Source organism: Streptomyces sp. NPDC007088, from assembly GCF_042869355.1.
Lineage (GTDB): Bacteria > Actinomycetota > Actinomycetes > Streptomycetales > Streptomycetaceae > Streptomyces.
This window is the reverse complement of the sequence record NZ_JBIAFO010000001.1, coordinates 383,446-439,334: the sequence shown is the minus strand read 5'-3', so window position 1 is coordinate 439,334 and position 55,889 is coordinate 383,446. Positions and strand designations below refer to the sequence as shown.

Annotated in this window: 51 protein-coding genes (2 of these 51 only partly in view); 19 read left to right on the top strand and 32 right to left on the bottom strand. The window is 74.1% G+C overall.

Features of this window, described 5'->3' with window-relative positions; translation table 11 throughout:
• The 3 genes from ACFYMP_RS01935 to ACFYMP_RS01925 all read left to right on the top strand — a co-directional run.
• Positions 1-1,165, top strand: the 3' portion of a protein-coding gene (locus ACFYMP_RS01935) for a glutamine synthetase family protein (RefSeq protein ID WP_388848882.1). 197 nt of this gene lie to the left of the window's left edge; the window shows 1,165 of its 1,362 coding nt (coding positions 198-1,362); the start codon falls outside the window, past its left edge; the stop codon is at positions 1,163-1,165.
• A gap of 528 nt (positions 1,166-1,693) precedes the next feature.
• Positions 1,694-1,951: a hypothetical protein gene (locus ACFYMP_RS01930; RefSeq protein WP_388848879.1), complete on the top strand. Its 258-nt coding sequence runs from the start codon at positions 1,694-1,696 to the stop codon at positions 1,949-1,951.
• Between the two features lie 184 nt (positions 1,952-2,135).
• Complete coding sequence (locus ACFYMP_RS01925) at positions 2,136-2,951, top strand: SAM-dependent methyltransferase (protein ID WP_388848876.1); 816 nt, start codon at positions 2,136-2,138, stop codon at positions 2,949-2,951.
• A 111-nt stretch (positions 2,952-3,062) separates the two neighbouring features.
• Here the strand turns inward: ACFYMP_RS01925 and ACFYMP_RS01920 are convergent, their stop codons facing one another.
• Together ACFYMP_RS01920 and ACFYMP_RS01915 are read right to left on the bottom strand one after the other, a co-directional pair.
• On the bottom strand, positions 3,063-4,013 hold the full coding sequence (locus ACFYMP_RS01920) for a helix-turn-helix domain-containing protein (RefSeq protein WP_388848872.1): 951 nt from the start codon (positions 4,011-4,013) through the stop codon (positions 3,063-3,065).
• A gap of 80 nt (positions 4,014-4,093) precedes the next feature.
• Entirely contained in the window at positions 4,094-4,324 is a 231-nt protein-coding gene (locus ACFYMP_RS01915; protein ID WP_388848869.1) for a DUF397 domain-containing protein, read from the bottom strand.
• A gap of 144 nt (positions 4,325-4,468) precedes the next feature.
• Between ACFYMP_RS01915 and ACFYMP_RS01910 the strand changes: the two genes are divergently transcribed.
• Entirely contained in the window at positions 4,469-4,657 is a 189-nt protein-coding gene (locus ACFYMP_RS01910) for a hypothetical protein (protein ID WP_388848866.1), read from the top strand.
• Positions 4,658-4,944: 287 nt separating this feature from the next.
• Entirely contained in the window at positions 4,945-7,947 is a 3,003-nt protein-coding gene (locus ACFYMP_RS01905; protein WP_388848863.1) for a bifunctional [glutamine synthetase] adenylyltransferase/[glutamine synthetase]-adenylyl-L-tyrosine phosphorylase, read from the top strand.
• 22 nt (positions 7,948-7,969) lie between these two features.
• On the opposite strand, the gene ACFYMP_RS01900 is transcribed toward ACFYMP_RS01905, so the two are convergent.
• The 3 genes from ACFYMP_RS01900 to ACFYMP_RS01890 all read right to left on the bottom strand — a co-directional run bounded on the left by ACFYMP_RS01900 (position 7,970) and on the right by ACFYMP_RS01890 (position 11,850).
• The gene (locus ACFYMP_RS01900) at positions 7,970-8,917 is read right to left on the bottom strand and encodes a phosphatase PAP2 family protein (protein ID WP_388848860.1); all 948 of its coding nucleotides are present in this window, start codon (positions 8,915-8,917) and stop codon (positions 7,970-7,972) included.
• Positions 8,918-9,036: 119 nt separating this feature from the next.
• The gene (locus ACFYMP_RS01895; protein ID WP_388848857.1) at positions 9,037-10,101 is read right to left on the bottom strand and encodes a LacI family DNA-binding transcriptional regulator; all 1,065 of its coding nucleotides are present in this window, start codon (positions 10,099-10,101) and stop codon (positions 9,037-9,039) included.
• A gap of 78 nt (positions 10,102-10,179) precedes the next feature.
• A complete protein-coding gene (locus ACFYMP_RS01890) occupies positions 10,180-11,850 on the bottom strand; it encodes a glycoside hydrolase family 13 protein (protein ID WP_388848854.1) in 1,671 nt (556 codons plus the stop codon).
• A gap of 360 nt (positions 11,851-12,210) precedes the next feature.
• Between ACFYMP_RS01890 and ACFYMP_RS01885 the strand changes: the two genes are divergently transcribed.
• On the top strand, positions 12,211-12,936 hold the full coding sequence (locus ACFYMP_RS01885; RefSeq protein ID WP_388848851.1) for a DUF4230 domain-containing protein: 726 nt from the start codon (positions 12,211-12,213) through the stop codon (positions 12,934-12,936).
• 35 nt (positions 12,937-12,971) lie between these two features.
• Here the strand turns inward: ACFYMP_RS01885 and ACFYMP_RS01880 are convergent, their stop codons facing one another.
• The 8 genes from ACFYMP_RS01880 to glnII all read right to left on the bottom strand — a co-directional run bounded on the left by ACFYMP_RS01880 (position 12,972) and on the right by glnII (position 21,325).
• The gene (locus ACFYMP_RS01880; RefSeq protein WP_388848848.1) at positions 12,972-13,685 is read right to left on the bottom strand and encodes a TetR/AcrR family transcriptional regulator; all 714 of its coding nucleotides are present in this window, start codon (positions 13,683-13,685) and stop codon (positions 12,972-12,974) included.
• An 81-nt stretch (positions 13,686-13,766) separates the two neighbouring features.
• A complete protein-coding gene (locus ACFYMP_RS01875; protein WP_388848845.1) occupies positions 13,767-15,734 on the bottom strand; it encodes a hypothetical protein in 1,968 nt (655 codons plus the stop codon).
• Positions 15,735-15,790: 56 nt separating this feature from the next.
• Complete coding sequence (locus ACFYMP_RS01870) at positions 15,791-16,441, bottom strand: LuxR C-terminal-related transcriptional regulator (RefSeq protein ID WP_388848842.1); 651 nt, start codon at positions 16,439-16,441, stop codon at positions 15,791-15,793.
• Positions 16,426-17,928 (bottom strand): sensor histidine kinase, encoded by a 1,503-nt coding sequence (locus tag ACFYMP_RS01865; RefSeq protein WP_388848839.1) that lies wholly within the window; start codon positions 17,926-17,928, stop codon positions 16,426-16,428. Before ACFYMP_RS01865 ends, ACFYMP_RS01870 begins: the two co-directional genes overlap by 16 nt.
• A 152-nt stretch (positions 17,929-18,080) precedes the next feature.
• A complete protein-coding gene (locus ACFYMP_RS01860; RefSeq protein ID WP_388848836.1) occupies positions 18,081-19,082 on the bottom strand; it encodes an NAD-dependent epimerase/dehydratase family protein in 1,002 nt (333 codons plus the stop codon).
• A 145-nt stretch (positions 19,083-19,227) separates the two neighbouring features.
• Entirely contained in the window at positions 19,228-19,845 is a 618-nt protein-coding gene (locus ACFYMP_RS01855; protein WP_388848833.1) for a winged helix-turn-helix domain-containing protein, read from the bottom strand.
• A 96-nt stretch (positions 19,846-19,941) separates the two neighbouring features.
• Positions 19,942-20,070, bottom strand: coding sequence for a hypothetical protein (locus ACFYMP_RS01850; RefSeq protein WP_388848830.1), 129 nt, complete (start codon positions 20,068-20,070; stop codon positions 19,942-19,944).
• Positions 20,071-20,305: 235 nt separating this feature from the next.
• On the bottom strand, positions 20,306-21,325 hold the full coding sequence (gene glnII / locus ACFYMP_RS01845; RefSeq protein ID WP_388848827.1) for a glutamine synthetase: 1,020 nt from the start codon (positions 21,323-21,325) through the stop codon (positions 20,306-20,308).
• A 304-nt stretch (positions 21,326-21,629) separates the two neighbouring features.
• Here glnII and ACFYMP_RS01840 point away from each other — a divergent pair, with 304 nt between their 5' ends.
• A complete protein-coding gene (locus tag ACFYMP_RS01840) occupies positions 21,630-21,926 on the top strand; it encodes a hypothetical protein (protein WP_388848824.1) in 297 nt (98 codons plus the stop codon).
• A 13-nt stretch (positions 21,927-21,939) separates the two neighbouring features.
• Here ACFYMP_RS01840 and ACFYMP_RS01835 read toward each other — a convergent pair whose 3' ends face one another.
• Positions 21,940-23,322, bottom strand: coding sequence for a DUF1254 domain-containing protein (locus ACFYMP_RS01835; protein ID WP_388848821.1), 1,383 nt, complete (start codon positions 23,320-23,322; stop codon positions 21,940-21,942).
• Between the two features lie 637 nt (positions 23,323-23,959).
• Between ACFYMP_RS01835 and ACFYMP_RS01830 the strand changes: the two genes are divergently transcribed.
• From ACFYMP_RS01830 to ACFYMP_RS01815, 4 genes are all read left to right on the top strand, one after another.
• Entirely contained in the window at positions 23,960-24,310 is a 351-nt protein-coding gene (locus ACFYMP_RS01830) for a hypothetical protein (protein WP_388848818.1), read from the top strand.
• A gap of 160 nt (positions 24,311-24,470) precedes the next feature.
• Entirely contained in the window at positions 24,471-24,863 is a 393-nt protein-coding gene (locus tag ACFYMP_RS01825) for an STAS domain-containing protein (RefSeq protein WP_388848815.1), read from the top strand.
• Positions 24,864-24,930: 67 nt separating this feature from the next.
• Positions 24,931-25,350 carry an STAS domain-containing protein gene (locus ACFYMP_RS01820; protein ID WP_388848812.1) on the top strand — a complete coding sequence of 140 codons (420 nt, stop codon included), beginning with the start codon at positions 24,931-24,933 and terminating at the stop codon, positions 25,348-25,350.
• A 128-nt stretch (positions 25,351-25,478) separates the two neighbouring features.
• On the top strand, positions 25,479-26,069 hold the full coding sequence (locus tag ACFYMP_RS01815; RefSeq protein ID WP_388848809.1) for an ATP-binding protein: 591 nt from the start codon (positions 25,479-25,481) through the stop codon (positions 26,067-26,069).
• A gap of 47 nt (positions 26,070-26,116) precedes the next feature.
• On the opposite strand, the gene ACFYMP_RS01810 is transcribed toward ACFYMP_RS01815, so the two are convergent.
• Positions 26,117-26,722 carry an ATP-binding protein gene (locus ACFYMP_RS01810; RefSeq protein ID WP_388848806.1) on the bottom strand — a complete coding sequence of 202 codons (606 nt, stop codon included), beginning with the start codon at positions 26,720-26,722 and terminating at the stop codon, positions 26,117-26,119.
• Positions 26,723-27,006: 284 nt separating this feature from the next.
• On the opposite strand from ACFYMP_RS01810, the gene ACFYMP_RS01805 reads away from it, so the two are divergent.
• Positions 27,007-28,107, top strand: a complete 1,101-nt coding sequence (locus ACFYMP_RS01805; protein ID WP_388848803.1) for a B12-binding domain-containing protein — start codon at positions 27,007-27,009, stop codon at positions 28,105-28,107.
• On the top strand, positions 28,104-28,481 hold the full coding sequence (locus ACFYMP_RS01800) for an STAS domain-containing protein (RefSeq protein WP_388848800.1): 378 nt from the start codon (positions 28,104-28,106) through the stop codon (positions 28,479-28,481). The genes ACFYMP_RS01805 and ACFYMP_RS01800 overlap by 4 nt, the downstream gene beginning before the upstream one ends.
• A 447-nt stretch (positions 28,482-28,928) precedes the next feature.
• Here the strand turns inward: ACFYMP_RS01800 and glnA are convergent, their stop codons facing one another.
• Complete coding sequence (glnA, locus tag ACFYMP_RS01795) at positions 28,929-30,338, bottom strand: type I glutamate--ammonia ligase (RefSeq protein ID WP_388848797.1); 1,410 nt, start codon at positions 30,336-30,338, stop codon at positions 28,929-28,931.
• Positions 30,339-30,574: 236 nt separating this feature from the next.
• Here glnA and ACFYMP_RS01790 point away from each other — a divergent pair, with 236 nt between their 5' ends.
• Positions 30,575-31,042, top strand: coding sequence for an RDD family protein (locus ACFYMP_RS01790; protein ID WP_388848794.1), 468 nt, complete (start codon positions 30,575-30,577; stop codon positions 31,040-31,042).
• 264 nt (positions 31,043-31,306) lie between these two features.
• Here ACFYMP_RS01790 and ACFYMP_RS01785 read toward each other — a convergent pair whose 3' ends face one another.
• The 4 genes from ACFYMP_RS01785 to lipB all read right to left on the bottom strand — a co-directional run bounded on the left by ACFYMP_RS01785 (position 31,307) and on the right by lipB (position 34,574).
• Complete coding sequence (locus ACFYMP_RS01785) at positions 31,307-32,008, bottom strand: DUF4191 domain-containing protein (RefSeq protein ID WP_388848791.1); 702 nt, start codon at positions 32,006-32,008, stop codon at positions 31,307-31,309.
• Between the two features lie 30 nt (positions 32,009-32,038).
• The gene (locus tag ACFYMP_RS01780) at positions 32,039-32,254 is read right to left on the bottom strand and encodes a hypothetical protein (protein WP_388848788.1); all 216 of its coding nucleotides are present in this window, start codon (positions 32,252-32,254) and stop codon (positions 32,039-32,041) included.
• Positions 32,255-32,589: 335 nt separating this feature from the next.
• Entirely contained in the window at positions 32,590-33,558 is a 969-nt protein-coding gene (lipA, locus tag ACFYMP_RS01775) for a lipoyl synthase (RefSeq protein ID WP_388848785.1), read from the bottom strand.
• A 215-nt stretch (positions 33,559-33,773) separates the two neighbouring features.
• Positions 33,774-34,574 carry a lipoyl(octanoyl) transferase LipB gene (gene lipB, locus ACFYMP_RS01770; protein ID WP_388848782.1) on the bottom strand — a complete coding sequence of 267 codons (801 nt, stop codon included), beginning with the start codon at positions 34,572-34,574 and terminating at the stop codon, positions 33,774-33,776.
• A gap of 223 nt (positions 34,575-34,797) precedes the next feature.
• On the opposite strand from lipB, the gene ACFYMP_RS01765 reads away from it, so the two are divergent.
• A complete protein-coding gene (locus tag ACFYMP_RS01765; protein ID WP_388848779.1) occupies positions 34,798-36,369 on the top strand; it encodes a regulator in 1,572 nt (523 codons plus the stop codon).
• 81 nt (positions 36,370-36,450) lie between these two features.
• Here the strand turns inward: ACFYMP_RS01765 and ACFYMP_RS01760 are convergent, their stop codons facing one another.
• Both ACFYMP_RS01760 and ACFYMP_RS01755 read right to left on the bottom strand, forming a co-directional pair.
• Positions 36,451-37,755, bottom strand: coding sequence for an NAD(P)/FAD-dependent oxidoreductase (locus ACFYMP_RS01760; protein ID WP_388848776.1), 1,305 nt, complete (start codon positions 37,753-37,755; stop codon positions 36,451-36,453).
• 166 nt (positions 37,756-37,921) lie between these two features.
• Positions 37,922-38,827, bottom strand: coding sequence for a TIGR01777 family oxidoreductase (locus tag ACFYMP_RS01755; protein WP_388848773.1), 906 nt, complete (start codon positions 38,825-38,827; stop codon positions 37,922-37,924).
• A gap of 172 nt (positions 38,828-38,999) precedes the next feature.
• Between ACFYMP_RS01755 and ACFYMP_RS01750 the strand changes: the two genes are divergently transcribed.
• Together ACFYMP_RS01750 and ACFYMP_RS01745 are read left to right on the top strand one after the other, a co-directional pair.
• Complete coding sequence (locus tag ACFYMP_RS01750) at positions 39,000-39,581, top strand: GNAT family N-acetyltransferase (RefSeq protein ID WP_388848770.1); 582 nt, start codon at positions 39,000-39,002, stop codon at positions 39,579-39,581.
• Positions 39,582-39,810: 229 nt separating this feature from the next.
• Entirely contained in the window at positions 39,811-40,950 is a 1,140-nt protein-coding gene (locus tag ACFYMP_RS01745; RefSeq protein ID WP_388849555.1) for a PP2C family protein-serine/threonine phosphatase, read from the top strand.
• Positions 40,951-41,041: 91 nt separating this feature from the next.
• Here the strand turns inward: ACFYMP_RS01745 and ACFYMP_RS01740 are convergent, their stop codons facing one another.
• The 9 genes from ACFYMP_RS01740 to ACFYMP_RS01700 all read right to left on the bottom strand — a co-directional run bounded on the left by ACFYMP_RS01740 (position 41,042) and on the right by ACFYMP_RS01700 (position 53,560).
• Positions 41,042-41,569: a DUF4240 domain-containing protein gene (locus ACFYMP_RS01740; RefSeq protein WP_388848767.1), complete on the bottom strand. Its 528-nt coding sequence runs from the start codon at positions 41,567-41,569 to the stop codon at positions 41,042-41,044.
• Between the two features lie 226 nt (positions 41,570-41,795).
• Complete coding sequence (locus ACFYMP_RS01735; protein ID WP_388848764.1) at positions 41,796-42,764, bottom strand: helix-turn-helix transcriptional regulator; 969 nt, start codon at positions 42,762-42,764, stop codon at positions 41,796-41,798.
• A gap of 72 nt (positions 42,765-42,836) precedes the next feature.
• Positions 42,837-43,625, bottom strand: a complete 789-nt coding sequence (locus ACFYMP_RS01730) for a VOC family protein (RefSeq protein ID WP_388848761.1) — start codon at positions 43,623-43,625, stop codon at positions 42,837-42,839.
• 202 nt (positions 43,626-43,827) lie between these two features.
• A complete protein-coding gene (gene aceE, locus ACFYMP_RS01725; RefSeq protein WP_388848759.1) occupies positions 43,828-46,524 on the bottom strand; it encodes a pyruvate dehydrogenase (acetyl-transferring), homodimeric type in 2,697 nt (898 codons plus the stop codon).
• Between the two features lie 260 nt (positions 46,525-46,784).
• Positions 46,785-47,408 carry a GntR family transcriptional regulator gene (locus tag ACFYMP_RS01720; RefSeq protein WP_388848756.1) on the bottom strand — a complete coding sequence of 208 codons (624 nt, stop codon included), beginning with the start codon at positions 47,406-47,408 and terminating at the stop codon, positions 46,785-46,787.
• Between the two features lie 130 nt (positions 47,409-47,538).
• Complete coding sequence (gene sucB / locus ACFYMP_RS01715; protein ID WP_388848753.1) at positions 47,539-49,323, bottom strand: 2-oxoglutarate dehydrogenase, E2 component, dihydrolipoamide succinyltransferase; 1,785 nt, start codon at positions 49,321-49,323, stop codon at positions 47,539-47,541.
• A 53-nt stretch (positions 49,324-49,376) separates the two neighbouring features.
• Complete coding sequence (gene lpdA, locus ACFYMP_RS01710; RefSeq protein ID WP_388848750.1) at positions 49,377-50,765, bottom strand: dihydrolipoyl dehydrogenase; 1,389 nt, start codon at positions 50,763-50,765, stop codon at positions 49,377-49,379.
• A gap of 365 nt (positions 50,766-51,130) precedes the next feature.
• On the bottom strand, positions 51,131-52,639 hold the full coding sequence (locus tag ACFYMP_RS01705) for a leucyl aminopeptidase (RefSeq protein WP_388848747.1): 1,509 nt from the start codon (positions 52,637-52,639) through the stop codon (positions 51,131-51,133).
• A gap of 153 nt (positions 52,640-52,792) precedes the next feature.
• Positions 52,793-53,560 carry an adenosylcobinamide-GDP ribazoletransferase gene (locus tag ACFYMP_RS01700; RefSeq protein WP_388848744.1) on the bottom strand — a complete coding sequence of 256 codons (768 nt, stop codon included), beginning with the start codon at positions 53,558-53,560 and terminating at the stop codon, positions 52,793-52,795.
• A 124-nt stretch (positions 53,561-53,684) separates the two neighbouring features.
• Between ACFYMP_RS01700 and ACFYMP_RS01695 the strand changes: the two genes are divergently transcribed.
• Entirely contained in the window at positions 53,685-54,437 is a 753-nt protein-coding gene (locus ACFYMP_RS01695; RefSeq protein ID WP_388848741.1) for a hypothetical protein, read from the top strand.
• A gap of 33 nt (positions 54,438-54,470) precedes the next feature.
• Here the strand turns inward: ACFYMP_RS01695 and cobT are convergent, their stop codons facing one another.
• Entirely contained in the window at positions 54,471-55,562 is a 1,092-nt protein-coding gene (cobT, locus tag ACFYMP_RS01690) for a nicotinate-nucleotide--dimethylbenzimidazole phosphoribosyltransferase (protein ID WP_388848738.1), read from the bottom strand.
• A 185-nt stretch (positions 55,563-55,747) separates the two neighbouring features.
• On the opposite strand from cobT, the gene ACFYMP_RS01685 reads away from it, so the two are divergent.
• On the top strand, positions 55,748-55,889 hold the 5' portion of the coding sequence (locus ACFYMP_RS01685; RefSeq protein ID WP_388848735.1) for a class I SAM-dependent methyltransferase. Its footprint extends 830 nt past the window's final position; the window shows 142 of its 972 coding nt (coding positions 1-142); it begins with the start codon at positions 55,748-55,750; the stop codon falls past the right edge of the window.

Sequence of the window (55,889 nt, the reverse complement as noted above, 5' to 3'; positions counted from 1 at the left end):
CATGATCGCCAAGCCCGACCCGGCCACCTTCCAGGTGCTGCCCTGGCGGGCGGAGGCCCCCGGCACCGCGCGGATGTTCTGCGACATCCTGATGCCCGACGGCTCGCCCTCCTTCGCCGACCCGCGCTACGTCCTCAAGCGGGCCCTGGCCAAGACCTCGGACCTCGGCTTCACCTTCTACACCCACCCCGAGATCGAGTTCTTCCTGCTGAAGGACAAGCCGCTGGACGGCTCGCGCCCGACGCCCGCCGACAACTCCGGCTACTTCGACCACACTCCGCAGAACGTCGGCATGGACTTCCGCCGCCAGGCCATCACGATGCTGGAGTCCATGGGCATCTCGGTCGAGTTCAGCCACCACGAGGGCGCCCCCGGCCAGCAGGAGATCGACCTGCGGTACGCGGACGCGCTGTCCACCGCCGACAACGTCATGACCTTCCGCCTCGTCATGAAGCAGGTCGCGCTGGAGCAGGGCGTGCAGGCGACGTTCATGCCGAAGCCGTTCTCGGAGTACCCCGGCTCCGGCATGCACACCCACCTCTCGCTCTTCGAGGGCGACCGCAACGCCTTCTACGAGTCGGGCGCCGAGTACCAGCTCTCCAAGGTCGGCCGCTCCTTCATCGCGGGCCTGCTGCGGCACGCGGCGGAGACCTCGGCGGTCACCAACCAGTGGGTCAACTCCTACAAGCGCATCTGGGGCGGCTCGGAACGCACGGCGGGAGCGGGCGGCGAGGCGCCCTCGTACATCTGCTGGGGCCACAACAACCGCTCGGCGCTGATCCGCGTCCCCATGTACAAGCCCGGCAAGACCGGTTCGGCCCGCGTCGAGGTCCGCTCCCTGGACTCCGGGGCCAACCCGTACCTCTCCTACGCCCTCCTGCTGGCCGCCGGCCTCAAGGGCATCGAGGAGGGCTACGAACTCCCGCCGGGCGCCGACGACGACGTGTGGGCACTCTCCGACGCCGAACGCCGCGCCATGGGCATCGAACCCCTCCCGCAGAACCTCGGCGAGGCCATCGCCCTGATGGAACGCAGCGAACTGGTCGCCGAGACCCTGGGCGAGCACGTCTACGACTTCTTCCTGCGCAACAAGAAACAGGAGTGGGAGGAGTACCGCAGCGAGGTCACCGCGTTCGAGCTGCGCAAGAACCTGCCGGTACTGTAGGGCCCGCGCCCGCGGTGGGGCCCCGCGTTCGCCGGCGGGCCCCGCGCCTGCTGGACGGAGGCTCTGGCCGAGAACCTGAAGGCCTCTTGGCGCGTGCCGCGTGCACACCCCGGTTCCCCCCTTGGGGGCCGGGGTTTTTCGTTGTCCGGGGCCGGCGCGCCCCCGGCTCGTGCAATTGCATGCAACCCTGTTTCCGGGAACTTTTCTCTCTCCTGGTTTTCCGTGGTTCGGCGGACGCGCCCGCTGGCGACACCGAAAGAGCAGGGGGAATGCTGTTGGCATATGCGGAGAGACTTGCACATTGCGGCTCTCGAATACCCTGCGTGCAAACTGGTCGGAGGGGGTGTGTTTTTCGTCTAAGGTGTCTTCGACCGAGAAGTCCGCGCTTCGAGGAGGGCGGACATGGCGAACCCCGGCCCTCGCGGGCCGGGGTTCCGGTCATCTCAAATTCGACTGGGAATTCGATTCAACGACCGCTGGTGCGAGCGGGTATCAGGCCGCTCGCCGCCAAACAAGGAGAGTAACAGGATGTTCACTGCCGGACCACGGCGTTCGCTCGAACAGTTCGGGCCGCCGTCCTCACCCACGCCCCTCCGTCGTCGCCCGCGCGTCGTCGTGATCCTCGTGCTGGCCCTCCTCGTGCTCGTCGCGCTCTGCCTGCTGCCTTCCGGTGTGCGCGACCCGCTGCTGGCCGCCGTCGCCGGAGCCGGCGGTGTCGCGGGCGTCCTGATCTGCGTCCGGGTCAGTCTCGACCTCCGGGTGGTGCTCGCGGTGCGCCGCTGCTGACCCTCCGGAATCAACCGGTCTGTGGCGAAACGGCCGCCCGGCGCGCGTGAGCGCGCCGGGCGGCCGTTCGTCGTGCGGCCGGGAATCGCGCTTCCCGGACCGGTGCGGAGGCCGGACGCCACCTGTTGTCCGGCACCCTCGGGCCTTTAGCATGTTTCCTTCGCGGGAGAAGCAAGGGGAGCGCATGAACGCAGAAGGGGCGGACGGCTCTGGATTCGTCGATGTAGACACACCAAGCGTGGCGCGAATGTATGATTGGCTGCTCGGCGGTGTGGACAATTACCCGAGTGACCGGGCGGCCTGCGAACAATTGCTGACCCTCGCCCCCAGCAGTAAGGCGCTGGCCGCCACCAATCGCGCTTTTCTCGGGAGGGTGGTGCGCCGTCTGGCGCGGGATTACGGAGTGCGCCAATTCATTGATCACGGATCGGGTCTGCCCACCCGGGAAAACGTGCACCAGATCGCACAGGGTGTTCATCCCGAGGCGCGGGTCGTCTATGTGGACAACGATCCGATAGTCGCGGGCCACGGCCGGGTGTTTCTCGCGGAGAACGCGGAGACCGCCGTGGTGCAGGCCGATATGCGGGACACCGGGAAGATCTTCTCCACCCCCGAGGTGAAAAGGCTCATCCGCGCCGACGAGCCGACCGCGGCGCTCTTCGTCTCGGTGCTGCACTGCCTGCCCGACTCCAGTGAGCCGGGGCGGCTGCTGCGCGAGGTGGCCCGGCGGCTGGCGCCCGGCAGTTTCCTCGTCGTGTGCCAGCTCGTGAGTGAAGACGCCCGGGTCAGAGAGGACGTCACCGAGCTGATGAGCCGGGCCACCCGCGGGAACTGGGGGCGGGTGCGCACCCGGGCGGAGCTGCGGGACTTCCTCGACCCGCGCTGGGAGGTCCTGCCTCCCGGACTGGTCGAGGTGACCCGCTGGCACCCGGGGGAGCAGCCGATGCCCTGGCAGGACGGGGCCGAGTGGGAGGAGTGGGGAGGGGTGGTCCGCGTCTGAGCGCCCCGGGCCCGCGTCCCGCCCGGAACCGGGCCCGGGGCGCCCCCGAGGCCCGGGACGCCCCCGGGGCTCGGGGCACACCCGGCGCTCAGGGCGCCCCCGGCGCGCGGTCTATCCGGCGGCGGGCTCCCCGCACCGCCGGGCGCGCAGATAGCGTTCCTTCGCCCTGGTCAGCAGTTCGACCGTGCGCTCCCGGTCGGAGGCGCCCTGGAAGACGCGGTGCAGAGCCTTGCGGTAACGGTCGATGTCCGCGGCGCGCGTGAGGTACATCGCGCTGTCGATGTGCTCGACGTACATGACCTCGGAGGGGCTGTCGGCCGGGTAGCGCAGCGAGGTGATGGGGTACGGCGGCGAGACGCCGACGCTGTTGCCGAACTCGACGATGCGGATCTGGGCCAGCTTCCGCTCGTGCGCCTCCCGGAGGAAGTCCAGTTGCTCGACCATGCAGGCCGCTCCGCCGACGGTCCTGTGCAGGGCGCTCTCGTCCAGGACGACGAAGAGGCCCTGGGCGGGTCCCGAGTCGCCGAGCAGCTTCTCGCGCCGGCCCGCCCGCAGCTCGCGGCGCCGCCGGTTGTGCTGGTCGCCCGGCATGACCGCCTCCAGGACGTGGAAGGCGTAGCCGTCCGTCTGCAAGGGACCGGGAACCACGTGGTTCTCGTAGATCGCCACCCGGTCCGCGGCCGCCTCCAGACCGATCAGCCGCTTCAGATAGCTCGGCGTCACGTCCTGGTACTCCTCGTGCCAGGAGGAACCCTGGGCCTGGCGGAGGAGGTTGAGGACCTCCTGTCGCTGGGAGGGGGAGATCGCGTACAGGTGCAGCAGGTCCTTGACGTCCCGTTCCCTGGGCGGGGTCAGCGCACGTTCCAGGCGGCTGATCTTGGAGACCGAGCCGCGTACCGCCTCGGCGGCCTCACGCATGGTGGTGCCACGACTGGTCCGCATGTCCCGCAGCCGCTCGCCGAGGAGGCGGGCGGCGGTCTCGGGCTCGGCGGCGGCCGGACGGGGATAGGGCCGGCCGCCGTGCTGCGGCGGGAACTGCTGCCGCTCGGAGTCGACGGGCACACGCACTCCCTGACACTCGCGAGGATAGGAGTGTCCACACTGACCGCGTGTGCCCGCCGAGGACAAGCTTTGGCTCAAGCTCACTCGATCAGGTGATCGAACTCCCCGCTCCTGGCGCCCGAGAGGAACGCGGCCAGTTCATCGCGGGTGTAGAGGAGGGCCGGGCCTTCGGGGTGACGTGAGTTGCGCACCGCGATCCGGCCGCCGTCCACCCGGGCGACCTCCACACAGTTGCCGCCCACGCTGTACGAGCTCTTCTGCCACTGGGCCTGCTGGATGCGGTGGGCGGGTACGCCGTTGTCGTACTGCATCACGTTCTCCTTGCGCTGTGGTGTGCCGGGCGCCGCCGTGACATCGCATATGCAATTGCACGGCGGCATCAGCAAAGGTAGCGGCCTCGCGGGCGCCGCGAAGTCCCCCGGGTGAAGGGCTTGCTGGACTTCTGTACTGGACCCTTGCGAGGTTTGCCCGACGCGCCCCGGTGCCGGGGCGGGCGGCCGGGCGACCAGCACGAGGACGGGCTCGTCCGCGGTCGCCACGACGGCGTCCAGGGCGGCGACTACGACAGGAGCGGCCTGCCCGGGACTTCGCTCGTGAGCGACCACTTCTCCGTGCGCGACGGTGAAACGGATCACCCGTCGTGATCTTCCACCAGCCGTCCGGGTAGGGCGGGGCCGCGGTGTGAGCGGCCGGGGCGGCGCGCGCGAGAGGGGCGGCGACCGTCCCGGCCGGGCCGGCCGTGCGCCAGGACCGACGGCGTACGGCCGGGCGGCCCCGCCGGACGGTCGTGGTCACGGCCCGGCGCGGGCACGCCCGGCCGCCGGCGGGCCCAAAGGCGCACGCCCGTACCCCGCTCCGCGCGCCCCTCCCCGCTACCCTCGACCGCGTGGACCTAGATCGCAGTCCGGGCCACCCGGCAGGAGGCAGCGGAATGACCGTCCCCCAGGGACGCAGGAGCAGCACCTTCACCAGGCTGTTGCGGTACGGATTCGTCGACCCGCAGAGCGCGGAGCGGCTGCTCGGCGCCCCGGAGCTGGCCGCCGTCCGCTCCAGCCCCGTGCTGCTCGACGGGCTCGCCGCGACCGCCGACCCCGACCTCGCGCTGCTGGGCCTCGTCCGGCTCGCCGAGGCCCAGCCGGGCGAGGAGCAGCGGCGCACCCTGCTCACCACGCTGGTCTCCGCGAAACCCCTGCGCGACCGGCTGCTCGGTGTCCTCGGCGCCTCCGAGGCCCTCGCCGACCATCTCGCCCGCCACCCCGGGGACTGGAAGGCCCTCGTCACCTACGAGTCCAGCGACCTGCACCGCTCGGTCGCCGAGTTCGAACGCGGACTCGCCGGCGCTGAGGACCCGGTCGCGCTGCGCGTCGCCTACCGGCGCTGCCTGCTGTCGATCGCCGCGCGCGACGTGTGCGGCACGATAGACCTCTCCGAGACCGCCGCCGAACTCGCCGACCTCGCCACCGCGACCCTGCGCGCCGCGCTGCGCATCGCCGAGGCCGCCGCCCCCGAGGACGCCGCCGCCTGCCGGCTCGCCGTCATCGCGATGGGCAAGTGCGGCGGCCACGAACTCAACTACGTCTCCGACGTCGACGTCGTCTACGTCGGAGAACCCGCCCACGAGGACGTGGACGAGGGCGAGGCCGTGCGGGCCGCGACCCGGCTCGCCGCGCACCTCATGCGGATCTGCTCCGAGACCACCGTCGAGGGCACCATCTGGCCCGTCGACGCCAACCTCCGGCCCGAGGGCCGCAACGGCCCCCTCGTGCGCACCCTCTCCAGCCACCTCGCCTACTACCAGCGCTGGGCCAAGACCTGGGAGTTCCAGGCCCTGCTGAAGGCCCGGCCGGTCGCCGGGGACGAGGAACTGGGCCGCGCCTACGTCGAGGCCCTCGCCCCCCTCGTGTGGCAGGCCGCCGACCGCGAGAACTTCGTGACCGACACCCAGCAGATGCGCCGCCGGGTCGTCGCCGGCATCCCCGCCACAGAGGTCGAGCGGGAACTCAAGCTCGGCCCCGGCGGACTGCGCGACGTCGAGTTCGCCGTCCAGCTCCTCCAGCTCGTCCACGGCCGGGGCGACACCTCGCTGCGCAGCCCCACCACCCTCGTCGCGCTCGCCGCGCTCGCCGACGGCGGCTACGTCGGCCGCGCCGACGCCTTCCAGCTCGACGAGGCGTACCGCTTCCTGCGCTCCATGGAGCACCGCATCCAGCTCCACCGGCTGCGCCGCACCCACCTCGTCCCCGAGGACGAGGCCGACCTGCGGCGCCTCGGGCGCTCCCTGGGGCTGCGCACCGAGCCCATCAGCGAGCTGAACCGCGAGTGGAAGCGGCACGCCGGCGCCGTACGCAAGATCCACGAGAAGCTGTTCTACCGGCCGCTGCTCGACGCCGTCGCCCACCTCGACACCACCGAGGCCGGACTCAGCCCCACCGCCGCCCGCGACCGGCTCGTGGCGCTCGGCTACGAGGACCCCGCCGCCGCGCTGCGCCACCTGGAGGCCCTCACCGCCGGGGTGTCGCGCCGCGCCGCGATCCAGCGCACCCTGCTGCCCGTCCTGCTGGGCTGGTTCGCCGACTCCGCCGAACCCGACGCGGGACTGCTCAACTTCCGCAAGGTCTCCGACGCGCTCGGCAAGAGCCCCTGGTACCTGCGGCTGCTGCGCGACGAGGGCGCCGCCGCCGAGAACCTGGCCCGCGTCCTGTCGGCCGGCCGGCTCGCCCCCGACCTGCTGCTGCGCGCCCCCGAGGCGGTCGCCCTGCTCGGCACGCCCGACGGCCTCGAACCGCCGCCCCGGGCCCGGCTCGACCAGGAGATCCTCGCGGCGGTGGGCCGCGCCGAGACGGCGGAGGGCGCGGTGGTCGCCGCCCGCGGAGTGCGCCGCCGCGAACTGTTCCGCACCACCGCCGGTGATCTCGTCGCCTCCTACGGCACCGAGGAGAGCCCCGCCGAGGAGGACCACGGCGGCCTCGTCGACCGGGTCGGCTCCGCCGTGTCCGACCTCACCGCCGCGACCCTCGCGGGCACCCTGCGCGCCGTCGTCCGCTCCGGCTGGGGCGACACCCTGCCCACCCGCTTCGCCGTCATCGGCATGGGCCGCTTCGGCGGCCACGAACTGTCCTACGGCTCCGACGCCGACGTCCTGTTCGTCCACGAACCCCGCGAGGGCGTGGACGAACAGGAGGCGGCCCGCGCCGCGAACTCCGTGGTCGCCGAGATGCGCCGCCTGCTCCAGCTGCCGAGCGCCGATCCGCCCCTGCTCGTCGACGCCGACCTGCGGCCCGAGGGCCGCAGCGGGCCCCTCGTGCGCAGCCTCAGCTCCTACGCCGCCTACTACCGCCGCTGGTCCCTCACCTGGGAGGCACAGGCCCTGCTGCGCGCCGAACCGGTCGCGGGCGACCACGACCTCGGCCGCCGCTTCATCGAGCTGATCGACCCGCTGCGCTACCCCGCCGAGGGCGTGAGCGAGGAGGCCGTACGCGAGATCCGGCGGCTCAAGGCCCGGATGGAGTCCGAACGGGTCCCGCGCGGACAGGACCGCACCCTGCACACCAAACTCGGCCGGGGCGGGCTCTCCGACGTCGAGTGGACCGTGCAACTGCTGCAACTACGGCACGCCTGGGCCGAGCCGGGGCTGCGCACGACCCGTACCCGCGAGGCCCTCGCCGCGGCCTGCGCCGCCCGCCTCGTCGACGCCGAGTCCGCCGCGATCCTGGACGAGGCGTGGGTCCTGGCCGCCCGCGTGCGCAACGCCGTGATGCTCGTACGCGGCCGGGCCGGGGACACCTTCCCGACCGACCCCCGCGAACTGGGCGCCGTCGCCCGCTACCTCGGCTACGAGGCGGGGCACGCCGGGGACATGCTGGAGGACTACCGCCGCACCACCCGCCGCGCGCGGGCCGTCGTCGAGGAACTCTTCTACGGCGCCGTGCTCTGAGGACGCCCCGCCCGCCCCGGGCTCAGGGCGCCGGACGGTGCGCCGGACCGCCCGGCCCCCGCCCGGCGGGTCCGGCCGGGCCCCGGCGCGGGGACCCGGCCCCCGCGGCGCGCAGCCGGGAGCCCCGGCCGGTGGCCGTGACCCGCCGCGGCAGCCGGTAGGGGAGCTTCCCGTACCACAGGGTGGCCACGGCGTAACCGAAGGCCAGGCAGAGGACGCCGCCCACCGCGTCGAGCCAGAAGTGGTTCGCCGTCGAGACGATGACCACGAGGGTGGCCGCCGGGTACAACAGGCCCAGCGCCCGAGCCCACGGCGCCTTCGCCAGCGCGAAGATCGTCAGCCCCGCCCACAGCGACCAGCCGATGTGCATCGAGGGCATCGCCGCGTACTGGTTCGACATGTGCTTCATGTCCCCCGAGGCCATCGACCCCCAGGTGACGTGGGTGACCACGGTGTCGATGAACTGCGAGCCGTTCATCAGCCGGGGAGGGGCGAGCGGGTACACGTAGTAGCCGAGCAGGGCCAGGACCGTCGTGCCGAACAGCACCAGCCTGGTGGCCGAGTAGCGCCCCGGATGCCAGTGGAACAGCCAGGCGAGGACACCGAGTGTGACCACGAAGTGCAGGGTCGCGTAGTAGTAGTTCATCCCGACGATCAGCCAGGTGACCTTGTCGACCGCGTGGTTGACCGAATCCTCCACCGCGATGCCCAGATCGTGCTCGACCCGCCAGATCCAGTCCGCGTTGCGCAGGGCCTCGGCCCGCTGCTCGGGGACCGCGTTGCGCACCAGCGAGTACGCCCAGTAACTCAGGCCGATCAGCAGGACTTCGAACCAAAGCCGGGGCCGCCTCGGGGTCCGCGCCCGCCGCAGGGCCCGGCGTGCCGCGTCCCCCCGGGTGCCGCCGTCCGACGTGGGTGAGGAGGGGGCCGGTTCCCGGCCTTCCGAAGACGTCACAGTGTTCTCACCCATAGGCAGCGATTTTGCCAGAAACCCGCTTCAAACCCGATCATCCTCCCGACCGGACGGGCCCGTACGTTCTCCCGCGGGAGCAGTCCTCCCCCCCGGCCCCGCCTACGGGCGCCGGGCCCTCAAACGCCCCGCGCGGGCGCGGGAGCGGGCCCGCCGGCACCGGGGCGCGGCGCGGGCGGGGCCGTGGAACCACGCATCACCAGCTCGGGGAGGAACACGAATTCGCCGGGTGGCGCGGGGGTCCCGCCGATCTCCTCCAGCAGCGCGTTGACCGCCGCCTGGCCCATCGCGCGCACCGGCTTGCGGACCGTGGTCAGCGGCGGATCGGTGAACGCTATGAGCGGGGAGTCGTCGAAGCCGACGACCGAGACCTCACCGGGCACGTCCAGCCCCGCCTGCCGCGCCGCCCGCACCGCGCCCAGCGCCATCATGTCGCTCGCGCACACCACCGCCGTGCAGCCCCCGTCGAGCAGCGCGGCCGCCGCGGCCTGCCCGCCCTCCAGCGTGTACAGCGAATGCCGCACCAGTTCCCGTTCGGCCACCGCCGGATCGAGGCCGAGCAGCTCCCGCAGCACCGTCAGGAAGCCCTCCTTCTTCCGCCGCACCGGCACGAACCGCTCCGGGCCGAGCGCCAGACCGATCCGGGTGTGACCGAGGGACACGAGGTGCGTCACCGCGAGCCGTGCCGCCGCCCGGTCGTCCGGGGACACCGAGGTCGCGCGGACCTTGGGGGCGTGACCGTCGACCAGGACGAAAGGCACGTTCCGCGCCTTCAGCCGGTCGTAGCGGCCGGTGTCCGCGCTCGTGTCGGCGTGCAGCCCCGAGACGTAGATGATCCCCGCGACCTGCCGGTCCACGAGCATCTCGGTCAGCTCGTCCTCGGTCGAGCCGCCCGGGGTCTGCGTCGCCAGTACCGGTGTGTAGCCCTGCCGGGTCAGCGCCTGCACCACGACCTGCGCGAGCGCCGGGAAGACCGGGTTCTCCAGCTCCGGGGTGATCAGCCCGACCAGCCCCTCGCTGCGCCGCCGCAGCCGCACCGGACGCTCGTAGCCGAGCACGTCGAGCGCGGCCAGCACGGACTCCCGGGTGGCCGCCGCGACCCCCGCCTTGCCGTTCAGGACCCGGCTCACCGTGGCTTCGCTGACCCCCGCTTGCGCTGCGATATCGGCCAGTCGTGCGGTCACAGGGGGACTGTACCGTCTGCCGCCCGCCGCGCTCCCGCCAACGCCCGCCCGCGGGCGGGCAGTCGCCCGAGGCGGGGGCTACACCGCCCACCACCCGCAGGTCTCACCCGGCAGCACCGTGTCCCCGGCCGAGGAACCGAGCGGGCCGGAGGCGAGCAGGGCCCGCCCCGGAAGCCGCAACACCACCTCGGTGTCCCGGGTGTTGAGCGCGCACACGAAGCCCGGACGGGAGAAGAGCAGGACACCCTCCGGAGCCTCCTCCCAGCGCAGCGAGCCGCCCCCCAGCCCCGGCAGCTCCCGGCGCAGGGACAGCGCCGCCCGGTACAGCTCCAGCGTCGAGTCCGGGTCCCCGGTCTGCGCCTCGACGCTCAGCCGCGCCCAGTCGGCGGGCTGCGGCAGCCAGGAGGCGCCGGGACCGAAGCCGTACGGCGCCTCGCGACCCGACCAGGGCAGCGGCACCCGGCAGCCGTCCCTGGTCCCGTCCTGGCCGCTCTTGACCGGCGCCCCGGGCCCCGCCGCCCCGGCCGCCGCCCGGCCCCGGAAGAACGCCGGGTCCTGCCGCACCTCGTCCGGCAGGTCCTCGACCTCGGGCAGGCCCAGCTCCTCGCCCTGGTACACGTACACGGAGCCCGGCAGCGCCAGCATCAGCAGCGCCGCCGCCCGCGCCCGCCGCAGCCCCCGCGCGGGGTCCCCCTCGGCGTAGCGCGTCGTATGCCGGACGACGTCGTGGTTGGACAGCACCCAGGTCGTCGGCGCCCCGACCCCGGTGGTCGCCGTGAGCGAGAGGTCGATCACCTCGCGCAGCCCGGCCGCGTCCCACCCGGTGGTCAGGAACTGGAAGTTGAACGCCTGGTGCGCCTCGTCGCGGCGCACGTAACGGGCCAGCCGCTCGGGGGTGGGGGCCCACGCCTCGGCCACCGAGATCCGCTCGCCCGGATAGCTCTCCAGCAGCCGCCGCCAGGAGCGGTGGATCTCGTGGACCCCGTCCTGGTCGAAGAACGGCAGCACCTGCCGGCCGATCATCCGGGCCTGTTCGCCCGCGCCGACGTCCGGCAGCCCCGGCGCCTTCACCATGCCGTGCGCGACGTCCACCCGGAACCCGTCGACCCCCAGGTCCAGCCAGAACCGCAGCACCGAGGCGAACTCCTCGTGCACCACCGGGTTCTCCCAGTTCAGATCCGGCTGCTCGGGCGCGAACAGGTGCAGGTACCAGGCCCCGTCCGCCGTCCTCGTCCAGGCCGGGCCGCCGAACACCGACTCCCAGTCGTTGGGCGGCAGTTCACCGGACGCGCCACGGCCGGGGCGGAACACGTACAGCTCCCGCTCCGGCGCCCCGGGCCCCGCCAGCGCCGCCCGGAACCAGGCGTGCTGGTCCGAGGTGTGGTTGGGCACGACGTCCACGATCACCCGCAGGCCCAGCCGGTGCGCCTCGGCCACCAGATCCGCGGCGTCCGAGAGGTCACCGAAGACCGGGTCCACCGCGCGGTAGTCCGCGACGTCGTACCCGCCGTCGGCCTGCGGGGAGGCGTAGAACGGGGTGAGCCACACCGCGTCCACGCCCAGGTCCGCGAGATACGGCAGCCGCTCACGCGCCCCGCGCAGATCACCGATCCCGTCCCCGTCGCTGTCCGCGAAGGACCGTACGTACACCTGATAGATGACGGCGTCCCGCCACCAGGGGCGGGGGACGGCGGCGCGCGGGGCGGGGGCGGCGGCGCGGACCTGGGACGGGGCGGACTCCTGGCGCATCTACGGCCTTCCTGTCGAACGGCCCGCGCGGGGCGGGCGGAGGCGGGCTGCGCACCCGGCGGGCGGAGCGGGCAGGGGCTGAGGGAGCGGGCCGCCGGGTGCCTGATCACCGTGATACCCGATCACCGCGGGCGGCACGCGGTGGCGTTCGGGATGCGCCGCGATGTGTCCGTATCCCCGGCCGTCCGCGTACGTCCCGGAGCCGTATGTGATCTTCCCTGGCCGGTTTGCTGGCGCCCTCCCGTCGGCGGTGCCCGCCCGGCGTCGCGGGCGTGCGCCCGGTCAGAGCCCGCCAACCGAGCCTGATCGGCGCCTTCTTGGGCATCCGTTCCGTCAGGGAACGAGAGGGGAGACGCCGTCATGGCACAGGAGACGACCAGAAGGACGGGCCTGCCCTGGTGGGGCAAGGCGCTCGCGGCCGTCCTCGCGCTGATCGTGGTGGTGGTGCTGCTCATCAGGTTCGCCGTGATCCCCGGGCTCGGCGAGGTGTTCGGCGAGGACACCCACGACCGCACGGGGCCCACCCTCCTCAAGTCCATCAAGGACATGAGCCGTTACCAGGCCGCCGACGGCAACTTCCAGGTCGTCGTGGACCTGGAGAAGGACACCAAGTACCTGCCCGACGCGCTGCGCGGCAGCCGCACGCTCTACGTCGGGGCCGGCACCGTCTCCGCCTCCGTCGACCTCGGCGGACTCGGCGACCGGGACGTCAAGGTCAACGAGGAGCGGACGGCCGCCACGATCCGGCTGCCGCACGCGACCCTCGGCAAGCCCGCCCTCGACCCGGACCGCTCCTACGCCGTGTCCAAACAGCGCGGACTGCTCAACCGCATCGGGGACTTCTTCTCCGACAACCCCAACGACGAGCGCGCCGTGCAGAAGCTCGCCGCCCGGCACATCGGGGACGCCGCCAAGGACAGCGGACTGACCGCCCGCGCCGAGAAGAACACCACCAGCATGCTGGAGGGCCTGCTGCACTCCCTCGGCTTCGACAAGGTCACCGTCACGTACGGGGAGGCCGGCGGGAAGGGCGCGGGGAAGGGCGCCGGAAAGGAATCGGGCAAGGGCAAGGGCGCGGATCAGTAGGCCGGACGCCGGGCCCCGGACGCCGAACCCCGGACTCACTCCGGGCGGCCCGGCGCCAGCCCCACGAGCCGGCCGACCAGATCACCGAAGGGCCCGTCGGCCGGCTCCCGGGCGAGCAGCTCCCGCAGCAGCAGGGCGAGTTCCTCGTCGTAGGCCGCGCTCACCGCGAACAGCGCCGCGAAGTCGTGCACGAGCTGGACCTCCAGCTCCGCGCGCGCCATCCGGCGCCCGTCCAGCCACAACAACGCCTTCGACTCGGCGAGCGCCACCCAGGACCGCACCACCATGTCGAGACGCGGCGAGGGCCTCGTCACCCCGAGATGCGCGAGTATCTGCTCGCGCGCCGCCTCCCGCACCGAGTCGATGAGCGCGTTCGCCGTCGAGGCCGCCTCCTGCGAGGGCACCGCGGGACCGCCCCGCATGAGCGCCGAGAAACCCGGGCCGTGCTCGTCCACGAAGTCGAAGTAGCGGCCCATGACCCGCAGCAGCCGCTCCCCGAGCGGGCCCTGCCTCGGCTCCTCGAAACGGTGCGCGAGGTCCTCGGCGGCCCGGCGCAGGGCCGCCTCGTACAGGCTCAGTTTGCCCGGGAAGTAGTGGTAGACGAGCGGCCGCGATATCCCGGCGGCCGAGGCGATCTCGTCGATCGACACCTCGGCGGGCGGGCGTCGGCTGAACAACTCCAGCGCCACGGAGATGAGCTGCTCCCGACGCTCCTGGACACCCATCCTGCGGCGCACACCGGTCGTCATGCGAACAGAGTACCGAGAGCGGGTGGCGGGGCCCCACGGCCGGGCCCGCCACCCGGCCCGGACCGTGACCCGGCCGACGGCTCAGCCCAGAGCGCTGATCTTCCCGCCCCCGCCCAGCTCGCCGGTCAGCCGCGCCTGATCGCCCTGGTGCGCGGGCAGCGCGAGCAGCCGGGTCGGTGAACTGCCCTCCAGGTCACCGCTCGTGGCGATCGACTCGACCCCCGCGCTGCCCGCGGCCAGCAGGAACCACGACCCCGCCGGGGACTTCCACAGCGCGCCCGCGAGCACCTCGGGCGCCCGCGTACCGCAGGCCGCCGCGTCCTCGGCCTGCGCGACGACCGCCGCGCTCGCCCCGCCCGGCGCCAGGAACCCGGCGAGGGAGTGGCTGCCGGGGCCGCGCCAGGTGTCCAGGCGGGTGCACGTCCACCGCGCCGTACCGGCCGCCTCGGGCAGGATCTGCCGCGCGTACTCCCACGAGTTGACCGACCGCACCCCTTGCGCGCGGGCGGCGCCGAGCGCGCAGGCGGAGGGCGCCCAGGCGGCGCGGGCGGAGTCCGAGGCCACCTCCTTCGGCGCGGCCGGGACGCCGGCCGTCAGATGTGCGGGGGTCAGCTCGCCCAGGTCCGTGTAGAGCCGCCTCGTACCGTCCCGGTCCGTCGTCTCCAGCGCGTTCCACGACGCGCACTCGCCCTGCGAGGCGGGCGCGTGGAACGGGCCGGTCGTCCCGTCCTGCGCCAGCTCCAGCTTCCGCGGCGCCCGGCCGGGCACCCGCAGGTCCCGGTTCGCGACCCCGCGCACCCAAGGGGCCACGAGATAGCGCACGTTGCCGTCCGTACGCTCCACGACCAGCGCGGCCGAGGTCCCCGCGTCCGCCCCGTCGACCCGGACGAGGTCCAGCGCGGCCGCTCCCTCGTTCTGCCCGGCGGGCTCCGCGTACCGCGCGATGCGCAGGCCGTCGTACATCAGGACGACGCGCGCGCGGGGGGTGCGCCCGGCGAACAGCAGCTTGGGCGGGCCCGCCGGGCCGCCCGTCTGCGTCCCCGGCGTCGCCGACACCCGCACCGAGCCGCCCGGCGCCGCCCAGGTGGCCAGCGCCCGGCCCAGCAGCGCCCGGTCGCCCAGCAGGCCGCCGCGCGCCGGCCACACCGAGAAGTCCTGCCGGGCGGAGGAGCGCCAGGCCGTGACCGGCGCCGTCGTCAGCCGCCCGGGGTCGAGCGCCGCCCGCTGTGCCGCGCTGTACGCGGGCGCCTCGCTCCCGCCGACGGTCCAGGACACCAGCAGCGCCCCGCACACCGCGAGCGCCGCCGCCCCCAGGAGCGCCGCCCGCACGTGCTGGCGGCGGCGCAGCAGGTCGGTGGGGCGCGCCTGGAGCGAGCAGGGGTCGAACTCCGGGGAGGCCAGCAGGGCCGCGGCGTGCACGCCCCCCGGGACCCGCACCCCGGCCGCCTCGGTGAGCGCCGCCCGGGGATCGGACACCCCGGCACTGGCGAGGAGCTCCGCCGTCTGCGACTCGTCCAGCCGGTCGAGACCGCGCAGGACGAAGGCGGCGCGGGCGGCCGCGGAGAGGGCCGACAACTCCTCGTGCAGGGCGAGTTCGTCGGGGCCCCCGGCCCTCGGGGCGAGCCGCAGGCCCCAGACGCGGGGCAGCGGCGCGGGGAACTGCGCGCGCCGGGGCCGGGTGCGCGGGCTCAGCGGCTCGTTCGCCTCCAGCGCCGCGCGCAGCACCCGCAGCCGCACGTACGCGTAGCCCGCGCTGTCGCCCGGACCGCTCCGCGCGTCGCGCTGGCCCGGGAGCAGCCCCTCCGCGGTGACCTGCCGGGAGCGGGGCAGGGCGCGCTGCGCCAGGGCGTGCGCGGTGAGCACCCGCCGGCCGCGCCCCGACGACGGGGGGAGGATCAGGTAGGCGAGCCGCACCAGCCGGGGGTAGTGCTCGACGAGGGCCGCCTCGGCCTGCTCGACGTCCACCGTGGCGCTGTGCGCGGCACGGTCCGTGGGGCGGGGGCCGCTCGGGCGGCGGTGGGCGCTGGGGGCGACATCCTGTGGCTGCACGTTCAGCAGAACGACGGATTCCGCCGGAAGTCACCTCGCGGGCCCCGAAGGACGCCTCAGGAACGGCCGTCGAGGAAGGCGATCACCGCGAGGACCCTGCGGTTGTCGTCGTCGGAGACCTCCAGGCCGAGTTTCGCGAAGATATTGGACGTGTGTTTGGCGATCGCCCGTTCCGTCACCACGAGTTGCGCCGCGATCGCCGTGTTGGAACGTCCCTGCGCCATCAGTTCGAGCACCTCCCGCTCCCTCGGCGTGAGCCGGGCGAGCGGGCGCTGAGCCGTCTGCCGCGCCAGCAGCTGCGAGATGACCTGCGGGTCCATCGCCGTGCCGCCGGCCGCCACCCGCCGTACCGCGTCGACGAACTGCTCCGCGTCGAACACCCGGTCCTTCAGCAGATAGCCGATCCCGCCCGCGCCGTCGGCCAGCAACTCCCGCGCGTACAACTGCTCCACGTGCTGCGACAGGACCAGCACCGGCAGTCCGGGCCGCGCGCGCCGGGCGGCCAGCGCGCATTGCAGGCCCTCGTCGGTGTGGGACGGCGGGAGCCGGACGTCGACGACCGCGACGTCCGGCTCCAGCTCCGCGAGCGCCCTGGTCAGTTCGGGCCCGGTCTCGACGGCCGCGGCGATCTCGAAGCCGAACGCCTCCAGCATGCGGACGAGACCGTCGCGCAGCAGGAAGAGGTCTTCGGCTAGGACAACGCGCACGGGATCTCCACAGTGACCATGGTGGGGCCGCCCTCGGGCGAGCTGACGGCCAGCAACCCGTCGAAGATACCGAGTCGGCGCTCGACCCCGCTCAGCCCACCGCCCGCGTCGGCGCGGGCCCCGCCCCGCCCGTCGTCCCCGACGGTGATCCGCAGCCGTCCGTCCGTGTGACTGAGGTCGGCCCACACGCGGCCGGCGTCCGCGTGCTTCACCGCATTGGTCAGCAGCTCGCTCGTCGCGAAGTAGGCGGCGGCCTCCACGGGCGCCTCGGCCCGGCCGGGCAGGTCCACGACGACGTCCGTCTCCACGGGCAGCCGCAGGGCCAGGGCCCGCACCGCGTCGCCGAGGCCGCGTTCGGCGAGGACCGGCGGGTGGATGCCGCGCACCAGATCGCGCAGTTCGTTCAGCGCCTCGGCGGAGGAGGCGCGGGCCCGCGCGAGGAGCTTCCTGGCCTGCTGCGGGTCCTTCTCGATCAGCGCCTCGACCGTGCCGAGATCCATGCCCATCGCGACCAGCCGGGCCTGCGCGCCGTCGTGCAGATCCCGTTCGATGCGGCGCAGTTCGGCCGCCGAGGCGTCCACCGCGTCGTGCCGGGAGGCGGTGAGCCGTTCGACGCGGCGCGCCAGGGCCTGCTCCTGGTCCGGGGCGAGCACCGCCCGGGTCAGCGCGAAGTGCAGCCGCAGGGTCGCCGGGGCCGCGTGCAGCGCGATCTTCGCCGTCACCAGGCCGAGGAGCCCCGCCGCGAGGCCCGTCGCCTGGCTGTCCACCGGCACGAAGGCGTACCAGTACGTGCCGTCGCTGTACACGTGCCACAGGCCCGCCGCCAGGAGCACCCCCTCGACCGAGAAGGACAGCAGCGCCGGGCCCAGCAGGGCCGTGCAGAAGCCGGCCGTCATGTCGGACAGGAGCCAGCCGAGGTCGCGCCACGTCGCCGCGTCCCGCAACAGCCACCCGCACAACGTGATCCGCCCGGTGATCCCCGGACGGGCGCCGGGCAGCGGCCGGTACGCGGACGGGATACGCAGGCCCACCCAGTCGGCGGCCAGGACCCGGCGGCGCAGCGCGTAGGCCCGGACCGCCGCGACGAGGGGCGGCGTCGTGAACAGGCCCACGCCGGCCGGCACGAGGGCGATCGAGACGACCGACAGGCAGAACAGCGTCGCCGAGACGGGCAGGGACAGGACCGCCAGGCCGAAGCCGCGCGCCGCGTCGACCAGCGCCGCACGCACCCCGCGCCGCCTTCCGCGCCGGCTCTCGCGCCCCTCGCGCCTCCCACGTCCCTCGCGCCTCCCACGTCCCTCGCGCCCCTCGCCCCTCCCACGTCCCTCGCGCCCCTCGCGCCGCTCCCGCCCTTCCACCGCCCCCGGGCCGCCGGGCGCGGTGGCCGCGTCCAGCCGCTCCGCCAGCTCCTCGGTGGACCGCAGCGCCCGCCAGGCCCCCGCCGGGGTGCCCCCGCCCGTGAACGTCCGCGTCGCCCCTGCGGCCATCGCGTCCTCCTCCCTCGCCCGGCACCGCCCCACCGGGGCGTGCCGTTCCCCGTGCGGCCCGGCCGGGCCGCACGGGGAACAGTCTGGCGGGGCGCCCGGCGGCACGACAGCGGTCTGTCCCCCCGGCGGGGGGTGGTGCCGGCACCACCCCCTCAGCCCTGGGCGAGTACCCGTGCCTCGGCCTGCGGGGACAGGCCCACGGCGGCGCGGGCCGGGCGCGCGGTGGGGCCGTCCCCGCCCGAGCGCAGCCACTCCCAGGTGTCCGCGACCGTCTCGGCCACCGGACGGCAGCGCAGCCCCGTCGCGAGCGTCCTCCTCACGTCCGCGCCGTGGAGGGCGCCGTGGTCCTCGCCCGGCGGCACCCACACCGGCAGCTCGGTCCAGGGCGCGATCCCGGCCGCGAGCACCACCTCCGGGTCCGTCCAGCGCGGTGCGGCGTCCGAGCCCGTCACCCGCACACAGGTGTCGATCAGTTCTCCCATGGTCGTGTGGCCCGGCGGGCTCACCAGATCGTACGGACCGTGCAGGCCCGCCTCCCCGGCGTCGAGCAGCCAGGCCGCGAGGTCCCGCGCGTCGACGTACGCGAGCGGCAGGTCGCGGGGGCCGGGGGCGAGCACCGGACCGCCGCGCGCGATCCGGTTCAGCCACCACGGCAGCCGCCCGATGTTCTCGTGCGGGCCGAGGATCAGCCCGGCGCGGGCGAACAGGGAGCGCTCCGCGCCGAACTCCCGGGCGAGCGCCAGCTCGGCGCCCCGCTTGTCCCTCGCGTAGTCCCCGGCCTCCGCGTCCGGGTCGCCGTCCACCACGGGCGCCTCGATCCCGGTTCCCGCGCGGCGCGGGTAGGCGTACACCGAGCAGGTGGAGACGTACGCGTAGCGGCCGGCCCGGCCGCTCAGCAGCCGCGCGCTGTCGCGCACCGCCCGGGGCGCCGAGGACCACGTGTCGACCACGAGGTCCCAGTCGCCGGGCGCGGAGGCGAGCGCGTCCAGTCCGCCCGGCGCGGTCCGGTCGCCGCGCAGGGCGTTCGTCCCGGGCAGCGCCTCCTGGCGGCCCCGGTTGAACACCGTGACCTCCCAGCCCCGGCCGAGCCCCGCCGCCACCGCCGCCCGCCCGACGAACTCCGTCCCGCCCAGTACCAGCAGTCTCTTGGTCATACGGCGAGACTGCCCGGACCGGACGGGACGGGGGAAGTGCTTTCACCCTCGGCCGAACGCCGTCGGGCCAGGGCCTGCCCGGCCGAACCCGTCGTCGCCCGGAGGACGGCGGACGGGAACGGTCAGGCAGGCCCCGAGGCGCGGCTCAGCCGACGGGCGGGGTGTACTTGTAGCCGACCCGGCGGACCGTCTGGATGGTGTGCCGGTACGCCGAGCCCAGCTTGCGCCGCAACCGGGCGATGTGGACGTCGACGGTGCGCCCGTCCCCGACGTGCCCGTACCCCCACACCGTGGTGACCAACTGGTCCCGGGTGTGCACCCGGTGGGGGTGGGCGACGAGGTGGGCGAGCAGCTCGAACTCCAGGTAGGTCAGGTCCAGGGGCCGGCCGTCGACCTCGGCGGTGCGGCGCCCGGTGTCGACCCGCACCAGCTCCCGCAGACCGTCGGCCTCCGCGTCCGCGCCGCCCACGGCGGGGGCCCCGGCCGTCTCCTGCGGGGCGGGCAGGACCGGTACCGCGCCCGGGAAGGACGGCTGCTGGTCGGCGGGCACGAGCACGAGGTAGCCGACCATCGGCGGACGGCCGGGAAGCGCGGGCAGGGTGTGCGGCGGGGCGGGCAGCCAGGTGGCGCCCGGCGGCAGGAACTCCGAGACGTCGACGGTCTCGTCACGGTCCACGGCGCGCAGCCGGTGGCGCGGCGGAAGCGTGGAGGAGGCGGCGCCGGTGGTGTCGGGCGCGGCGGAGAGGGAAGGACGATGGGCCATGGAAGGTCAGCTCATTTCGCACGAGGATGTCGTCGACGGAGGACGTACGTCACCGCGTGAACCGAAGGCCGGTGCGTTTCCGTTCGGAATCCGGCTTTAGAGGGTCCGCGCGTTCCGCACGCGACAACACACCCGGTCGAAGTCGTGGTGCTGACGGGACGGCCAGAACGGTTCGAGGTCGACGCGCACGACGCGACCCGTCACGGAGTCCTGGAAGCTGGCCATGCCGCTATTGAAGCAGAAACCCGCCCGCACAGAACCCTCCTTCCCGCCATCCGGTCCCGGCTTGACGCGAGTTTGGCCTGAGCGGGTACGCCGGCGGGCCGCCGGTGGCCGGTCCTCCGGCGTACGGGAGGGCGGCCCCGGGGCACGCGGAAGGGGCGCCCACCGGTTCGTCGGTGGGCGCCCCTTCCGCGTGCGTACGGGGGCCGGCGGGTCGCGTGCCGGGCCCCGGGCCGGCTCAGACCTGGCCGGCCTTCTCCAGCGCCGTGCAGCAGGTGTCCGTGATGAGGCGGGTCACCAGATACGGGTCGACGTTGGCGTTCGGGCGGCGGTCCTCGATGTAGCCCTTGCCGTCCCTCTCGACCTGCCACGGGATGCGGACCGAGGCGCCGCGGTCGGAGACGCCGTAGCTGTACTCGTTCCAGGGGGCGGTCTCGTGCAGGCCGGTGAGCCGGTCGTCGATGCCCGCGCCGTAGTTCTTGACGTGGTCCAGCGGCTTCGAGCCCTCGCCCAGCGACTCGCACGCGGTGATGATCGCCGGGTAGCTCTCGCGCATCGCCTTCGTGGAGAAGTTGGTGTGCGCGCCCGCCCCGTTCCAGTCGCCCTTGACCGGCTTGGGGTCGAGGGTCGCGGAGACGCCGAAGTCCTCGGCGGTGCGGTACAGCAGCCAGCGGGCCACCCACAGCTGGTCGGAGACCTCCAGGGGGCTGAGCGGGCCCACCTGGAACTCCCACTGGCCGGGCATGACCTCGGCGTTGATGCCGGAGATGCCGAGACCGGCCTTGAGGCAGTTCTCCAGGTGCGCCTCGACGATGTCGCGGCCGAAGATCTCGTCGGAGCCCACCCCGCAGTAGTAGCCGCCCTGAGCGGCGGGGAAACCGCCCTCCGGGAAGCCGAGCGGGCGCGAACCCTGGAAGAAGGTGTACTCCTGCTCGATGCCGAAGACCGGCTCCTGGCCGGCGAAGCGGGCCGCCACCTCGCGCAGTTCGGCGCGGGTGTTGGAGGGGTGCGGGGTCATGTCCGTGTTCAGGACCTCGCACAGCACCAGGATGTCGGCGCCGCCCCGGATCGGGTCGGGACACGTGAACACCGGCTGGAGCACGCGGTCCGAGGCGTGGCCCTCGGCCTGGTTGGTGCTGGACCCGTCGAAGCCCCAGACGCCGGGCTCCTCACCCGCCGCCAGGATCTTGGTCTTGGACCGGAGCTTGGCGGTCGGCTGGGTGCCGTCGATCCAGATGTACTCGGCCTTGAAGCTCACGGGGGCCACTTCCTCGGGTCATGGGGTGCGGGTGCCGGCCCGGCGCGCGCGGGCGCGCCCGGACGCGGGGCGTTCGCCCGAAGAATGCCAAGGCCCGGTGTCCCGCTCGTTGCCCGTCTGTGAACCGCGTGTTACCGGCGGCGCGGCGGGACGCGAGGGGCCCGTGAGGCGGTCGGCCGGGCGTCCGATCCCGCTTCCACCAGCGGCTTTTGTCAGTGCCCCGCAGTAAAATGGAGACATGTCCGAAGGGGGTACGGGGGTCCCGCGGCACGCGGCTCCCGTGTCCTCACGGCCTCTCAGGAGGATGCCCGTGGCCCGTTCCGCGACCCTTGACCCGACCGAGACCGCCCTGTTCGACCTGCCCTACGCCCCCGTCGAGAAGAGGGCGCTGCCCGCCGGGCGCCCCCGCGAGTGGTACATAGCGCACAACCGCAGGCTCAAGGCCATGCGCCTGGCCATCGTCCTGCTCGACGCCGGGGTGTGGCGGGCCGAGCAGGCGCCGAACCGGACCATCCGGCTGGCCGCCGAGCGCGTCGGCGTCCACCCGCCCTCCGACACCACCTGTCACATGGTGCGCGCCCTCATGCGCTACAGCCGCTGAGCGGTCGCCGCCCTCAGGCCGGGGCCGCGCTCCTGAGCAGCCCCGGCAGGACGTAGCTCCCGTCGAGCACCTCGGGAGCCGGAAGGTACAGCCGCAGCATCGGGCGGAAACCCCCCGCGGGCGCCGGCAGCCAGTTGGCCGCCCGCGCGGGGTCCCGGGGCCGCCGGTGCTGCACGTACAGCGTCAGCCCGCCGTCCGGGTCGTACACGAGGCCGGGGGTGCGCGAGCCGATCGCGTACCGCCCCGCCGGGTTCGCCACGAGACGCCGCTCGGGCAGTCCGTACATCGTCAGCGACCAGAACGCCCGCACCGGCGGCTCCTGCGGGAAGCGCAGCGTGTAGGCGTGGGACCCGTCCAGCGGACGGCCCTCGACGTCCTCGAAGGTCTGCGCGTACACCCTCTCGTAGCCGTGCCCGCCCCACAGGCCGACGCTCGCCGCCACCGCCCGGGTCAGGTACGAGGCGGTCCGGTCGGGCAGCCGCCACCGCGGCGAGTCGATCGTGCCGATCCCGAAGTGGTCCAGGTTGTAGTCGAAGAGGTGCGGTTCGAGCCGCCAGCCGCCCCCGCCCCGGGGCGGGGGCCGCCGGGCCGCCGCGTCGATCTCCGCCCGCCCCGCCGCCATCCCCTCCTCCAGCGCCGCGACGAAGGCCCGCGAGGCCCCCGCGTACGGGGTGGGGCCCTCCTCCAGCAGCCCGAGCGGCTGGAACCGCTCCTGGTAGCGCTGGTCCGCCGGGGAGGGCGGGAAGTCGGCCGCCCACACCCGCAGCCGTTCGAAGAAGACCAGCTCGGGCGGGGCCTGCGGATCGGGCGTCGGCAGCCCGCCCCGGCCCAGGCCGGGCGCGGTGAGCGAGTGCAGGGTGAAGCCCGCCTGGAGCGCGCGCACGGCGGGCACCTCGTCCTGACCGGCGCACGCGATCCGGCCCACGAGCGACATCACGGTGGTGGGCGCCTCGATCACGCCGCGCACACTGCCCGGCGCCTGCCCGCTCCAGCCCGGCGGCACGAGAAGCCAGCTGCCCGCCTCCGTGCCGGTCGCCCGCTGCCCGAGGTAGGCCACGTTGTCGGTCCACGCGTCCACGAACTGGAGCACGTAGTACCGGCCCCCCGTGTCCGGGACCTGAAGCACCAGCGGGCCCTCGGACAGGTCGAGCTGGGCGATCGAGTACAGCGTGTCGGTGCCCGCCGAGACGGCGGCGGTCTCCGGGGTCGCGAGCCGCTGCGCGTGCGCGAACCGGTTGAACGGGGTGCCCGGCAGGTTCCCGAACCCGTGCTGGGTGAAGGCGGCCACCGTCTCCAGGTCGTGCACCAGCGGGAAGCCGTACACGTACGCCTCCGCGGCGAGCGCGGCCAGGTCCCGCGCACGCGCCCCGCTCTGCGGTGCGGAACTGCGGCTCATCCGGGCTCCAGTCGCTCCAGTCGCTGCGGGACGGCCGTACCGCCCCGGTCCCGCCCGTCGCCGGGAACCGGCCCCCGCCCGCGTACCGGCCGCCGTGCACGCGCCCCGGTCCGGCTCTCCGGCCCGCGCCGGGACACAGGTCTCCCGCCACCAAGGTCACACGGTGGGCGTCCCGCCGCATCCCGGCCCCGGGTCCGGGATGCGGCGGGACGCCTCCGTACGCGGATACGGATGTTCCCCGGGCCGGGTGGTGTCCGACCGGCAACGGACCCGCCAGAAATCGGACAAGCGCTCCGTGACCGGCACAAGGGTGAACCGGCGCTGCGCCGGGCCCGCTCGCTCGTTGGCCGGAACAACCCCGTACGGCGACCGTGGGGCGGCCGCCCCGGCCGGAGCGGCGCCGCCGCCGTCGGCCGCCCGCCCCGTCCCACCGGCCCCGGGGGCACCACGCTTCCGTGCGAAACGTTCCGCCCACGCGAGAGGACCATCCGATGCGCCACCACCCCCGCCAGCCCGCCACAGCGCCGAAGCCGCACGGAACGCCCAAGCCGCACGGGGCGGCACCGCCCGCACCCCCGGCCCCCGGCGCCTCGCGAGGCGCCGCGCCGCACGGCGTCCCGGAAGCGGGGCGGACGCGATGAGCCGCTTCTCCCTCGTCCTGTGCGCCGGCCACCTCGCGGGAGTGGCCTGGCTCGGTCACTGCGCGACGGTCGGCGCGCGGCACGGCGCCTGGTGGACCGTGGCCGCCTTCGTCGGCGTCTCCGCGCTCGTGCTCACCGCGATCCTGCGCGAGACGGAGTGCGCGGACGAGCACGTCCCGCGCCCCGTCCCGCCCCGGCCGCCGGTCCGGGAGGCCGCCCTCTCCGACCGGCTCGCCATGGACTGGCAGGACTTCGAGGCGCTGTGCTGCCTGCGCGCCTGGGAGTCCCGGGGAACGGCCCACGACACCGCCCACTGCGCCCGCACGGACAGCGACTCCCTGGCCTGAGGCCCACGCGGGACGCGGGCCCGCGTCCGTCGGCGGCGGGCCGCCCACGGGCGGTGATGGCCCGGCGGTACGGGCCCGGGGCACCGGCCGGGCGGGCCCGGAGGCCCGTGGACCGGGGGGTCCCCGGCGGCGGCCCGGGAACCTGAGGCAGGATGCCGTCATGCCCGATCCCGCAGAGCCAGAGAACGAGCCGGACGACCACGAGCCGGAGAGACCCCCGCCCGCCGTCGTGGAGGAGTCCCCGGGGCCCGCCGCCCCGGACCCCTCCGGCATGTGGCTGGTCACCGCCGTCGGCGAACTCGACCTGGACACCATCGGGGGCCTGCGCGCCGATCTGGAGGAGGCGGCGGAACGCTACCCCGTGGTCCTCCTCGACCTCAGCCAGGTCCCGTTCGGCGACTCCAGCTTCCTCAACCTCCTGATCCGGGTGCGCCTCACCACCGACCTGCGCCTCGTCGCGCCCACCGAGCCACTGCGCCAGCTCTTCGCGCTGACCGGCACGGACGAGGTGCTCCAGGTGTACGCGACCGTCGACGAGGCCATCGAGGGCTGAGCCGCCCCGCGCGCGGCAGGCGGGCGCCGAGGGGCGCGGGGGGCGGCGGGTGTGGGATCGTGTGGCCATGTTCCACAGCGAGGGCGGGGCGACCGTCACCGGCACGGCCCTGGGCTCCGCGACCTTCGTGGTCCGGGTCGGCGGCGACATCGACCACGAGTCCGCGCCCCTCCTCCAGGAGGCCCTGGACACCGCGAGGCGCTCCGGGGCCGGGCACACCGTGATCGACCTGTCCGGCGTGGGCTTCGCGGACTCCACCGTCCTGCACGTCCTGCTCGGCGCCGAGCGCGCCCACCGCGGCGCGGGCCGGGAACTGAGCGTCGCGGGGCCGTTCGGCACCACCGTGCGGCGCCTGTTCGAGGTCACGGGGACCACGCACCACTTCCGGCTGCGGCCCTCCCTCGACGCGGCGCTCGACGGGGCCCCGGACACCACGCCGGACGGGCGGGCCCCCCACGGGGACCCGCCCGCGGGCGGCGCCGCGTGACGCGCGAGGGCGCCACGCGGGGAGCGGACGCCCGCCGGGCGGGCGGCGCGCACGGCCTCGCGCCCGCCGCCGCGGCCACCACCGCACCGACCACACAGGCAGGGCAGGACAGAGTCCGGACGGGGACCATGGCGCACACCGAGACCACCGGGGGAGCACCCGAACCGGACGGCCTGTCCGCCCGCGCGCCCGAAGGCGCCGGCCGGCGCGCCACCCCGCCGCCTCCGGCCGCGCTCCCGCGCACCGCCGCCGAGGCCCGCCGCCTCGTGGCCGACCTGCTGACCTCCCGGGACGGGGGACCGCCGGACGGTCCCGCGAGCGTCGACCACCCGTACCGTGCCGGTGCCACCGAAAGCGGGGGCTCGACGCCCGGCTCCGTTCGTGAGGGCGACGGACACCACGACGACGGACACCACGGGGAGCCGGCCGAACGGGCCCGTACCGACGCGCTGCTCACCGTCTCCGAACTCGTCACCAACGCCATCCGGCACGGCGGCGGCCTCACCGGCTTCGCCGCGCGCCTCACCCCGGACGGTCTGCTCCTGCACGTCGAGGACGCCGCGGAGACCCTGCCCGTGGCCCGCGATCCGCTCGCCGGGCCGGGTGTCGCGGTCGGCGGCTACGGATGGCCGCTCGTGTGCCGGATCGCCCGCGAGGTGACGGTGGCCCCGCTGCCCGGGGGCGGCAAACGCATCACCGTCCTGCTGCCCCGCTCCTGACGCCGTCCTCGCCCCCGGCCCCGCCGGGCCGCCGCCACGGCCACCGGTCAGCCCGGCGGCTCGCAGCGCTGGGCCGGGATGAGCCCGCTGGGCCCCTGCTGCGGCATGGGATGCAGCGGAATCCAGGCCCGGATCGTCTTGCCGGTCGCCGTGGGGGTCACCTCGGTCCACGCGATCCGGCACACGAGCGGCCAGCCGTAACCTCCCGGGAGCCCAGCCGCCAGACCGCCGCCGTCCGCGGCGCCCCCGGGCTCCCGGCCGTCCTGGACGACGGGGGCCTGTCCGCTGCGGTCGGAGGCGGTGACCTCGACCATGCCGTCGACGAGCGCGACCCGGAACGCCGTTATCCCGCCGCCGTGCCGCAGCGCGTTCGTCACGAGTTCGGAGGCGACCAGGACCGCGTCGGCCAGGACCAGGACGTCGACCGGGGGAGTGAGCGTGAGCAGCAGGTCGTGGACCCGCTCCCGCGCGTCGGCCGGCCGCAGCGCCGACGCGACCTCTTCGCAGGAGGGGCCGCCGCTCCCCTCCGCCGAACCCGGGCCCCGCTCCCCTGAGGGAGAAGCGCCCGAGGGCTCCTGGGGGTCAACGGGCCCCGTCCGGCTCGCCTCCCCTTCGGTACCCTCAATCCCGTCGTCCGCACCGTTCGGTTCCATAGCGACTCACCTCTCGCTCACCTCGCTCTCCCCTGACCGCCCCACGCGTGTCGGGTGCCCCGTAGCGGCGTCGGGTCACCTCGGCGACGACAAGTCCCACGGACGGAGCAGGAGAGGCGTACGGCGGGGGCTCCTCGCGGCCGTCACAGGCATGTCGGCGCCGGAGTGGGTAGAAGGGCCGGACACGGCCTGTCCGCGGAGGACGGACGTACCGGCGGCGGACGTACCGGGCGAGACACCCCGCCGGACCAGGAACGATCCCCGGAAGGGCAGGCGTACGCACCATGACCGCAATCCCCGCGCGGGGACCGGCCACCGACGTGGACCGGGCACGCACCCGGGACCGGCTGTGGAGCGCGCTGGAGGACGGCGACGAGTACGCGGCGGGCACGGTGGTGCTCGGAGCGGTCGACGAGGGGCTCGCCCCCGAGGACGTCCTCCTGGAGGTCATCGCCCCGGTCCAGCGCAGGGTGGGCGCCGAATGGGCGGCCGGCCGGCTCTCCGTCGCCCGGGAACACGCGGCGACGGCCATCAACGACCGCGTCGTGGCCGCCCTGGCCCACCACGTGCGGTCCGGCCCGGACGAGCCGCCCGTGGGCCGGGTCACCGTGGCCTGCGTGGACGGCGAGTGGCACGCGCTGCCGGCCAGGCTGGTCGCCGAGGTGCTGCGGCTGCGCGGCTGGCGCGTCGACTTCCTGGGCGCCCAGGTCCCCGCCCCGCACCTCGTCTCACACCTGCACCTGACGGCACCGGACGCGGTGGCCCTGTCCTCGTCCCTCGCGACGCGGCTGCCGACCGCCCACGCGGCGATCACGGCCTGCCAGGCGGCGGGGGTGCCGGTCCTCGTGGGCGGCGCCGCCTTCGGGGCCGACGGACGGTACGCCCGGCTGCTGGGCGCCGACGCCTGGGCCCCCGAGGCCCGCACGGCCGCCGACCTCCTCGCGGCCGGGCTCCCCGGCCGCCCCGGCGCGGCGCCTCGCCCGCCCGCCCTCCTGCCGCACCTCAGGGACCAGGAGTACACGCTGGTCAGCCGCTCGGCCCGGCAGCTCGTACGCGGCACTTTGGCCGGTCTGGAGGAGCGCTTCCCGCCGCTGCGCGCCTACACGGACGCGCAGCGCGGGCACACCGTCGACGACCTCGCCCAGATCATCGACTTCCTCACCACGGCCCTCTACGTCGACGACCCCGAGCTGTTCACCGGCTTCCTCACCTGGACCGCCGACATCCTCGCGGCCCGCGACGTACCGCCCCGCTCCCTGTTCCCCACCCTCGACGCGCTCCACGAGCAGCTCAAGGACTTCCCCCGGGCCCTGCGCCTGATCGACGAGGCCGGCCGGGCGCTGCGCGCGCACCTGAACGGCACGGCCACGAAGGAGGAGACATGACAACGGCTCAGGGACCCCGGCCCGCGGATCCGCTCGTCATGGCGGTCACCCACCCCGCACCGGGCGTGATCCGGCTGCGGCTGACCGGCGCGCTCGACTTCGACACGGCGGAGGTCCTGCTGCGCACCGTGCGCCACCACCTCCGGGCGCGGCCGGCGCCCACCGGGTACGAACTGGACTGCTCCGGCCTGACCGCGTGCGACTCGACGGGCCTGTCGACCCTCCTGATGACGCACCGCCACACCGAGGAGGCCGCCGTCCCGCTCAGGCTGATCCACCGCCCCGTCTTCCTCGACCGCCTCCTCGACCTGACCGGCACCCTGAACCACCTGACCCGGCCGGCCGACGGGCGGGAGGTGCCGGGGGTGGGGTGACGGACGGCGTCGCCACCCGCCGTCCTGTTCGCTCACCTCCTCCCGGCCCCGGCTGCCCGAGCACTCAGTCCCCGGCGACCCCGCCCGGCAGCGCGTCCCGGCCACGAGCAAGCCGGGAAACGCGGCCCCGGCGCCCCCCCCGGCGCTCCCCGCGGCAACACCCGCGAGCGCGCGGGCCCTTGAGCCGGCGGCCCCGCCCCGTCCGGGAGACGCGCGACCGGGTCCGGGACCGGGACCGGATGGTGCGCGGCACACGTAACGGCGACCCGGGCCGGAGACGGCGAGGGCCGCTACCCCGCGTGTGGGGTAGCGGCCCTCGCTCGTGCTCAGGACACCGGGTCAGTGGACCGGCCGGCCGGTGCGCACTCGGCGCACACGGGGGACGCAAGCGAGCGGTGACGCGGAGAACCGCTCCGGGCCCGCTCGCCGGCCCCGCCTCGCAGGGATTTAGAGGTCGAAATACAGCTCGAACTCGTGGGGGTGCGGGCGGAGCTGGATCGGGGCGATCTCGGCGGTGCGCTTGTAGTCGATCCAGGTCTCGATCAGGTCGGAGGTGAAGACACCGCCGGCCTGGAGGTACTCGTTGTCGTCCTCCAGGGCGTTGAGGACGGCGGGGAGGGAGGTCGGGACCTGGGGGACGCCCGCGTGCTCCTCGGGGGCCAGCTCGTAGAGGTCCTTGTCGATCGGCTCGGCCGGCTCGATCTTGTTCTTGACGCCGTCCAGGCCCGCGAGGAGGAGGGCCGAGAAGGCCAGGTACGGGTTGGAGGACGGGTCGGGGGCGCGGAACTCGACGCGCTTGGCCTTCGGGTTCGAGCCGGTGATCGGGATGCGCATCGCGGCGGAACGGTTGCGCTGCGAGTAGACCAGATTGACCGGGGCCTCGAAGCCGGGGACCAGGCGGTGGTAGGAGTTCACCGTCGGGTTGGTGAAGGCCAGCAGGGAGGGGGCGTGCTTGAGGATGCCGCCGATGTAGTAGCGGGCGGTGTCCGAGAGGCCCGCGTAGCCCTGCTCGTCGTAGAAGAGCGGCGTGCCGCCCGACCACAGCGACTGGTGGACGTGCATGCCCGAGCCGTTGTCGCCGAAGATCGGCTTCGGCATGAAGGTCGCGGTCTTGCCGTTGCGCCAGGCGACGTTCTTCACGATGTACTTGAAGAGCATCAGGTCGTCGGCCGCGGCCAGCAGCGTGTTGAACTTGTAGTTGATCTCGGCCTGGCCGGCGGTGCCCACCTCGTGGTGCTGGCGCTCGACCTCAAGGCCCGCGCTCTCCAGCTCCAGGGAGATCTCGGCGCGCAGGTCGGCGAAGTGGTCGACCGGCGGGGCCGGGAAGTAACCGCCCTTGTAGCGGACCTTGTAGCCGCGGTTGTTCACCTCGGAGCCCGTGTTCCAGGCACCGGCCTCGGAGTCGATCTCGTACACCGAGCGGTTCGCCGTGGTCTCGAAGCGGACGCTGTCGAACACGTAGAACTCGGCCTCGGGGCCGAAGTACGCGGTGTCGGCGATACCGGTGGAGGCGAGGTACGCCTCGGCCTTCTTGGCCACGTTGCGCGGGTCACGGCTGTACTGCTCGCCGGTGATCGGGTCGTGGATGAAGAAGTTGATGTTCAGCGTCTTGTCGCGGCGGAAGGGGTCCACCCGGGCCGTCGACAGGTCGGCGCGCAGCGCCATGTCCGACTCGTGGATGGCCTGGAAGCCGCGGATCGACGAACCGTCGAAGGCCAGCTCCTCCGCCGGGTCGAACGCCTTGGCGGGCACCGTGAAGTGCTGCATCACACCCGGCAGGTCGCAGAACCGGACATCGACGAACTTGACGTCCTCGTCGGCGATGTACTTCTGTGCGTCGTCGGCGTTCTGGAACATCCAACTCCTCCTCCTCCCACCCGGGGAGGGGCGGGGGTTTTCAGCTCTTTGCGTGAGCCAGTGCGGTGGCACACGGTGGAGCCGACCATAGGGACGGGGGATTTCTCAAGCGTGACCCATTTGTTTCGCTGAAGTTAACCGCCCCGGTCGTGACCGACCTCATGCCGCTGCCCTTCCCTCCACGGTGCGCCGACCTCCGCGCCGGGGCCACCGCGGCGCGCAGTACCGTGGTGTACGTGGACAACAGGGAAGCAATCGGATCGTGGCTCTCGGGGCCGCGTGCGGCGGCCGAACAGATGGGCGTCGACTTCGGGTACCGCGGACAGCGGCTCGGACTGCCCGAGGAGGGGCCCGGCTCCATCGCCCCCCTCGGCCGCCGGTTCGGCGCCCTGATCGTCGACTGGGCGCTGTGCATGCTCATCGCATACGGCCTGATCTCGCGCGGTGACCAGCAGGCGACCGGAAACTGGGCCCTGCTCGTCTTCCTCGTACTGAGTCTGCTGACCGTCTCCACGGTCGGCTGCACGCCGGGGAAGGCGCTCTTCCGGCTCCGGGTCGTGTCCCTGGACGGTGGGCGGCTCGGTGTCGCGCGCGGCGTCCTGCGCAGCGCCTTGCTGTGTATCGCGGTGCCCGCGCTCATCTGGGACCGCGACTCGCGCGGACTGCACGACCGGCTCGCGCGCGCCGTGCAGATCAGGGTCTGAGCCGTGCGGATCGAGGTCTGAGCCGTGCGGATCGGGGTCTGAGCCGTGCGGATCGGGGTCTGAGCCGTGCGGATCGGGGTCTGAGCGGATCGGGCTCCGAAACGGCCGGGGGATCGGTCGCCACGGGGCGCGGTGCACGGAGGTGCGATACGCCGAGGGGCGGGACCGGTTCTCCGGTCCCGCCCCTCGGCGTACGCCCCGCGGTCCCGCGGGTGGCTCGGCGGACAGCGCGGCCCGGTCGGCGGGCGGCGGTGGTGCCGTGTCTCAGCGCGCCTTGGGCCCGCCGCGCGGCATCCGCATCCCCTTGGGCATCGGGCCCTTCGGGAGCGGCATGTTCTTCATCAGATCGCCCATGGCGCGCAGCCGGTCGTTGGTCTGCGTCACCTGCGGGCCCGTGAGCACGCGCGGGTACTTGAGCAGCGTCGTGCGCACCTTCTTGAGGGGCACCTGGCCCTCCCCGTTGCCGACGATCACGTCGTGCACGGGGACGTCGGCGACCACGCGGGCCATCCGCCGCTTCTCGGAGGCGAGCAGGCTCTTCACCCGGTTCGGGTTGCCCTCGGCGACCAGCACGATGCCGGCCTTGCCGACCGCGCGGTGCACGACGTCCTGACTGCGGTTCATCGCGACCGCCGTCGTCGTCGTCCAGCCGCGCTTCATCTGGTCGAGCACCGCGGCCGCCGCCCCCGGCTGGCCCTCCATCTGGGAGAACGCCGCATGCTCGGCCCGCCGTCCGAAGACGATCGCCATCGCGAGAAACGCGAGGAGGAGACCGAGGATGCCCAGATAGACCGGGTGACCGATCAGGAAACCGATGCCGAGGACGACACCCAAGGTGACGATTCCCACAGCCCCGATCACGAGACCGATCTTCGGATCGGCCCTTCGGGTCATCTTGTACGTGAGAGCGATCTGTTTCAGTCGCCCCTGATTCGCAGAGCTCTCTGCGTTGTCCTTCCTCGCCATGACAGGAAGTTTACGTGCCCCGCCCCGGGCCTACGACGTGCGGGCGGCAACGGCCCGCAGGACCTGCTCGGTCTCGGCCCGGTCGCGGGCCCGGCTGCGGTCCTCCAGTACGGAGTTCCAGGCGTTGCGGCGCGCGGTGCGACGGCTGCCCGCCAGCAGGACGGCCTCGACGGCGCGCAGCGCACCGGAGACGGACGGAGCGGACGGCAGGGTGCGGACGGTGACGCGGGCGGGCGCTTCCTGCATGGCGGTTCCCCTCGGAATCTCTCAGAGCAAGGTCTCACGAGCGAAGGCGGTGACACGGAGCGAAGGCGGCAACGGGACGCGGTACCGGTACGCGACGGTGGTGAGCGCGGCGTGAGGACAGCGTCACAGCTCGGTGTTACCAGGACGTGACCGAGGGGTCAAACACCCATGAAGAGCGGGGAACGGGGCCGGCGGCCGGGCCCGGACGGGGAAAAGGCCCCGGGGCGCGCCCTCAACTGGGAGGACGCGCCCCGGGACCGTGCCGCCCCGCGCTACCGCCGGGTAATCGCTTGTGCGGGAGTTCACACACCCCGGGGCGCGCGGAGCGCCGGTGCTCAGACGGTCGGCAGCACCGTGGCCAGCTCGCCGCGCCGCTCCATCGCCTGGGTGAAGAGGCGGCCGGCCCGGTACGAGGAGCGGACCAGCGGGCCCGACATGACACCGGAGTAACCGATCTCCTCGGCCTCCTCCTTCAGCTCCACGAACTCTTGCGGCTTGACCCAGCGCTCCACGGGGTGGTGCCGGGGGGAGGGGCGCAGGTACTGCGTGATGGTGATCAGCTCGCACCCGGCCTCGTGCAGGTCGCGCAGCGCCTCGCTGACCTCCTCGCGGGTCTCGCCCATGCCCAGGATGAGGTTCGACTTGGCGATCAGCCCGGCCTTGCGGGCCTCGGTGATGACCTTGAGCGAGCGCTCGTAGCGGAAACCGGGGCGGATGCGCTTGAAGATGCGCGGCACCGTCTCCACGTTGTGCGCGAGTACCTCGGGGCGGGAGGAGAAGACCTCGGCGAGCTGGTCCGGCTCCGCGTTGAAGTCGGGGATCAGCAGTTCGACCTTGGTGCGGCCGAGCGGGCGCGCGTCGGTCATCGCGTGGATCTGGCGGACCGTCTCGGCGTACAGCCAGGCGCCGCCGTCCTCCAGGTCGTCGCGCGCGACGCCGGTGATGGTGGCGTAGTTGAGGTCCATCGTGACGACCGACTCGCCGACCCGGCGGGGTTCGTCACGGTCGAGCGCCTGCGGCTTGCCGGTGTCGATCTGGCAGAAGTCGCAGCGCCGGGTGCACTGGTCGCCACCGATGAGGAAGGTCGCCTCGCGGTCCTCCCAGCACTCGTAGATGTTGGGGCAGCCGGCCTCCTGGCACACCGTGTGCAGACCCTCGCTCTTGACGAGTTTCTGCAGTGCGTTGTACTCGGGGCCCATTTTGGCCCGGGTCTTGATCCACTCGGGCTTGCGCTCGATGGGGGTCTGGCTGTTCCGGACCTCCAGGCGGAGCATCTTCCGCCCGTCGGGTGCGACTGCGGACACGTCCGGTGCCCCTTTCTGCCGTGGTGCGGGGAGTCTCCGTGAGGTCCTGGTGGCGCGGGTGGCGCGCAGGACCTGCTCCGGACACCCACTGGGCCTCGCGGCTTTCGATTCTTCGGTTCGTACCAGCGTACGCCCGTGATGTGACGCCTCTCATGGGTGGCCAACCGGCGCACTCGCAGGCGCATTCCCCCGGACGGCCCAGTGGCGTGGCGGGTTCAGGCGGCCGTCGTCGTGCGGGGCGGTGCGCCCGCGCCGGTCAGCACGTCCGTCAGATGCCTCTCGATCACCGGCAGGACGTCCAGGACGGTGACGTCCCGGCCCAGCTCCTCGGCGAGCGAGGCGACGCCCGCGTCCTTGATGCCGCACGGGACGATGCGGTCGAAGCCGGTGGTGTCGGGGTGCACGTTCAGCGCGAAGCCGTGCATCGTGACACCGCGCGCGACCCGCACGCCGATCGCCGCGAGCTTGCGGTCCTCGTGGCGCTGCCCGGCGTTGGAGGGCGCGTACTCGGGGCCCGCGAGCCGCGCGTCGAACAGGGGGTCGGTGCGGTCCAGGTCCAGGGTCAGCCCGCCGAAGGACGGACGCCGCTCCAGCGGGTCGCCCAGCACCCACACGCCGCTGCGGCCCTCGACCCGGGTGGTCTCCAGACCGAACTCGGCGCACGTGCGGATCAGGGCCTCCTCCAGGTTGCGGACGTGGGAGATCACGTCGACCGGGCTGGGCAGCCGCAGGATCGGGTAGCCCACGAGCTGCCCCGGACCGTGCCAGGTGATCTTGCCGCCCCGGTCCACGTCGATGACCGGGGTGCCGTCCAGCGGGCGTTCGCTCTCCTCGGTCCTGCGGCCCGCCGTGTACGTCGGCGGGTGCTCCAGGAGCAGGCAGGTGTCGGGGACCTCGTCCGCGATCCGGGCCGCGTGCACCCGGCGCTGCTCCTCCCACGCCTGGAGGTAGTCGGTGTACTCGACCTCGGCGGCCTTTGGGTCCAGGCCCAGACGGACGAATCGCAGCTCACTCACGGTGCGTGCCCCTCCTGCTGTGTCCGGGCGCCCGGACCGCGCCCGGGGCTGCGCCCACCCGGCCACTGTACGGCGGCGACCCGACCGTCAGTTCTCCGGGCAATCCTCACACGATCGGATGAACGAGGGGCGAAGGGCGTGATGCGCTCGCCGGGGCCCGTTACATTCGCGCCGTTCCAGGAGGGCTGCTCCCGGGCCCGGAAGGCAGGAGACCGCACAGCTGATGACGGAACGACTCCCTCAGCGCACCCCCAATCGACAGCTCGCCGCGCTCATCGCGGAGGCGGGGTTCTCCAACGCCGGTCTGGCCCGTCGGGTCGACCAGTTGGGCCTTGAGCACGGTCTCGATCTCAGATACGACAAGACCTCCGTGACGCGCTGGCTGCGCGGTCAGCAGCCACGCGGCACCACCCCCGCCCTGATCGCCGAGGTGTTCACGCGCCGCCTCGGCCGCAGACTCAGCGCCCAGGACCTCGGCCTCGACGCCTGCGCCCCGGTCTACGCCGGGCTGGAGTTCGCCGCGAGCCCCGAGGAGGCCGTCGACATCGTCGGCGGCCTGTGGCGCAAGGACTCCGGCAGCCACGCCGAGCTGCGCAAGATCGCGTTCACCCCGGCCGGGCTCGTGGTGCCCAGCCGGGACTGGCTCATCGGCCGGCCCGACGACCGGGTCGGCCGCCTCGCCGAGGAGCGGCAGAACCGGCCGGAGCCGACACCGGCCGGTTCCGCTCTCCACGGCGGGGCGGCCCCGGCGCCCGCGCCCCCGGGGCCGCACCCCGGCCGGGTGCCCGCCCAGGCGCGCCCTGGGGGTCTGCGCGGGCAGCCGGCCCCCGCCGTCCCCGCCCTGCCCGCGGGGCCCGGCTGGGGCCGCCAGGGCACCGAGCGGGGCCCCGGACAGAAGGTCACGGCCGGGGACATCGCCGCGCTGCGGTCGGTGGGCGACCTCTTCCGCACCCTCGACCACGCCTACGGCGGCGGCCACGCGCGCCAGGCCCTCGTGCGCTATCTGGAGCACGAGGCCGAACCCATGCTGCGCGGGGTCTACGGCGAGCAGACCGGCCGCAGGCTCTTCGCGGCCGCCGCCGACCTCACCCGGCTCGCCGGCTGGACCTCGTACGACATCGCCGCGCACGGGCTCGCCCAGCGGTACTTCGTCCAGGCGCTGCGCCTGTCGCAGGCGGCCGACGACCGGGCGTACGGCAGTTACGTCCTGGTCACGATGAGCAGGCAGGCCGTCTACCTCGGCCACGGGCGGGAGGCGGTGCAGCTGGCCCGGGTGGCCCAGCAGGGCGTGGGGACCACCGCGCCCCCGGTCGTCCAGGCCCTGCTGCACGCGGCCGAGGCGCGCGGCCACGGGGTGCTCGGCGAGGTCCGGGCGTGCACCGCCTCGCTCGTGCGCGCCGAGCGGGCGCTGGAGTCCTCGCGGCCCGGCGACGAGATCCCGTACTGGGCCCGCTTCTTCGACGAGGCGCAGCTCGCCGACGAGTTCGGGCACTGCTACCGCGACCTCCAGCAGTACCGCTCCTCCGCCCAGCACGCCGAGCGTTCCCTGCAACTGCGGGACGCGGGCTTCGCGCGCAGCCGGCTGTTCTGCCGCGTCGTGCTGGCCACCGCCCGGCTCGGTCTCGGCGACCTCGACACGGCCTGCGCGCTCGGGGCCGAGGCGGCGCAGGCGGCGGGGGAGATGCGCTCGGTGCGGGCCCTGGAGTACGTACGGGACTTCGAGCGGCGGCTGGAGCCGCACCGGGACGCGGCGCCGGTGCGCGGCTACCGGGACCGGGTCGCGGCCTACCAGTAGCCCGGGGCGGAGCGCGGTGGCCGTGAGCCGGCCGGAGGGCGGGGCGACCCCTCCGTACGGCCCCGCGGCCCTCGCCCTGTCTCAGGCCACCCGCGGCAGTCCGTGCGGCAGGCGGGACGGGCTCATCCCGAAGTCCCGCAGGACCGCGTGGGCGGCCCGCCGGGCGGAGCGCAGCGCGCCCTGCGCCGAGCCGGTGTCGCGGTGGTCCCCGCACACGTACAGGCCCGACAGGACCCGCACCGGCCGGCGCGGGTCGTGCGGGGGCGTCATGGCCGGTACGGCCTCCGGATCGTGGTGCACGGCGAGCAGTTCCCAGTCCTCGGTGTCCACGCCGTACAGCGCGGACAGGTGGGTGCGCACCGGGCGGTCGATCCCGGCGGGGGAGCGGCCGGGCACCGTCGAGGTGACGAGGGTCCGGCCCGCCGGGGCCCGCGTCGGGTCGACCGCGCTGAGCACCGCCGTGTGCGAGACGGGCCCCGAGCGGTCCCCGTCCAGCAGCAGCGAGCCACCGACCGGCGGCGGCTGCGGGACGCTGTGGTGCAGCACCGTCACCGGGTGGAAGCCGGGCACCCGCAGGCCCGGCAGGAGTTCGGCGGCGGCCCGCGCCCCGGTGGCCACGAGCAGCGCGCGGCAGCCGATCTCGCCGTGCTCCTTCGTGGACACCACGGAGGTCGAGGCGGCCGTCACGTGCACCCCGGTGCGGACCGTGCCGGGCGGCAGGGCCGCGGCGAGCCGTTCGGGCAGGGCGGCGCAGCCGCCCTCCGGCAGGCACAGCCGGCCCCGCGCGAAGTCGCGCAGCGCGAGATCGGCGACGCGGGAGGAGCTGCCCAGCTCCCGGTCCATGAGCAGCGCCGTCAGCAGAGGGCGCAGGAAGCCGTCCGAGGCGCGCGCGGGCAGGCCCCAGGCCGCCGCCGTCCCGGCCGCCGTGCCCTCCGCGCGCTGGGCGAGACGGTCGTCGTCCGTCGTGGCGAGACGGGCCAGCGCGGCGCTCAGCCGGGCCTGGTCCAGCGGGCGGGGGGCGCTCGCGAGGGCGCGCGCCGTGGTGAGTGCGCCCCTTGTGCCCCGGCCCTCGGCGAAGCGGCGCCTGCGGCCCCCGCTGTGCACGAGCACGCCCGGCGCGAAGGCGCGCAGCACGAGACCGTCCAGACCCGGGGTGCGCCCCAGTTCGGGGTGCGCGGTACTGAGCAGCTGGCCGATCCGGTCGAGCCGGAAGCCGTCGACCTCCTCGGTGGCCATCCGGCCGCCGACCCGGTTGTCGGCCTCCAGCACGCTGACCGTGGCCCCCGCGCTGGTCAGATGGTGTGCGGCGGCGAGCCCGGCGATCCCGGCCCCGACGATGACCACGTCCGCCTGCTGTTCCGTGTGTTGCTGTGCCGTCCTGAGCACGGCCCCTCCCTGGTCTCGGGCGGTTGCTGTCCGGGCAGGTGCCCGCGACGAGGCGGGGGATGCCCGGATTCGGGGCCGAGCGTAGGTGGCACCCGGTGCCGGGGCGTAGCCGCAGGAGGGGGCGCGGGGTGGCACGAGGGGTTCTCGGTCGGGCCGGTGATGGGCGCTACCTCACCAGTGCCGCCGCGATCGCCTCGTCGATGTGCGGGAAGGCGAAGCGGAAGCCGGACTCCAGGAGTCTGGCGGGCAGCACCCGCTGACTGCCGAGCACGTCCGAGGAGAACTCGCCCAGGGCCAGCTTCAGCGCGGCCGTCGGTACCGGGAAGGGCGTCGGGCGGTGCAGGACGCGGCCCATCGCGGCCGTCACCTCACGGTTGGTCACCGGCTCGGGCGCCGTCAGGTTCACCGGGCCCGCGAGGGTGTCCGTGTCGAGGATGTGCCGCAGCGCCGCGACCTCGTCGTGCAGGGAGACGAAGCTCCAGAACTGGCGCCCGTCGCCCAGCCGGCCGCCGAGCCCGGCACGGAACAGCGGGAACAGCCGCCCCCAGGCCCCGCCCTCGCGCGACACGACCAGCCCGGTGCGGGCGAAGGCGGTGCGCACCCCGGCCTCCTCGGCCGCCGAGGCCGCCGCCTCCCACTCCACGCACACGTCGGGCAGGAAACCGTCCCCGGGACCCGCCTCCTCGTCCACGGCCCGCTCACCCGTGTCGCCGTAGTAGCCGATCGCGCTGCCGCACAGGAACACCTCCGGCGGCTCGTCCAGGGAGACGACCGCGTCGGCGAGGGCCGCCGTGCCCAGCACCCGGCTGTCGCGGATCTCCCGCTTGTACTCCGCCGTCCAGCGGTGGTCCCCGACCCCGGCGCCCGCGAGGTTGACGACGGCCCGGCAGCCCACGAGGGCCGCCGTGTCGACGTACTGCTCCTTGGGGTCCCAGCGCGCCTCGTCCGGCGCCTCCGGCTCGTGCCGCACCAGACGCACCACCTCGTGCCCGTCGGCCCGCAGGGAGCGGGTCAGCGCCCGTCCGATGAGCCCCGAGGCGCCCGACACCGCGATCTTCGAGTGCTGTTCCATGCGCGTATCGTGCCCCGCGCGCCGCCGTCCAGACGGCAGGCGGCCGTACCCGTCGCGTCCGCGTACCGGTCTTTGGACGGCGCACGGCCGGGCCCGCCCGCACGAGCGCCGGGCCGGGACGGCGGGCGGCCGTGCCTGTCGGGCGGAGGCGCCGCCGCTCTACAGTGATCCCATGCCTGCCGAACGGACGACCGATCAGCTCGCTCTGGGCGCGCACCGCACCACACCGGCCCTGCGCGCGCTGCGGACCCCGCCCGGAGTGACCCTGCGACTGGGCCACGACAGGGACGACGCCGCGCTCGCCCGGCTCGACGCCGACATCTGGTCCACCGCGCACGCGGTCATGCCGCGCCCCGAACAGCCCCTCGCCCCCTTCTTCGACGGCCGCCGGTCCCGCCCCGAGCAGCACCTGATCGCCGAACTCGACGGGGAACTCGCCGGCTACCTGCGCCTGCTGCCGCCCACCCCGCTGCCCGCCAACGCGCACGTCCAGGCGATCCTGGGCCTGGCCGTCGCCGGCCGGGCGCGCGGCCGGGGCCTGGGGCGCGCGCTGCTGCGGGCCGCCGTCGCACGCGCCCGGGAGCTGGGCGCACGGCGCGTCACCCTGCGGGTGCTCGGACACAACACGCCCGCCCGGCGGCTGTACGCGTCGGAGGGCTTCGTCGTGGAAGGTGTCCTGCCCGGGGAGATGTACCTGGACGGCCGATACGTCGACGACGTCCTCATGGGCAGGACGCTGACCACGGCGGAGTGATTCGGCATGCGCCCGGCGGCCACCCGTAGAAAGGTGGACACGCCCGTGCCACAGGCACGCGGCACCAACGAACGGCGGCCCGGAGGGAGCGGTACCGATGCGCGGGTCGGGAGGCTCCGGCCACCCCACGGGCGCCACGGAGCCCGAGGGTGCCGGGGAACGCACACGCAGGCTGGGGGCCGCCGCGCGCGCCGCGCTGCGCCGCAGGGACAGCCGCAGCGCGGGCTGGCTGCGCGGCGCCCCGCCGCCCGTCTGGGTGCGCCGGCTCCCCCTCCTGCTGCTCGTCGCGCTCACCGTCTTCCAGATCGTCGTGCGCCGCCGCGTCGAACTCGGCTTCCTGATCGGCGCGATCCCGCCGCTCGCCGCCCTGTCCTACGGGGCCTTCGGCACGGCCGTCTTCAGCGGCGTCGTCCTGGTCCTGCTGTGGGTCCCGGCGATCAGGCTCGGCCACCCGGCCCGCTCCGACCTGCTGACCGTCGCCTTCGTCGCGGTGCTGAGCGTCCTCATCGCCTGGGTGCGCAGCCGCAGGGACGCCCAGCTCGTCACGGTGCGCACCGTCGCGGAGGCCGCCCAGTTCGCCGTCCTGCCACCGCTGCCGCCCCGGGTGGGCCCGGTGCGCTGCGCGGGCCTGTACCGCGCCGCCCAGCACGGCACCCTCGTCGGCGGCGACCTGTTCGACGTGCGGGACGGGCCCTACGGCGTACGCGCCCTGGTCGGCGACGTGCAGGGCCACGGGCTCGCCGCCGTCGGCACCGTCGCCGCCCTGCTCGGCGCGTTCCGCGAGGCCGTGCTCGACCAGCCCGAGCTGTCCGGGGTGGCCGCCCAGCTCGACCGCAGGCTCACCGTCGACACCGAGGCGGCGACCCGCGAGGCGCTCCTCGACTACGGCGGCAGCGGCGAGGTGTACTCCGAACTCTTCGCGACCGCCGTACTGCTGGAGTTCCCGGTGGACTCCGCGCAGGTGCGCATCGTCTCCTGCGGCCACCCGCCGCCCCTCCTGCTCGGCCAGGCCGGGCGCACCGCCCGCGAGCTGACCGCGCCGCCCGGCCCGCCGCTCGGCCTGGGCGTGGGCCCCGCCCAGTACAAGCCCCTCACGGTGGCGATGGAACCCGGCGACCAGCTGCTCGCCATGACGGACGGCGTCACCGAGACCCGGGACCGCGCCGGCACCTTCTACCCGCTGCTGGAGCGCGCCGTCGCCCTGCGCGACGACGACCCGAGCGCCTTCACCGACGCGCTGTGGGTGGATCTCGTCGCGTACGCCCACGGGGACATCACCGACGACGTCGCGCTGCTCGTCTTCGCGCCCGACCCCGAGGACCGGCGCGGGGCCTCCGCGCGCCGGGAGGGAAAGGGCCGCCGGGTGTGACCGACGGTTCGCGGCGTCGCCGCCAGGGCGGCCGCGCGCGTGGCGGACGGGTTCCGTCAGCCACGCCGCGAAGGCCGCCCGATGGCGCCGCTCAGCTCCCGAAACGCTCCCACAGGGCCGGATAGCGGCTCGCCAGCTCCCGTTCGTCGCCCAGCGGGAAGGGCGTCCCCTCCGGCTCGGGCGCCGGGGAGGGCAGCCCGAGGTCGGGCAACGGGGCGCCGGTCAGCTGCTCGTACGCCTCCTCCGCCGCGTCCCCCAGCTCACCGGCGTCCCCGTCGACCTCCTCGTCGAAGTCGGGCAGCAGGTCGGCGAGGGAGTCGGGGTCCTGCAGACCGCCCTCGAACACCTCCCGGCCCTGGGCGATCAGCCAGCAACGGAAGTAGTCGAAGCTCTCCTCGTCGGCGCCCTCGGGGGCGGCCAGCATCACCCCCGCGGCGCCCCACAGCTCCCAGTCCCAGGCCCGGCGGTGCCGGACCTCGAAATGGCGTGCGAAGTCCTGTACGGAGTCCGGGTCCAGCTGGAGCAGCCGGTCCACGACCAGCTCGGCCTGCTCCTCGGGGTCGCCGTCCGCGGCCTCCCGGGAACTGTCGATGATCTCCCAGAACTGCGTCTCGTCCATCACGAGGACAGGATCGTCCTTCGCGGGCCCCGACGCACCCCGAGCACGCCGGAAGCGGCCGTGTCGTTATCCGTCCGCGCCCGGGCGGACGCCCCACCGGCGCCAGGGGGCGCCCGGCGGATCACGCCGGGGCCCGGCACGGCACTCCCCGGGGCCCCGTCCGGGGACCCCGCGCCGTGTCGCCGAAACGCCCCACTGCCTCCTGCCCCAGCTCCGGCCGCCACGGTCAGCCGTAGCGCGCGGCCAGTTCCCGCGCCGTGCGGGCGAGGCGTTCGCGCAGGGCGGGCGGCGCCAGGACCTCCGCCTGCGCGCCCAGGCCCAGCAACTGCGTGCAGGCCACGTCCAGCGACTCCACCGGCAGCGTCACCGTGCGCCACCCCGAGGCGTCCGGCTCCGGGGCCCCGGCCAGGGCCTCCCGCACGACGGCCGCGTCCATGACGTGCGGCAGCGCTCCGGCGCCCGCCCGCGAGAGGCGCACGGTCACCTCCGTCCGCAGCAGGGCGCGGGCGAAGGCCGCCGAGTGCCGCGCCCAGAAGGCCGGGAGCGCGAAGTCCGCGTCCCGCACGAAGCCGTCCGCCCCCGGTTGCGCCTCCGTGAAGCGGTCCAGCCGGTACACCCGGAACTCCTCACCGGCCCGCGCGCACACGTACCAGACGCCCGCCTTGAGGACGAGACCGTACGGCTCCAGTTCACGCGCCACCTCCGTGCCGTCCCGCCGCCGGTAGCGCACCGTCAGCCGCCGGTCCTCCCACACCGCCTTCGCGACCGCCGGGAGCAGTTCGGGGGTCCCGGGCCGGTGGAACCAGGCAGGGGCGTCCAGGTGGAAGCGCTGCGCCGCCGTGCGCGGTGCGTCGCTCAGGGAGGGCATCAGGGCCGCGGAGACCTTCAGCCGGGCCGCCGAGGCGGTGTCCGCCAGGCCCATGTCCCGCAGCGCGCCCGGCACCCCCGACAGGAACAGCGCCTCCGCCTCGCCGCGCGCCAGGCCCGTCAGCCGGGTGCGGTAGCCGCCCAGCAGCCGGTAGCCGCCCGAGCGGCCCCGGTCCGCGTACACCGGGACCCCGGCCTCCGACAGCGCCTGCGCGTCCCGCACCACCGTGCGCTCCGACACCTCCAGCTCCCGGGCCAGCTCCGCGCCGGTCATCGCCGGCCGGGACTGGAGGAGCAGCACCATCTTGATCAGCCGGGCAGCGCGCATACGGCCATGATGCCCGGAGCGGGAAGGAGCGCGGGCGCCCCGGCCCGGCCCCCCGCCCGCTTCCAGGTCAGCTCAGCTCAGTTCGCCGAGCCCGCTCAGCGGATTGAGGGCGAGCGCCGCGAACACCGCTCCCTGCGGATCGGACAGCACCGTGAAGCGGCCCTGCTCGATCGTGGTCGGCGGCACCAGCACCGTCCCGCCGTTGCGCGCGCAGCGCGCCGCCGTCGCGTCGCAGTCGGCGACCGCGACGTACACCATCCAGTGCGGGGGGATGTCCGGCGGGAACGAGGCGTTCATCTTCAGCAGGCCCCCGAAGGGCTCGCCCGCCACCGTCCACATCCGGTAGCCGCCCGGCGCGGCCGGGCTGGTCGTGGCCCAGCCCAGGATCGCCGCGTAGAAGTCGGCGGGCACGCTCAGGTCCCGCGTCGCCAGCTCGAACCAGCAGAAGCCGCCCATCGCGTTGACCACCCCGAAACCGGGGTGGTCGCGCCGCTGCCACAGACCGAACACCGCGCCCACCGGGTCCGCGCACACCGCGAACCTGCCCAGCTCCAGGATGTCCGTCGGTCCCGCGGTCACCGTGCCGCCGTTGGCCTCCACGCGGGCGATCACCGCGTCCACGCCCTCGGTCTGGAAGTACGGCATCCACGCGGCCGGCCGGTCCGGGGCCGCACTGGCCGCCAGGCCCCCCGCCGTACGCCCGTCCGCCAGGGCGAAGACCCCGTACCCGCTCGCGCCCGGATCGGGCATCTGCCGCACCTGCCAGCCGAACACGGCGCCGTAGAACCGCCCGGCGGCCTGCGTGTCGGGGGTGGTGAGATCCGCCCAGCAGGGCGCGGACGGCACGTTCGCGATCTTCATGAGCGGCTCCCGTACGAGGGTCGGGGCACGGGCGGTCGGGTACCGCCCCGTGGACCCCATTCACGCACGAGCCGCCATACCGGGCAAAGCGAGCGAGGGCGGCGCGGCTCGCGCCCACCGCGGCAACGCCCGAGGGGGCACGGCCGAAGCCGTGCCCCCTCGGGGAGAGCGCCCGCGTCCCGTGCGCCGGGACGCGGCGGTGTCACAGGCCGTAACGCTCGCGGGCCTGGGCGACGGCGGCCGGTTTGACCTCGCCGCGCTTGGCGAGCTGGGCCAGGGTCGCGACGACGATCGACTCGGCGTCCACCCCGAAGTGGCGGCGGGCCGCCTCACGGGTGTCGGAGAGGCCGAAGCCGTCCGCGCCGAGCGAGGCCCAGTCCTGCTCGACCCACTGGGCGATCTGGTCGGGCACCTGGCGCATGTAGTCGCTCACCGCGACGACCGGGCCCGGGGCGCCGGACAGCGCGCGGGTCACGTACGGGACGCGCTCCTCGCCGCGCAGCAGCGCCTCGTCCGCCTCCATGGCGTCCCGGCGCAGCTCGGTCCACGAGGTCGCGGACCACACGTCGGCGCCCACGCCCCACTCCTCGGCCAGCATCCGCTGGGCCTTGAGCGCCCAGTGGATCGCGGTACCCGAACCGAGCAGCTGCGCGCGGGGCGCGTCCTCGGTGACCGTGATCCCGGCGCTCTCGGCGGTGTTGAAGCGGTAGAGGCCCTTGATGATGCCCTCGTCCACACCCTCCGGCTTGGCCGGCTGCGGCATCGGCTCGTTGTAGACCGTCAGGTAGTAGAAGACGTTCTGGTCCTCGCCCGGGGCCGCCTCGCCGTACATGCGGCGCAGGCCCTCCTTGACGACCGCGGCGATCTCGTACGCGAAGGCCGGGTCGTAGCTCAGCGCCGCCGGGTTGGTCGCGGCGATGGCCGGGGAGTGGCCGTCGGCGTGCTGGAGACCCTCGCCCGTGAGCGTCGTACGGCCCGCCGTCGCGCCCACGAGGAAGCCGCGGCCGAGCTGGTCGGCGAGCTGCCACATCTGGTCGCCGGTGCGCTGCCAGCCGAACATCGAGTAGAAGATGTAGAACGGGATCATCTGCTCGCCGTGCGTCGCGTACGCGGTCGACGCGGCGATGAAGTCCGCCATCGAACCGGCCTCGGTGATCCCCTCGTTGAGGATCTGGCCGTTCTTGGCTTCCTTGTAGTACATGAGCTGGTCGCGGTCGACCGGCTCGTAGGTCTGGCCCTTCGGCGAGTAGATGCCGAGCGAGGGGAACAGGGACTCCATACCGAAGGTGCGGGCCTCGTCCGGGACGATCGGGACCCAGCGCCTGCCGGTCTCCTTGTCGCGGATGAGGTCCTTCACGAGGCGCACGAAGGCCATCGTGGTCGCCACCGGCTGCTTGCCGGAGCCCTTGTCGAAGGAGGCGAACGCCTTGTCGGCGGGGGCCGGGAGCGGGGCCAGCGGCTGGGTGCGGCGGGCCGGGGCCGGGCCGCCGAGCGCCGCGCGGCGCTCCTGGAGGTAGCGGACCTCGGGGGAGCCGGCGCCCGGGTGGCCGTAGGGCACCTGGCCGTCGACGAAGGCGGAGTCCGGGATCGGCAGGTCCAGCCGGTCCCGCATGTCCTTGAACTCCTCCACCGTGAGCTTCTTCATCTGGTGGTTGGCGTTCTTGGACTCGAAGCCCGCGCCGAGCGTGTGGCCCTTGACCGTCTGCGCCAGGATGACCGTCGGCCGGCCCTTGTGGGCGAGGGCGGCGCGGTAGGCGGCGTAGACCTTGCGGGACTCGTGGCCGCCGCGGGAGGACTTGAAACACTCCAGGATCTTGTCGTCGCTCAGCAGCTTCGCGAGCTCGGCGAGAGCGGGCTCGGCGCCGAAGAAGTGCTCGCGGATGTAGGCGACGTCGCGCGTCTGGTACGTCTGGAACTGGGCGTCCGGTACCTCGCGCAGGCGGCGTACCAGGGCGCCGGTGGTGTCGAGCCGGAACAGCTCGTCCCAGGCCGAGCCCCACAGGCTCTTGACCACGTTCCAGCCGGCGCCGCGGAACTCGGCCTCCAGCTCCTGCACGATCTTGAAGTTCGCGCGGACCGGGCCGTCGAGGCGCTGGAGGTTGCAGTTGATGACGAAGGTGACGTTGTCCAGGCCCTCGCGGGCGGCCAGCGTGAGGGCCGCCGTCGACTCGGGCTCGTCCATCTCGCCGTCGCCGAGGAAGGCCCAGACGTGGGACTGCGAGAGGTCCTTGATGCCGCGGCTGGTCAGGTAGCGGTTGAAGCGCGCCTGGTAGATCGCCGACAGCGGGCCGAGGCCCATGGACACCGTGGGGAACTCCCACAGCCAGGGCAGCCGGCGCGGGTGCGGGTACGAGGGAAGACCCTTGCCGCCCGCCTCCTGCCGGAAGTGGTCGAGGTGCTCCTCGGTGAGCCGGCCGTCGAGGAAGGCGCGGGCGTAGATACCGGGGGAGGCGTGGCCCTGGATGTAGAGCTGGTCGCCGGAGCCGTCCCCCTCCTTGCCCTTGAAGAAGTGGTTGAAGCCGGTCTCGTAGAGCCACGCGGCCGAGGCGAAGGTGGCGATGTGGCCGCCGACGCCGGCTTTGGAACCCCGGGTGACCATCGCGGCCGCGTTCCAGCGGTTCCACGCGGTGATCCTGGCCTCCAGCTCCTCGTCACCGTCGAGCGCGGGCTCGGCGGCGGTGGGGATGGAGTTGACGTAGTCCGTCTCCAGGAGCTTCGGCAGCGCCAGGCCGGCTCCCTCAGCGCGCTCCAGCGTGCGGCGCATCAGGTACGCGGCACGGTGCGGCCCGGCCGCCTCGGTAACGGCGTCCAGAGACGCCTGCCATTCGGCGGTCTCCTCGGGGTCGCGGTCCGGCAGCTGGTCGAGCTCGCTCGGCTGGGTGCGGGTGGGGTCGGTCATGACGCCGCCTTCCTTGTCGAAGGGGGGTGTTTAAGCCCTGTGGGAGGCAGGACAGGGCGGTGGACTCGGTGAAGTCCGTCGTCGACTGTAAGCCGGTGATCGATGATCGATCAAAGGGTTGACGGGAAAAACTTCACCTTCGGGCAAAAAATGGCATCCAGTGCCGTGGGAGTGGGCACGGAGTGTCGCTTGACCTGCGGTCTTCTCTTGTCCTCACGCGCCGGCCGGGCTGGACGGTGAGGGCTCCGTCACCGGTGGCGTCAGGCCCTCGGGGCGCAGCCCAAGACGTGCGACTTGACCAGGGGGCCGATGCCGGGGTCGTGGGCGCGGAAGGCCGCGACCAGGGCCTCGTGCTCCTCGGCGTAGGACTGCTGACGGGTGCCCAGCCAGCGGATGGACAGGGCGGTGAACACCTCGATGCCCAGGCCCTCCCAGGTGTGCAGCAGGACGGAGTTGCCGGCCGCGCGCACGAGTTCGCGGTGGAAGGCCACCGTGTGCCGCACCTGGCCCGTGCCGTCCGAGGCGCGGTCGGCCTCGTAGAGCGCCGCGACGTGCGGCTCCAGCGCCGAGCAGTCCAACGCGAGGCGGCTCGCGGCCAGTTCGGCCGCGATCTGCTCCAGGCCGGCCCGCACCGGATAGGACTCCTCCAGGTCGGCGGCGGTGATGTTGCGCACGCGCACGCCCTTGTTCGGCGCCGACTCGATCAGCCGCAGGCTCTCCAGCTCCCGCAACGCCTCCCTGACCGGCGTCTGGGACACCTCCAGCTCGACGGCGATCCTGCGCTCCACGATCCGCTCGCCGGGCTTCCACCGGCCGCTGACGATGCCTTCCACGATGTGCTCGCGGATCTGGTCACGCAGCGAGTGGATGACAGGCGCGGTCATGACGGGCTCCTACGGGCTCCTTGACAGGCTTTCGATACGAACCATACGGCGGCGCCCCCGTCCGGAAGGGTCCGGACGGGGGCGCCGCCGTATGAGGATCGTTACAGAGCCCCAGGGGGACTCAGGGGCCTCACAGGCCCAGCTCGACCTCGAACTCGCCGGCCTCCAGGATCGCCTTGACGGCGCCCAGGTAGCGGGCGGCGTCCGCGCCGTCCACCAGCCGGTGGTCGTAGGAGAGCGACAGGTACGTCATGTCGCGGACACCGATCACGGTGCCCTCCTCGGTCTCGATGACGGCCGGCCGCTTGACGGTCGCGCCGATACCGAGGATCGCGGCCTGGTTCGGCGGCACGATGACCGTGTCGAACAGGGCCCCGCGCGAACCGGTGTTGCTGATCGTGAAGGTCGCGCCCGACATGTCGTCCGGGGTCAGGCCGCCGCCGCGGGCCTTGCCGGCCAGCTCGGCGGTCTTCTTCGCGATACCGGCGATGTTCAGGTCGCCCGCACCCTTGATGACCGGCGTCATCAGGCCCTTCTCGGCGTCCACGGCGATGCCGATGTTCTCCGAGTCGAAGTACGTGATGGTGCCCTCGTCCTCGTTGATCCGGGCGTTGACGACCGGGTGGGCCTTCAGCGCCTGGGCCGCCGCCTTGACGTAGAACGGCATCGGGGACAGCTTGACGCCCTCGCGCGCGGCGAAGCCGTCCTTGGCCTGCCCGCGCAGCTTCATCAGCCGCGTGACGTCGACCTCGACGACCGTGGTGAGCTGCGCCTGCGAGTGCAGGGCCTTCATCATGTTGTCGCCGATGACCTTGCGCATGCGGGTCATCTTGACGGTCTGGCCGCGCAGCGGAGACGCCTCCAGCTTCGGCGCCTTCCTGGCGGCCGGAGCGGCGGCAGCGGCGGCGGGGGCCGGAGCGGCCTGCGCCTTCGCGGCCTCGGCGGCGGCGAGCACGTCCTGCTTGCGGATGCGGCCGCCCACGCCCGAGCCCTGGACGGTGGACAGGTCCACGCCCTGCTCGGAGGCGAGCTTGCGCACCAGCGGCGTCACGTACGCGCCCTCGTCACCGGAACCGGCGGCGGGAGCGGGCGCGGCGGGCTGGGCCGGGGCCGGCGCGGGGGCCGGAGCCGGGGCGGGCGCGGCCGGGGCCGGGTCGGGCGCCGGGGCGGCCTGCTCCTGCGGGGCCGGGGCGGAGGGGGCCTGCGGAGCGGGGGCGGGCTGCTGCGGCGCCTCCTGCTTCGGCGCCTCCTGGGCCGGGGCGGCCGGAGCCGGGGCCTGGGCGGGGGCGGCGGAGCCGGGCGCGCCGATGACGGCGAGCTTGGCGCCGACCTCGGCGGTCTCGTCCTCGGCGACCGTGATCTCCAGCAGCACACCGGCGGTGGGCGAGGGGATCTCGGTGTCGACCTTGTCGGTGGAGACCTCGAGCAGCGGCTCGTCGGCCTCGACGGAGTCGCCGACCTCCTTGAGCCAGCGGGTGACGGTGCCCTCGGTGACGGACTCGCCGAGCGCCGGGAGCACCACGTCGGTGCCCTCGGCGGAGCCGGCGCCGGAGGCCGCCTCCGCGGTGGGCGCCGGGGCGGGGGCCTCGGACTCGGTGGACGGGGCGGCCTGCTCGGGCTGCTGCGGCTCGGCGGCCGGGGCCTCCTGCTGGGCCGGGGCCTCGGCGGGGGCGCCGGTGCCGTCGTCGATCAGGGCCAGCTCGGCGCCGACCTCGACGGTCTCGTCCTCGGCGACCTTGATGGAGGAGAGGATGCCCGCGGCGGGCGAGGGGATCTCGGTGTCGACCTTGTCGGTGGACACCTCAAGCAGCGGCTCGTCGGCCTCGACGCGCTCGCCCTCGGCCTTCAGCCAGCGGGTGACAGTGCCCTCGGTGACGCTCTCGCCGAGCGCCGGAAGGGTTACGGAAACCGGCATGGTTCCAGGTGCTCCTTACGAAGTGGAAAAAGTCTGTGTCGCCCGGTGACTGGTCAGTCGTGCGAGTGCAGGGGCTTGCCGGCCAGGGCCAGGTGGGCCTCGCCGAGCGCCTCGCTCTGGGTCGGGTGGGCGTGGATGAGCTGGGCCACCTCGGCCGGCAGCGCTTCCCAGTTGTAGATCAGCTGGGCCTCGCCCACCTGCTCGCCCATGCGGTCGCCGACCATGTGGACGCCGACCACGGGACCGTCCTTGACCTGGACGAGCTTGACCTCGCCCGACGTCTTCAGGATCTTGCTCTTGCCGTTGCCCGCGAGGTTGTACTTGAGGGTGACGACCTTGTCCGCCCCGTACACCTCCTTGGCCTTCGCCTCGGTGACGCCGACGGAGGCGACCTCGGGGTGGCAGTAGGTGACGCGCGGCACGCCGTCGTAGTCGATCGGCACGGACTTGAGTCCGGCCAGCCGCTCCGCGACGAGGATGCCCTCGGCGAAGCCGACGTGCGCGAGCTGGAGGGTGGGCACCAAGTCGCCGACGGCGGAGATCGTCGGGACGTTGGTGCGCATGTACTCGTCGACGAGGACGTAGCCGCGGTCCATCGCGACGCCCTGCTCCTCGTAGCCCAGGCCCTGCGAGACCGGGCCGCGGCCGATCGCGACCAGCAGCACCTCCGCCTCGAAGGTCTTGCCGTCGGCCAGCGTGACCTTGACGCCGTCCTGGGTGTACTCGGCGCCCTGGAAGAAGGTGCCCAGGTTGAACTTGATGCCGCGCTTGCGGAAGGCGCGCTCCAGCAGCTTGGAGCTGTTCTCGTCCTCCAGCGGCGCGAGGTGCTTGAGGCCCTCGACGATGGTCACGTCGGTGCCGAAGGACTTCCAGGCCGAGGCGAACTCGACGCCGATGACGCCGCCGCCCAGGATGATCGCCGACTTCGGCACCCGGTTGAGCTTGAGCGCGTGGTCCGAGGAGATGATCCGGTCGCCGTCGATGTCCAGGCCCGGCAGCGACTTCGGCACGGAGCCGGTCGCGAGCAGCACGTGGCGGCCCTGCACCCGCTGGCCGTTCACGTCCACGGAGGTGGGGGAGGAGAGCTTGCCCTCACCCTCGATGTACGTCACCTTGCGCGAGGCGATCAGGCCCTGGAGGCCCTTGTACAGGCCCGAGATGACCTCGTCCTTGTACTTGTGGACGGCCTCGATGTCGATGCCCTCGAAGGTGGCCTTGACGCCGAACTGCGCGCTCTCGCGCGCCTGGTCGGCGATCTCCCCGGCGTGCAGCAGCGCCTTCGTGGGGATGCAGCCGTTGTGCAGGCAGGTGCCGCCGACCTTGCCCTTCTCGATCAGGGCGACGTCCAGGCCCAGCTGAGCGCCTCGCAGCGCCGCGGCGTAACCGCCGCTACCACCGCCGAGGATCACTAGGTCGAAAACGGTGCTGGCGTCGTTCGCCACGTCACGTCCTCCATGCATGTGCGCCGTAACCCGGTCATCCATGACCGGTCGGCGGCGGTCGTCGGCCGCTCGTTACTTCGGCCCTCGGTGGGGCCCTGTCCTGCCGGTTACCCATCTTCGCACTTGTCGGAGCCGGACGGGACGCGCCCCCGGGGTGTGAGAAGGGCGACAGCCGCCCACCGGGGCCGCGCGGCGGTACGGGCACGGGTACGGCCGCGCGTATTCCGCCGGTGGGGCGGTACGCGCGGCCGTACGTGTGAGCAGTCAGACAGGCACGCGCGGGCCCGGCCCCCGCGTACGGCGTGAGGCGGTACGCGAGGACCGGGCCCGCGGTCACCGTCCGTCACCGGACGGCGGCCCGGTGCTCAGACCAGTTCGCCCTCGGCGGCCGTCTCGGCCAGCCGGACCAGGGTGCGCACGGCGGAACCGGTGCCGCCCTTCGGGGTGTAGCCGAACGGGGCGCCCTCGTTGAAGGCCGGGCCCGCGATGTCCAGGTGCGCCCAGGCGATGTCCTCGGCGACGAACTCCTCAAGGAACAGGCCGGCGACCAGGCCGCCGCCCATCCGCTCGCCCATGTTGGCGATGTCGGCGGTCGAGGACTCCATGCCCTTGCGTAGGTGGGCCGGGAGCGGCATCGGCCACGAGGGCTCGCCGGCCTGGCCGGACAGCTCGTGGATCGTGGCGCGGAAGGCGTCGTCGTTGCTCATCACGCCGAAGGTGCGCGAACCCAGCGCGACCATCATGGCGCCGGTCAGCGTCGCGACGTCGACGATCGCGTCGGGGTTCTCCTCGCCCGCGCGGGCGATCGCGTCGGCCAGCACGAGCCGGCCCTCGGCGTCGGTGTTGAGCACCTCGACGGTCTTCCCGCTGTACATGCGCAGCACGTCGCCGGGGCGGGTCGCGGAGCCCGAGGGCATGTTCTCGGCCAGGGCCAGCCAGCCGGTCACGTGCACGGGCAGCTTGAGCCGCGCGGCGGTGACGACGGCGGCGAACACGGCGGCGGCGCCGCCCATGTCGCACTTCATGGTCTCGTTGTGGCCGGCCGGCTTGAGCGAGATACCGCCCGAATCGTACGTGATGCCCTTGCCGACGAAGGCGAGGGACTGCTGGGCCTTCGCGCCCTTGTACTCGATCTTCACGAGCCGCGGCGGGCGCGCGGAGCCGGCGCCGACGCCGAGGATGCCGCCGAAGCCTCCCTTGGCCAGGGCCTTCTCGTCGAGGACGGTCACCTTGAGGCCGTGCTCCTTGCCGGCCGCCTGGGCGATCGCCGCGAAGGACTCCGGGTACAGGTCGTTGGAGGGGGTGTTGACCAGATCACGGGCCCGGTTCAGCTCCTCGGCGAGCACGACGGCGCGTTCGGCGGCCGCCTTGTGCGCCTTGTCGCGGGCCTTCGCGCCGTGCACGGCGATCTCGGCGACCGGGGCCTTGGCGTCCGTGTCGTCCTTGTAGGCGCGGAAGGCGTAGGCACCGAGCAGGGCGCCCTCACCGATCGCGCCGACCGCCTCGGCGCCGGCCACGGGCAGCGCGAAGGACGCCTTCCTGACACCGGTCAGGGCGCGGGCCGCGACACCGGCGGCGCGGCGCAGCGCCTCCGCGCCGAAACCGGCCTCCTTGACGTCCTCGGCGCCGAGGCCGACCGCCACGACGAGCGGGGTCCTGAACCCGGCCGGGGCGGGGAGCTTGGTCAGCTCGCCCTCGGCACCCGAGGCGCCCAGCGTCTCCAGGAGACCGGCGAGCTTTCCGTCGAAGGCCGCGTCCACGGCCTCCGCGCCGGGTGCGACGACCGGGCCCTCGGCGCCCTTCGCCACACCCACGACGATCGCGTCGGCCCGCAGGCCGGACCCGGCGGCGGGCTTAAGAGTCAGAGCTGTCACGGTGGTGAGTTCTCGCTTCCATAGAGTTCGGGGCCTGATTGCTGGGGACGACGGCCCGGCGCGGGGTCCGACCGGACCGGCGCCGAGGCAGAGCCTACGCTCCGTGACGGCCCTCGCCCATGGCGGAGGGCGCCGCCCCGGCCGGCAGGGGGCTCAGCGCCCCAGGGCGAGGACGACCAGCGCCGCCGTGGCCGCCGTCTCCTCCAGTGCCCCGAACACGTCGCCCGTCACCCCGCCCAGCCGCCGTACACAGCGGCGCAGCAGCGCGGCCGCCGCCACGAGACCCGCCAGGACGGCCACGAGCAGCCGCAGCACCGCCCACGGCCCCCCGCCCGCCCCGGCGCCCGCGCACACCGCCAGGCACAGCGCCCCGGCCCCGTACGCCGCCGCGCGCGGGACGGTGCCCGCGACGGCGGCCCCCAGGCCCTCCGGGCGGGCGGCCGGAACCCCCGCGCACGCGGCGCCGGTCATCGCCAGCCGCCCCACGACGCCCGCGACGGCGGCGCCGATCGCGCCCTGCGCCCAGCCGTCCCCGTACAGCCGGGACAGGACGGCGACCTGGGCGAGCAGGACCAGCAGGAGGGTCACGACGCCGAACGGGCCGATGTCCGAACGCTTCATGACGCTCAGCGCCGCCTCGGCCGGCTTCCCGCTGCCCAGCCCGTCCGCCGTGTCGGCGAGGCCGTCCAGGTGCAGGCCGCGCGTGAGCACGGCCGGTACCGCGACGCTCGCGACCGCCGCGAGGAGCGCGCCCGCGCCGAGCAGTGACAGGACCCCGCCGAGCGCGGCGGCGCACAGCCCGACGACCAGCCCGGCCAGCGGCGCCCAGAGCATGCCCGCGCGGGCCGCCTCCCGGTCCCAGCGGCTCACCCGTACGGGGAGCACGGTGAGGGTGCCGAAGGCGAAACGTATGCCGTCCATGGCGCGATCCTCTCAGGAGCGAGGAGCGAGGAGCGAGGAGCGGGCGGACGGCGGAGCGGGCGCGCGTGCGGGCCCGTCCCGGGATAGAACGGGCCCGGGGGCGAACGACGTCGGGAGTGGCCGCATGGGGACTTGGTTCGACCGGAACTTCGTGGAGCCGGGCAAGCTGCCGCTGCTGCTGGCCCTGGCCGCGTTCGTCGTGACCTTCCTCGTGACCCGCACGATCACGCGGCTGATCCGGGCCGGCCGGGGGCCCTTCCGCAACATCACCCCCGGCGGGATGCACATCCACCACGTCGTGCCGGGCGTGGTCCTCGCCGTCGTCGGCGGCTTCGGCGCGGTGAGCAGCGGGAAGCGGGGGGTGGCGGCCGGGATCTGCGCGGTGATCTTCGGGGTGGGGGCCGGGCTCGTGCTCGACGAGTTCGCGCTGATCCTCCACCTGGACGACGTCTACTGGTCCGAGCAGGGCCGGCAGAGCGTCGAGGTCGTGATCCTGACCGCCGCGCTCGTCGGGCTGCTCGTGGCCGGGTTCTCCCCGATCGGCGTGGACTCGGTGTCCTCGCGGGAGGCCGGCGGGCGGGCCACCGCGATCACGGTCCTCCTGCTCGACCTGCTGTTCGTCGCCATCACCCTCGTGAAGGGCAAGCCGAAGACGGCCCTGCTCGGCGTCCTGGTGCCCTTCCTCGCCTGGGTCGGGGCGGTCCGGCTGGCGCGGCCCGGCTCCCCGTGGGCCAGGCGCTTCTACGCGAGGCACCCGCACCGCAGGGCCCGCGCGCTGGTGCGCGCCTACCGCCACGACCGCGACTGGGTGCGCCGCGCCCGCCGCTTCCAGGACCTGATCGGCGGGGCCCCGGACCGGCTGCCGGCCGGCGGCTGAGCGGCGGGCGCACGGGGCGGTCCCGAAGGTCCCTCAGCCCTCGGCGGGCTCCCCGGTCCCCGGCTCCCCGGCCGCCGCCTGCTCGCGCACCGGAAGCTCCCCGGTGAGCGCCGCCGCGGCCCGTACCAGCGGCAGGGACAGCAGCGCGCCGACCCCCTCGCCGATCCGCACCCCCTGGTCGAGCAGCGGTTCCAGGGCCATCCGGTCGTACGCCTTCGCCTGCGCCGGCTCCCCGCTGACGTGTCCGGCCAGCCACCAGTCCGGGGCGCGGAAGGCGGCACGCTGCGCGACCAGCGCGCAGGCCGCGGAGACCACGCCGTCCAGGACCACCGGGGTGCGGCGCACCGCGCACTGGAGGAGGAAACCGGTGATCGCCGCGAGGTCCGCGCCGCCCACCGCGCCCAGCAGCGCGAGCTGATCGCCCAGCACCGGGCGGGCCCGGCGCAGCGCGTCCCGGATCGCCGCGCACTTGCGCATCCAGGTCAGGTCGTCGATCGCCTCGCCGCCGCGTCCGGTGACCACCGAGGCGTCCGTGCCGCACAGTGCCGCGACCAGCGCCCCGGCGGCCGTGGTGCCGCCCACGCTCACGTCACCGAGCACCACGAGGTCGGTGCCCGAGTCGGCCTCCTCGTCGGCCACGGCCATCCCGGCCCGCACCGCGGCCTCCGCCTCGTCCAGGGTCAGCGCGTCCTCGATGTCGATACGGCCCGAGCCGCGCCGCACCCGGTGCCGCGTGACCTCGGCCGGCAGCGTGTCCGGATCGCAGTCCAGGGCCATGTCGACCACCCGCACCGGGACGTCGAAACCCCGGGCCAGGACCGCCACCGGGGCGGTGCCCTCCAGCACCTCGCGTACGAGGGCCGCGGCCCCGCCCGCCGGACGCCGGGAGACACCGAGCCCGGCGACCCCGTGATCCCCGGCGAAGAGGATCACGCGCGGCTGCCGTACGGGCGTCACCGGAACCGTGGTCTGCGCCGCCGAGAGCCATTCCCCCAGCTCGTCCAGCCGGCCCAGCGCGCCCCTCGGCACGCTCAGCAGCGCCCTGCGGTCCTCGGCGGCGTGCCGGACCGCGCTGTCGGGGCGCTCGATCAGGTCGGAGAAGTCGTCGAGATCAATCCTGCTCATTCGCGGAACAGTACCGGCACCCGCCGTCCCGCCCCCGTACGGCCCGGACACCGGGGGGAGTGCGCGGGACGAGGGAGGCGTTCCGGGCGGGTCCAGCGGGATACGTGACAGTTCATCGGGTTTCATGACGCATGCCGCCTTTTGCGGAGAAACCGTCGTCAGCGAGCACGGGGTGAGGAGCGGTCATGTCCCCGAACGCCACGGCACACCTCCCGAAGCACACCGGCCCCCCGCTCAGCGGGGCGGTGGACACCGGCCGCCGCGCCGCCCCTCCCGGGCGAGGAGCGGACGCGCCCTCCCCGGCCTCGGGGGCCTCCGGGGCCGCAT

Excerpts from the sequence above, each read along its gene's own strand:
- ACFYMP_RS01930 (WP_388848879.1), top strand. The coding sequence starts at position 1,694 with ATGTTCACTGCCGGACCACGGCGTTCGCTCGAACAGTTCGGGCCGCCG.
- ACFYMP_RS01925 (WP_388848876.1), top strand. The coding sequence starts at position 2,136 with ATGAACGCAGAAGGGGCGGACGGCTCTGGATTCGTCGATGTAGACACA.
- ACFYMP_RS01915 (WP_388848869.1), bottom strand. The coding sequence starts at position 4,324 with ATGCAGTACGACAACGGCGTACCCGCCCACCGCATCCAGCAGGCCCAG.
- ACFYMP_RS01905 (WP_388848863.1), top strand. The coding sequence starts at position 4,945 with ATGACCGTCCCCCAGGGACGCAGGAGCAGCACCTTCACCAGGCTGTTG.
- ACFYMP_RS01900 (WP_388848860.1), bottom strand. The coding sequence starts at position 8,917 with ATGGGTGAGAACACTGTGACGTCTTCGGAAGGCCGGGAACCGGCCCCC.
- ACFYMP_RS01890 (WP_388848854.1), bottom strand. The coding sequence starts at position 11,850 with ATGCGCCAGGAGTCCGCCCCGTCCCAGGTCCGCGCCGCCGCCCCCGCC.
- ACFYMP_RS01885 (WP_388848851.1), top strand. The coding sequence starts at position 12,211 with ATGGCACAGGAGACGACCAGAAGGACGGGCCTGCCCTGGTGGGGCAAG.
- ACFYMP_RS01880 (WP_388848848.1), bottom strand. The coding sequence starts at position 13,685 with ATGACGACCGGTGTGCGCCGCAGGATGGGTGTCCAGGAGCGTCGGGAG.
- ACFYMP_RS01865 (WP_388848839.1), bottom strand. The coding sequence starts at position 17,928 with ATGGCCGCAGGGGCGACGCGGACGTTCACGGGCGGGGGCACCCCGGCG.
- ACFYMP_RS01860 (WP_388848836.1), bottom strand. The coding sequence starts at position 19,082 with ATGACCAAGAGACTGCTGGTACTGGGCGGGACGGAGTTCGTCGGGCGG.
- ACFYMP_RS01855 (WP_388848833.1), bottom strand. The coding sequence starts at position 19,845 with ATGGCCCATCGTCCTTCCCTCTCCGCCGCGCCCGACACCACCGGCGCC.
- ACFYMP_RS01850 (WP_388848830.1), bottom strand. The coding sequence starts at position 20,070 with ATGGCCAGCTTCCAGGACTCCGTGACGGGTCGCGTCGTGCGCGTCGAC.
- ACFYMP_RS01840 (WP_388848824.1), top strand. The coding sequence starts at position 21,630 with ATGCCCGTGGCCCGTTCCGCGACCCTTGACCCGACCGAGACCGCCCTG.
- ACFYMP_RS01835 (WP_388848821.1), bottom strand. The coding sequence starts at position 23,322 with ATGAGCCGCAGTTCCGCACCGCAGAGCGGGGCGCGTGCGCGGGACCTG.
- ACFYMP_RS01830 (WP_388848818.1), top strand. The coding sequence starts at position 23,960 with ATGAGCCGCTTCTCCCTCGTCCTGTGCGCCGGCCACCTCGCGGGAGTG.
- ACFYMP_RS01825 (WP_388848815.1), top strand. The coding sequence starts at position 24,471 with ATGCCCGATCCCGCAGAGCCAGAGAACGAGCCGGACGACCACGAGCCG.
- ACFYMP_RS01820 (WP_388848812.1), top strand. The coding sequence starts at position 24,931 with ATGTTCCACAGCGAGGGCGGGGCGACCGTCACCGGCACGGCCCTGGGC.
- ACFYMP_RS01815 (WP_388848809.1), top strand. The coding sequence starts at position 25,479 with ATGGCGCACACCGAGACCACCGGGGGAGCACCCGAACCGGACGGCCTG.
- ACFYMP_RS01810 (WP_388848806.1), bottom strand. The coding sequence starts at position 26,722 with ATGGAACCGAACGGTGCGGACGACGGGATTGAGGGTACCGAAGGGGAG.
- ACFYMP_RS01805 (WP_388848803.1), top strand. The coding sequence starts at position 27,007 with ATGACCGCAATCCCCGCGCGGGGACCGGCCACCGACGTGGACCGGGCA.
- ACFYMP_RS01800 (WP_388848800.1), top strand. The coding sequence starts at position 28,104 with ATGACAACGGCTCAGGGACCCCGGCCCGCGGATCCGCTCGTCATGGCG.
- glnA (WP_388848797.1), bottom strand. The coding sequence starts at position 30,338 with ATGTTCCAGAACGCCGACGACGCACAGAAGTACATCGCCGACGAGGAC.
- ACFYMP_RS01785 (WP_388848791.1), bottom strand. The coding sequence starts at position 32,008 with ATGGCGAGGAAGGACAACGCAGAGAGCTCTGCGAATCAGGGGCGACTG.
- ACFYMP_RS01780 (WP_388848788.1), bottom strand. The coding sequence starts at position 32,254 with ATGCAGGAAGCGCCCGCCCGCGTCACCGTCCGCACCCTGCCGTCCGCT.
- ACFYMP_RS01765 (WP_388848779.1), top strand. The coding sequence starts at position 34,798 with ATGACGGAACGACTCCCTCAGCGCACCCCCAATCGACAGCTCGCCGCG.
- ACFYMP_RS01755 (WP_388848773.1), bottom strand. The coding sequence starts at position 38,827 with ATGGAACAGCACTCGAAGATCGCGGTGTCGGGCGCCTCGGGGCTCATC.
- ACFYMP_RS01750 (WP_388848770.1), top strand. The coding sequence starts at position 39,000 with ATGCCTGCCGAACGGACGACCGATCAGCTCGCTCTGGGCGCGCACCGC.
- ACFYMP_RS01740 (WP_388848767.1), bottom strand. The coding sequence starts at position 41,569 with ATGGACGAGACGCAGTTCTGGGAGATCATCGACAGTTCCCGGGAGGCC.
- ACFYMP_RS01735 (WP_388848764.1), bottom strand. The coding sequence starts at position 42,764 with ATGCGCGCTGCCCGGCTGATCAAGATGGTGCTGCTCCTCCAGTCCCGG.
- ACFYMP_RS01730 (WP_388848761.1), bottom strand. The coding sequence starts at position 43,625 with ATGAAGATCGCGAACGTGCCGTCCGCGCCCTGCTGGGCGGATCTCACC.
- aceE (WP_388848759.1), bottom strand. The coding sequence starts at position 46,524 with ATGACCGACCCCACCCGCACCCAGCCGAGCGAGCTCGACCAGCTGCCG.
- ACFYMP_RS01720 (WP_388848756.1), bottom strand. The coding sequence starts at position 47,408 with ATGACCGCGCCTGTCATCCACTCGCTGCGTGACCAGATCCGCGAGCAC.
- sucB (WP_388848753.1), bottom strand. The coding sequence starts at position 49,323 with ATGCCGGTTTCCGTAACCCTTCCGGCGCTCGGCGAGAGCGTCACCGAG.
- ACFYMP_RS01700 (WP_388848744.1), bottom strand. The coding sequence starts at position 53,560 with ATGGACGGCATACGTTTCGCCTTCGGCACCCTCACCGTGCTCCCCGTA.
- ACFYMP_RS01695 (WP_388848741.1), top strand. The coding sequence starts at position 53,685 with ATGGGGACTTGGTTCGACCGGAACTTCGTGGAGCCGGGCAAGCTGCCG.
- cobT (WP_388848738.1), bottom strand. The coding sequence starts at position 55,562 with ATGAGCAGGATTGATCTCGACGACTTCTCCGACCTGATCGAGCGCCCC.